Source organism: Rhizobium sp. 10N427, from assembly GCF_056394605.1.
Map to the genome: position 1 here is coordinate 1 of NZ_JBFTID010000014.1, position 48,162 is coordinate 48,162.

Consider the following 48,162-nt stretch of genomic DNA (forward strand, 5'->3'; position numbering starts at 1 on the left):
TCGACGCTTTCGATCCGAACGGTGTCGGAGTTTTACCTATGCACAGACAAGACAYTGACGCTCTCGAAGATTGACAACGGGTATTACTGGGCCGCCTATGCCCTGCCTCTGTGCCTCGTCAGCGCRTGCTTGCTCCGCAATTGGATGGTCGCCGCGCTCTGCGTTTTGATGCTGGGTGCGGATATCTTCATAGGCTTCCGCGTCAACGCGGCCATCTGCTTCCTGTCTCTATGCGTCTTRATTGGCTCWATGCTATTTCACAGCAAAAGATCGGCGATCGGCTTCGTCGCAATCCTCACTCTCGGCGGCGGCGCCTTGTTTGTGGTGAAGCAAGTCTCCTACGACTTGAAGAGCGTCTATGCTGTCGATTGCACGATCGCGAAAGACGCGCACGGTGACGACAAAACGCCTGTCACAGTCTGGCCGAGCAGGTCTATAGAGGCCGGCGATGCCGCGAATGCAGATGGTCTGAAGGCCGCTCAGACCGCGAACAGCACTGATCTCGCGCTTGGCGAGCGAACAGACGCGGCCAAGGCTGTTAGCAATCTCGCCAAAGCCTTTTTGACCAGCGAAACATACTCGAATTCCATCTTGAACTCGGAGCCATTCGTCATTCAGTCAATCCTGAATGAAACCGTGAAAGAGCAGTTCTCGACAGGCAGCTCCTATCTTCTCGATCAGATTCTGACGGTCACACCCGGCAGAACAACAATTTTCCATATGGATCTCGGGAAGGTTCCGCTTTTCTCCGAGTTGTTYAAGGACAAGCTTTTTCCTGATGTGCCRTTCGGCATGGCCAGCAACCCATGGGCGCAAGCCTATGCTGCTRGCGGTTACACCATGGTGACCGTCTTCGCGATCGGCTACGCCGTCGCAGTGGGACTCCTCGGATATCTGTTCAGGATTTCGAAAGGCGCGTTGCGTGCAACGTTCCTTGTACTCGCGATGTGGGTAGCCTTCTATTTTCATAGAAACGATTTGATGACCGAACTCGGCATCCTTAGGCAAACACTTTATATCGCGATATTGGCGCTACTCGTCTCCGGGGGCGGATTTGCTGTGAAACTGGGCATTGAGCGACAGCAGAACATTAGGCAGACCACCAAACGTTTGCCAAAACGAGAGGCCTGAACTCATGTTCCGTATGGATGCCAGGAGCAGCCGAAGGCCATCCGCCGGAGTTAGGGATCGGTCTGGGCGTGAGGGTTAAAAAATGCTTGAATTGCTGGTTTGCGCTTCGTTGGTGGCTGTCGATGGAGACACGGTGAAGTGCCTGCCCACAGGGCAGAACATGCGGCTGCTGGGGGAAGGTGTTCCGTTCGTCTCGGGGATCGATACCCCGGAGATAGGATCGCACGCAAAGTGCTTGAAGGAACGGAAACTGGCGCTGATCGCCAAGGGAAGATTGAAAGAGCTTTTGGCTGAAAAGGGATTGCGTCTGGAATGGAGCGGCGCGGTGGACAAGACACCGACGCACCGGCCGCTGGTCAATATCTACAGGGCAAACGGCGAGGAAATCGGGAGGACGCTTCTTCGCGAGGGTTTCGCTCGAGAGTGGCGGCCGAGACATCGAAACGACTGGTGCACGCCTGATGCTTGAACTCGTGGAACCGAAAGACGGATGGCCGCGTTCATAGGGCGCTGGCTCGTTCCTCTGCCAGCTATGTCACTCTCGCGACTTGCCCCGCCCAGTGCGGGGCTTTCTTTTGGAACGGAAACGGGGCCGAAGCCCCGTCCCATCATGCAAGCCGTGCAGGCTCCAGCACGTCCAGAGCCAGTTCGGCGAACGATGGTGGCAACTCGCCACGCTTCACCTTGCCATGCAGGTAGATCCGGAACTTCCCGCCCTCAAGGTACTCATCTTGCAACCAAGCACGGAAGTCTCCGAGTGCAGCAAGCGGATAGCACCACGACTCGTGAGGGTTAGCCTTAGCTTGCGGGTGACTGTCAGGATAGCGGTGGGGATACTTCCGGCGAACATCGTATGCATCGGCCAGCCCACTGTCTTCCCAGTACTTTGACCAATGCTGACCGATGGAAATATCCACCACGAACTTTTCACCGATGTCAGCGCCAGCAATGATGAGTTCGTAAATAATGGTATGTGCTTCGTTGAAAACATGGAAGAAGCCTTTGGGCGCCGACTGATAGTTCAGTTCAAGACGCTCATGCCATTTTCTAAAGCGGTCTGCACCAGATGGGTCATAGCCCACTTGCTGGTAGATCATATCCTTGAGCTTGGATCCCGCCAGCTTACGGTAATTGTCTCGCGCAGTCGCTGATACATTAACGCCAGCGTCGAACGCGTAGTATTCGAGAATGGCAAGGCACACATCAGCCGGGTAGCAAAAGTGCGGCGTCCCCTTGTGTGTCAATTCGATGTGCGGTGCGTGTTTAGTTGGACCAATCTTCGAAAGAATGCCCTTGATAGATTCTAAGCGCGGCTTCGGATCTTCATCTGCCCACTGGGAGCTGATTGTCCCGATATGAGCGTTCTGAACACCGCAAAGAGCAGCAAGGCCGCGTTGGTTGAGATATGGTGTGCCATCCGACAGGACACCCATCCCAATGCCTTGAACTTCGCGATCTCTCTCGATCGCCAGGGGCAGGACGCCCTGATTTGAAGTGATTTCCTTTCGGCTGCTATTGCGAGCCAAAGTATTGATTTTTATAGTCATTATGGCGATTTCCTTTGCTGTCGCCGCAGCAACTTGTCAGAAACCGCTTGACAACCTGTCGGAACATACCCAACTACTGCCTCGTGATCACAAACAAGCCGCCGCTAGGTGGTTGTCAGGCCCGGAGATGTTGACGCATCTACCGGGCCACCCTTTTTTGGCTTACAAAAGCCATTCTCCCAGATGGGAGACGCGACGTCGTGTCGCAAGTCTCATTTACGGTTTTTTAAGAAAATATTCCACTTCAGGTTCCGTTTAACCTGCATTTATCATGTGGAATTAAGTTTTTTGCTCCCCTTACGGCAACCATAGGGGAAGGCGAGCAGTCACATGGCCAGCAGATAAAGGCCGGCGTAAATCGCCAATGCAAACAAGACCACTGCGTTCGGATTTAGCAACATCGTGGGCATCCCGGTCTAAGGGTAGATGGAACAATATTGCACCAGCGCGGCGAGGTGTCACGCGCGCGTCACGCGACGAACATCACCTGATGTGATTACTTACCGGCCGCTGATGCGTCCTGGCGGACCACCTTGACGCATGAAGGGCTCGCCTGTGTAGTGAGTGGCGAGCCCTTTCACCTTCGCCGTGCCAGCTCCAGCACGAGTTCCCGTAGTCCGCGGTTCAAGTCCTGCACCTCAGATGTCAGATCTTTCACAGCTTCGGTTGCTCGGTTGAGGGCGGTGGGATCGACGATCACTGCCGCCACCTGGGCGGCTGCCGGGCTATTGACCGGACCAGACCGTTCACCTGTCATCAGGCCAAGGTATCGAGCCGCAAATATTACCGCCAGCGTGGCACCAAGAGTGATCAGAGCCAGCGGCGGCAGGTCAAAGAGTTTTTCCATTCCTTGTTTCCCCTTGGTCATGAGCCGCGCGGTGGATGTTGACGATCTCGCCAACCGCAAAAAGCGGGTAGATGGCGAGCCAGGTGCTCATGACATTCGAGGATGCATAGCAATATGTGATGCCGACCCAGATGAGGCAGCCTATGCCTGCTGATACCTGCCGGATGACCGGAGTGACGTGCTTTCGAGCTCCGTTCACGATGAGGCCACCAATGCGCATGATGCCGAGCAACATCATTACCCAGCCTAGATAGTCCTCATTCCTGAATACTGCTCGAAACCCGACCCACGCCGGCTGATTGAAGAGATCGGTGCTGGCCAGCAGGACCGCGCCCCATAGCACCGTGTGTCCGGCCAGAAACCATTCCGTCATGCGTGGCCCGAACCGGTGCTGGATGCGAATCCAGATGCCCGGCCCGATATAGGAGGTATCCGACATCAGCCCCTCCCCGCATTCTGCTTGTTGTAATCGTCTGCCCACGCCTGGCAGTCGCGCGCCAGCTGGTCCCGATTATCTGCGGTCACCTCCCATCGGAAGCGGAACACCACCCACGGCTCGTCGCGGAGCTTTACGCGCTCGACGAGTGCGGTGCAGGCAGGAGGAAGCACAAGCTTCGGCTGCTCGGCCTTCGAATGCCCTTGCGTCACGGCGGCGGCAGAAACGCGCTTGCCGCTGTCATCGGTGGTCGTGCATCCGGCGAGGAGCGCCGCGAGCAGGATCAGCGCTTTGGTGTCCATGCCTTGTCCTTTGCGTTGGGTCTGGAAAGCTCCGGATCGGCTTCGGCCTCTTTCAGCAGCGCCTCTATCCGATCTTCTGCTGCCTGCTTGCCCTTGAGCGTGTCAGCAGCGCGGATGGCGGCATTGGCCGCGGCAACCTCAGCCGCGAGGCGTCGGCGGCTTTCCTCGTCGCGCTGCGCGGCAAGAGCTTCGTATTGGAATGTCGAGACCGTCTTTTCGAGGCGGGCGTCGCATTGAACCTTTGCCTGCACGGTCGCGATCTTCACCTGGTCGGATGCAAACGAATGCGCCCTTCCCGTCGTCAGATCCCCGATGATCGGGATGCTGGAGAGGTATGGAATACGGGAGGCACCTGGAATGCCCCAATCGTAAATCCAAAGACCGAGGAAGGCGCAGCCGCCGATCCCGATTGTGCGCATCAGCCATGTGAAGAATACGGTCATGCGGGAATACCACTGATGCAAAGCGCGCGTTCGGCAACCCGTCGCTTTTTCAAGCCGGGCAAAGTGATGCCAGCTGCTTTTGTCCAGTTTAGAAGCTGATCGCAGGCGCCGAAGACGTCCCCGCTATTGAGCTTGCGCGCCAATGTGGATTTGCAAAACGCGCCTGTCCCGACATTGTAGGTGAAGGAAAGGAACGCAACGTACGCTCCGGCAGGAACTGCGTCAGGCTGCTTCATGCACGCTCGCATGCCGGTCTCGAACTCTGTGAGGCGATCGCCGAGCATTTCCTTGCATTGGTCAACCGTATATCGGTCGCCCATCTTCACGCCGCGCGTCTCTCCGAAACAGACCGTCGGAATGCCCACGGGATCTTTGTAAGCAATCGTGCGCAGCCCTTCGAACGTGCTGACACATGCAATCGCGGCAGCAGCTATCGCGCTACCCTTCTTCAGGCGGCTTGTCATTGATGTCTCCTGAAACTTTTTGCTGGACGTAGATGCGGGCGATGATCGCCGCGACGGTGAGCAACCCGGTAAAGGCCGACATGCCGAACTGGATCCAGATATTTCGGGAGACCCAAGTCGCGGCGACAAAGTTGTAGATCGGCTCAAGGATGATGAAGCAGAGCGCCAGGACCATAAGCCGGACGCTCCACGCGTGCTTCAGCACCGCGCGCCAGTTGGGCACGAGCATGGGTGTCTCCGATGTGGGGAAAGGCTCGCGCAAGCTTCGCGGTCTTTAGCTCGCTTGCGAAAGTCAAATGACGCGAGCATTATCTCGCGGTATCATGAGGATCTCTGGTTATGACGTATGACTGGTCTGGCGTCCGTACTCGGCGTATCCGACGCTTCAAACTGGGGCTAACGTCTCTCATGGCTTTCGCTATCGTGGCGCTGCCATTTGTTTGGCCCGCGGTGAACTGACCGGGTCGCACTTCTCGATACGCTAGAGGCCCGCCAACACCCAGGCGGGCCTTTTGTCTGTGGATAGTAACAGTCTGCTAACCACGCCGTGCCCGAGGATCTGGACCATGTTTCAATTCGGTGATCGGGTCCGAGCGCGTCGCACACCCCAAACCCATGCGACGCATGAGATCCGGTGGGCGGACCCACGAGGAAAACGACCGGATCTCAACCATCCCGCCCTACCCTTGCCGGGGAGTAATTGAGCGTACCGCCGAACACAGAGGTTCGCACGGTTGCGAAGAACCGCGATCGCTCCATGGGATGTCTCCGATGTTGATGAGTGACCGGCGTTTCAGGGCCGGATTAGTCGAGGGCGTGGCCGTCGCGCCAGAGCTGGTCCATGGCGCCGCTATCGAGCCCCTGCATGGCGCCGAAGAACTCGACAAAGCCGTTGGAGCGCCGAAACTCTGTTGCTCCGGAGAGCAGCATGCGAGCCTGCCATTCGATATCCTCGTCCGCGATGAGAGAGACCATCGCATCTAGCGCTGCAGGCAGCGTGCCTGTCGTGATCGCCGCGAGCGCTTCGGCCTTGGTAATCATTTCGCGAACCGCGATCACCTGGTAGAACTGGCGGCGGCTGATCGCTTCCGGCACAAGATTACCCGCGCCGATGTTTCCCCACAAAGACACCATGTGTCGATCTCCCTTAAGAGTACTGCAGCACGACGCCGCTTGCGATGATCGCCAGATAGTTCAACGTCCTCAGCCGCCACCGCGCGTTCGTGCCGGTCGCGCCGCTCATGGCAACCGTGCCCTCGTACATTTTGACGCCAAGAAACGAGGAGGTCAGCGCCATCGTCACTGCAATCCATGTCGCCCCGTTGTTTCGGGAAACTTCCACAATGAAGTCGGTACCGGGCGTAAGAGTGAGCGCATCAGCAAGCTGAAGCGCGACATGCATCGTTGATGGAACGGCGCCTGTTGCGTAAGCCACAGATGCGAGGATCATGTTAGTCGCGGCATAGATGACACGCGTCGGCAAGGAGTTGCCTGCATCTTCTGTAAACCCGGTGACACCATTTCCTACAGCCTGGTCGAGCGCCTTATAGGCCCGCGATCCCGAGGCATAGATGTTCAGGTTGGTCGATGCAGGCTGGGTGGCACCCGCATATATCGTGCCGCTCGCCGGGACAGCAAACAAGGCGGGCAACACGTAGTCGTACCAACCGCCGCCAGGATGCGCGAACGAGTACGACGCAAGAATGTCATAGACCGTGGATGAGACACGCCGAACAATCTTGAAGATCGCGGAATAAGCAGTCGTTGAATAGATGCCAACAGACCTGATCTGCGTACCAACTGCGATCGCCATCGCTCGGTCGATGAGCGTAAATTCCCCACCAGACGCTGTGTTACTTCCAGTTCCAGACGCCTGCAATGTCGCCGGCTGAGCCGGAGAAAACCAGTCGTTTGCGGCGTCATATGCGTAGCTGGACGAGTCACCGGCTGCGATCCCGGTCTGATCGTCGAAGCTATCCGCTACACCGCCGACCATACCCATTCGCTGGCCTTTGAGATCAGCGACTTCGAGCGACAGCAGTGCGATGTTCTTTCCGGCCGCTGCGAGCGTATTCAAGGCCGCCTGCACATTTGCAGGAGCACCCAGCAGGCTGGCAACCGAATTATCGAACGAGACATCAAGAGCGGTCGTAGCAAGCCAGGTCTTGAAGGCAGCAAGCGTCTTCGACTTCAGGAGCTTTCCTGTCGCGGTGTCGAAGAAAGCCGGCGTGTCATCTGTCGTGCCGGCTGGGCCCACCACGTCGCCAGTGCCCATGCCATCGGCACCCTTCTCCGCTGTCAGATCCCACCAGGCATTGCTGGTTGCCGGAAAAACAGGAAGCGCATGACCGGTATTCGCATCCTGCAGCGAGATAAACGAGCGGCCGCTACCACGAACACCATCATTCTTGGCATAAGTTGTGGCGCTGCTATACGCACCTCGCCAATTAAGGACGGCAGCCGGTCCAACCGGACCCTGGGCGCCCTGTGGCCCCGTTCCATAGGAAAAAGGCCCTGCCCAGTCGCCGGAGGCATCCGACGCCTTGATAAAGAGCTGAGCCGGATTGACATCGATCGCCAGGAACCCGAAATCCTCCGGCCTGGCGTCGTATGTCGCCTTCTCAGCCAGATCGCCGGACTCATCATAGCGGTAGATCGTACCCGCCTCCATGCCGACAAGAAGCCGTGACATGATGTTGCTGTTGGTTTCCAGCTGCTCGCTGAACGCCGTGGCGCGCAACAGGGCATAGTCGTAGGTGCCGGTCGGGCCGGTCCATTTGATCGCGGCCGTTGCATGCGTATCGTCGGCGATCGTCTCCAAAGGAAGCGGGTTGCCGGCCGCTTCCGCAAAGATCGTGCCGCCGGCAATGTTGGCGATAGCCCAAGCGGTGCCAACGCCGACAATCGACGCGCTGCCGTTCGTCAGGGTGACTTGCCCTGTCGTGTAATAGTCTGCCATGTGAGGATTGCCCCTTAAGCCGGGATGCCGAAGATGTAGTAGCGAATTTTGGTGGCAGGGCTCCTGACGGAAGTCGTCACGATCGCACTACCGTTCCACGATCGGCGATAAGGCCCGCCACGATAGGTAATGAAACGCGCGCGGCTTGGCGTGAGCTGGCAGATCGCCGTTTCGCCGTTGATGTAGCTCGATTTCGCGCCGGAGCTGCCGTTGCGCACGAAGCCCGCAGACGCGTAAGGAACCCTGATCATTCCATCATGAAGGAAGTCTACCGCGTTATCGCCCGATCCTGCGACGCCGCCACCTTGGGGCATGTACCCGGCCGGCAGGATGGGATGGAACTTGATGAATGGGAAAAGCCCTGTGCTGTCGAAGGCGATATCTGTATTCGCCGCTGCCCCGCCACTGGGGGGAATGTCGAAGACACCGGTCTTGATGATCTGGAGGCACGGCCACCGAGTGTCGATGATAACATCGGCGAGGCTTGGCGGATCGGCTGAGCCGGGCCTAAGAATTTGGAACACATCGACGCCCCCGATCTTGATTTGACGGAGAACATCGTTTGCACCGGAAGACAGCGGCGTATTGTCCTGCGCGATCACGATGAAGCGGGCGCGAATTGCAGACCCTGCGTTGTTGAATTCGATCGTCGTGCCGTTGACTCTGTAGGGCGCGCCCCAATCATCTTCATCATCAGGGATTGTGCAAGGAAACGTAATCGTTGAGCCCTTATATTGCAGCACGTCCACCACAATTGAGGCCGCATCGACGTTGATCCCAGCGAGCTTGTCCGAAAAGTCGAATACGGTAACGACACCGCTTGGCAGCGCTATATCGCCCGATGCGACGATCTTGGCGGGCCGTGTCGAACTGTCGAAAGCGAGCTTTGCCGCGATGTCGCTCACGGCGTAACCCGGCTTGGCTACACGAAAGCCGGTGCTCGATATTTCGATAACGGTCTGACCGGGAACCGGGTCCGTAGCAGGGTAGAGGATGGGATCTTCATTGCCAGGAAGGTTGTAGACAATCGCCTGGCACGATCGAAAATCCGATCCGTCATCGTCAAACCCAACCAGCATATTTGCCGGCGTTGCCCCGTTAATGGGATATGAGCCTGGGTTGCTAATACGGAAATTCTTTGCCCAGCCCGCAAACACACCCCCTGCGGAATACCAGCGGGTGTCAAGCGTTCCGAGAAACTTCTGAATGACGCAGTAGCTTGTCCAGCCGTTACTTGCGATTGGCTTCAGGTCAAACAGTGGAAGCTGATAGTCGAGTTGTCCAAAATCCTGCCAGTATGAGTTCTTCCAGAAGATCATATTGAAGCCGAGGTTCTGGCCTACGATACCCCGCTTGTAGCTGTTCTTGTCCGTTCCGGACGGCACGAACGACGTGTAGTTTCCGGAAACGAAGGTCAGTCGCTCTTGACCGACGAAGCGGACGTTCATGTCCCATTTGCTGTTGAAGTAAAACTTCGAATAGTCGGTATCAGGGGTATCCAGCGGGATATCGGCGTTGTTCTTTGTGATCTTCAGGGAGGGGATACCAAGATAGTCCGGCCCCCATTCAACACATGCCATCAGCTAAACACCCTTATCCTGCCGGCTATGCCGTCGATCTGCAGCTTGTTGTTATCGGAGATCCACGCCCCGCCTCGAATCGTCTTGATGCGTGCGGTGTTCAGAGTTAGCTCGCCGTTTTCGATGACGAACGGGAACGAGCCTTCATCGTCGGATGTCAGGACGACGAACTGATCCACGCTGAACGCCGCCCGCGATTTCAGAACTCCACCATCGGTGTAGAGCTCGATAAAGAACCCGCTCTCCTTGAAATCGTCTTCAAGTGTGGCCTTCAACAGGATCGCATAGCGAACGGTCACACCTTCCGGGGCGGCTACCGCCTGGAAGGCAACCATGCCATTGGCAAGGTTCTCACCGAAGGCGGCAATCAGTTCTGTGGTTTGCTCGACGACATTGGCGACGTCAGAGGTCAAGACGAAGATCTGCTCATCGAATTTTGCGCCGGACACTTCGAGCTTGCGGCCAATCGACTGCGAGACGCCGCCGTTGATCTGCAGGTTCTGCTGGATCTGGGCAAGTCTCGTCTCGTTGCGGTTCAAGCCGGCGTAAAGCTCAGTGAAGACATCCTTCACCTCTTGCTTCAGATTGCCGAGACCGATTTCCAAATCGGCATTACCGCCATCCAGTGACGTGGCATCGACCGCCGCCGCCCAGTTAGTCGTCCGATCAGCGATCACTCTGGAGCGAAACTGGTATGTTGTGAGGCTGAGAATGCCCTCCTGCAGGAAAGCAACCGTTTGATCGCGAGCAATCTGGCGCGAGAACTTGTTCATCGGATCGGTTTTGATCCACCATTCGAGCTGAATGCCCGTCACGGTGGGATCGTCGATCGGCGACCATGAAACGCGGAATGCCGGATAAGAGCGCCCATCGGCTCCAACACCGATGACCGGTGCCACCGAGAAATCCTGCAACTCATTGAGATAAACAGGCGTATCGTTCGGGATGGGGATGACAGGCGGGATGACACCCACTCCATCATAGATCCCGCCGTCGCGCTCCTGCAGTGACAGGACAACGTTTCGGGGACCATCGCTTGTAAGCGCCTTGATTGATCGAGCCTGCACCATGTAGACACGGTCGCCATGGCGCGCCGAGTTCCACCGCACCCAGTCACCGGCCTTGACCGTCTGGAAGCGCGGCCGCAGCGTAACATCCGCGGTGGCCTCATACCGGTTCTCATTAAAGTAGATCGAGGCGAGCTGGTTGGCCTGGCGTTTCGAGCAAACCGTAGGCAGTTCGAGGTTCACGTCACGTGACCGGCGATCGAGCGACACATAGCCCGCATTCGTCTGCGTGTCATAGCCGGCCGGACTCCACATGTTGGAAGGCTCTGGATAGGTGCCCGAAACGGCATTCACCAGGTCGGCCATCGAGCGGCGCCGCTGGAAGCGGACCGCCTCACCCTTCACCAGGTCATCGTCGGTGAAGGTCTCAACGATCGGCTGGTCCGTTCCGATCAGTGGCCAAGAACCCTCGACGCTATCGATGACAATGCCGCCACAAGAAACCATGACAGACTGAATGTTGTCGCCGTGCTCGACATCGCAGTCGAAAACGATCGAGCAGCGGTATCGCGCCTCGATACCGTCAACGATCTCGTCGCATATATTCATTGCGGTGAAGTACCGATCAAGCGGAAGATCGACTGCATCCATGCCCATGCCGCAGAACATGTCATTGTTGATCGAGAAGCCGCGGCGGTAATTGTATTCCTGGACGATCGGATTCTGAGAGAATTCATAAGTGGCGTAGTTGTCCCAGCGATGGGAACCAACGCCGCCGACGGTCGAATCCTTTCGGGGATCGTAGAGCCGCGCGCCGCGAAGCTCAAAGAAAAAGTCCGGGAAGCTGCTGAGCTTCTCCTGATTGTATGTCAGGCGAGCGATGAGGTAGCACAGGCCTGTCCCGACATGATCCGAAGTCCAGCGTCCAATCGGGTTCGAGTGATCGATCAGGCCGGCATCGGCCGTCGTCTGCGTGCCGTTGTAGAATGTAAAGGTCATCAGGCCGGCATAGTCGCCAGTTGAGACAGCATAGACTGTCTTGACGGCGTCCGACGACGTTACCGAGAGCGCCAGTTGTTTGCCGCCCGCGTAAATCCTCGACAGGCCATCACAGGGGAAATCAGCGAAGGTATAGATCTGCTCAAGCTGCTTGTTCGAGCTTCCCCACGTGTTCACATAGCAATCGTGCCCAGCGACACCGACCAGGCCGCAAGCGACCTTGCGGCTGACATTCTCGCCGTAGTCGCGCTCGAACTGCGAGCCGCTCGGTGTGGCCTTCTTCTGCTCCTTCTTCGTGAGCACGCCAACAAGAAGGTTGAGGCCGATCCCGATAATCGCTTTACCGATAATGCCGAGCGAGCCGAAGAAGCTGCCGACCGCGCCGATGAGGGGAGCTAGAAAGCCCATTAGATCACCTTGAATGCTGCGGTGACGCGGTCGATCGATACGAACTCGACCGGCCCGCCGTGAGAGCGGGTCATTAAGCCGATCGCGGTGAAGACGCCGCCGGAGAAAGACCCGTCGCGCTCGATCACACCGATGTCGCCACGCTGCGCCATCGCCACCGGAATTTCATCGAACTTGGCCGAGAATGCCTGCCGGACATTGTCGAAGCCGTGCTTGCGCAGCTGCTTGGCCGCCCCAGCTTCAGTCTTGTAGCCACGGGCGTCAGGATACATCTTCTCGCCCGTCACCGCCTCGACAGCGTCGTCGGGGATGATGAAGCAGTCCGAGACACCCCAAGCGCCAGGCAATGCCTGATGTGTCGCCACAACCGCGTTGAGGCGCTTTTCCCAGCCGGGCAGTCTTGCCATGTCAGAGACCCTTGAACCCTATGGCGCGAGCCGCGCCGGCGGCCGCGCTCTTGGCGGTATTGATTGCCGAGCCGACAGCGCGGCCCCAGTTCACATCGACGCGGCCGGCCGTAGCAGCATGCTCAAAGAACCGGTCGCCGGGATCGCGCCGCTGCTGGTCTGCCACGGTGCGCTTTCGGCCGTTGCGACGGGAATAGTCCAGCTGCCGCCCTTCGCAACTGGCAGTGAGATAATAGCCGCGCTCGTCGTCTTCGTTATGCTCGATGACATCGAGATAGCCGCGGGCTACCGGCTCGACCTGGATCAAAGCACGCGTATCCGGGTGGAAGTGGGCGTCATAGACGACGACCGGGCGGTCCCGGTAATCCTCTTCCTCGATCTGCGTTAGGATCTCCGGCGTCAGGCCAAATTCCTTGCTCTCGGCAAGGGTCAGCGTGAAGCCGCCGTCTGCCGCCGTGCCTGTACCCCCGCCGATATCGGAGACTTCCAGGAGGCCGAATGGCTGATAGGTCACGCCGGCATAGACCAGCGGCTCCCGGCGGGCGATGAAGCCATAGATACCGGAACCGAGCGAGACACGGACCATCTGGCGTGTCGATATGCGTCCCTGGTCGTAGAGCGTCTTAACGTCTTCGGATAGCGCCATCAGATGACGCGCCGCTGCTTGGCTTCCTTTACGATGAGGATGATCCTCTCGCGGAAGGCCGGGTCATTCAGGATCCAGCGAAGGACACGGCGACGAATCCAGTTCATTGGCTTTCCCTCAGTTGGAACGAGATCGGGCGGAAGAGCCCCTCGCCCGGTGCCTGATAGCTTCCTGGCACCAGCCGCATGACTAGCGCGGGATTGGCGAAGCGAACGACTGCCCCGGCCTGGGCAACGGTATCGAATGGCGGCGGCTCGACAGTGATCGTGCGTGTCGTTCCACTGCCAGAGACTTCGGTGATACGGCCGACATAGTATTTGCTCGATTTCTCGAGTCCGATGCGATCACCAACCGAGAGGTTGAGCCCGGCGTCGACACTGTTGACCGATAGGATGTTGCCGTCGGTGACAGAGACAAGGTTGCCGGGATCATCCGCCGGGGCATGGTTGTCCCTATGGGCCTTAGGATAGCCCTGCGTCGGATGGCGGAAGAGCACAGAGCGTAGCCCGCCGCGCAACGACAAGATCCAAGCATCCACCATCGCGAATTCGTCGTCATCGAGCGGCTTTGTCTCGATATCCGCTACCCATGCCTCGTCTTCGACCTGAGTATAATTCACGAGGCGAGCACCCGACCTCGATGCGACGACCGGATCGTCGATCAGAAGGTCGACCCTGACCCAATCCTCGAACGCGAGGGGAGGCAGAGGACGTGGAAACGTGATCACCATTTACAGCACCCTGCGCCTCTGAGCTTCTTTGACGGTCTTGATGATGGTCGCCGGCAGTTCGGCGTCACGCTTTGCTGCCCAGCGCCTCATTTCGGCATCCGTCTCGGCATTACCGCTTGCCTGAATAGTCGTTCTCGCATCGACGGTGATGGGCGCTGCGGATTGAGTGGCGTTCCCATTGGCTGGCATCAGAGGGGACACGTGCCCCCCTGCAGCATACCCTTTGGCCCGCTTGTGCATCCCTTCGAGGTTCTTCACCCCGATCCGATCGGTAGCCCTCTTGGAGAAGACGTATTCCCCGCCATGTACGATACCCGCTGCCTGCGAGGCTGCACCATTGCCGGTGTAACCGCCACTAGCAAAGCCATTCGTCAGAAAGCTCCCAAGCGTGGTATTGGCCTTGAACGACGATCCGCCGCCAAAGAGACCACCGAGGAACCCAAACAGCCCGCCGCCACCACTGCCACCGGCGGCGCCATTCACCTGGAAGATTGCGTCCATCACCTGATTGAGCAGGCGATCGGTGATGCGATCGAGCACGTTCAAGGCAGCGGTACCGAAGCTCTTCCAGAAGCCCTCGCCGCTTCTAAGTCCCTGCCGCAAATCATTCACGAAGCCAGCCGTCGTAGACTTCAGGAAGTTGGTATATTCCTGAGCCTTCTTCGTCTCCTCGTTCATCCGAGCCTGCGCTGCTGTGGCAGTCGCGAGGGCCGTGGCCGTTTGCTGTATCTGAGCGTTGAGCTCAGGCGTGATAGCCTTTTTGTCTCGCTCGGCTGCGGCCAGCAGGTCGGCTTCGGCGCGCGCTTTCGCTACGGCGAAGCCATAGTCGTTGATCGAAGGGTTCAAGAGCGATTGCGCCGCGGTTTCTGCCTGGATAGCCTTCGTCCGCTCCTGCGACGAACGGATGGCATTCTCATAGTTATCGTTGGCAGCTTTGCGAGAATGCCCGCCGCCGGAGCTTGGTAGGCCTTCCAGCTCGATAAGCGGGCGCCGGCTGGGTGTTGGTCCGACCTCTGGCGTCATGAACCCACCATTCTGGATGTTGCCATCAGAGGAGCCGCTGCTGCCAGCGCCGCGCCAAAAGGCCGGGTTGTTGAGGGCAGCGTTTGTCGCTGCAGTCGCGCCTGCCGCTTCCTGCCGAACAGCGGCCATCGCTTCGGCCGCCTTCAACAAGACAGGCAGGATCGACTGGAAAGCATTGCCGAAGGCGATGACTTCGGGCTGACCGGACCTGAGCGCGGCACTGAGCGCGTCCTGTGCGGCAGAGACATCCTTCGCCGTCGCCTGACCTTCCGCGAGCTTCTGAACGAGGTTCTGAAAGGCCGCTGTTGTATCGTTGGCGAACTGCACGGTGTCCGGTCGAGCGTTGAGCACTGCAATCATGCTCTCATACTGGGTCGACACCGATGCAATAGCTCGCTGCGCGTCAGAAAACTGCGCCTTGGCAACAATATCGCCAGCCTGAAGCCTATCGTTGGCAGCCTGCACTCGGTCAAGTTCGTCTGCATATGCCTTGATCAAGGGGGTTGCTGCGCCCCAACGGTCAGCGACTGCGGCGACCAACTGTCCCTGCTTCTCCAGCGACATATTTGTCTGTTCGCTACTGGAAAACCAAGACGTAAGGGCCTGGATGGCAACGGCCGCCAAAGTGGTTAGCCCCACCGAGAGAAGGGTCACAGGAGATAGCATCCCCACGAAGGCTGCTCCGAGCGATCGAGCGAAGCCGCCACCGCTCGCCATGGCAACCTGAGCGATTTGAAGGCCCTGTTGCATGCCGATGAGGCCGGCGCTCATGCCGCCTGCAGCGGTGGTTACAATATCGAAACCCTGGGCCGCGAGATTGGCCGTGTTATGCATATTAGCCATCTGCGGGATATTCTGATTTGCGGCCGCAGTAGCCGCCTTTGTGGCGTTCGCTGCCTTCTGCGCTGCGAGAGACTGCGCTGCCAGAGCTTTTTCGGCATCACGAGAGACCTTTTCCACAGCGCGCATTCGCGATGCCATACCGTCTAGTGCCGAAGACGAAATACGGGCAGCCGCAAGGGTGCTTGTGCCAATGCCCTGCGCCGAATCCTCAGCTAGCCGCGCTGCATTGGCAAACCTTCCCAACTTTCCAATAGCCTGGTCTACGTCGGCCGTCTGGACCTCAATGCCAAGCGTCGCGAGTTCAGCCACTAGACAACTCCAAATAAATGTCGATGCTCAGCCCTCTTCTTTGGAGGGATGAAACATGGATGGTTGGTTCAAAGGGCTCGTCGGAACGGCTTGCGTCGTTGTGATCGCAGCAGGCGCCTATTTCGCTTGGAGCGAATACAAGAGTGCGCAGGCGCAGGCTGCGCTCGAACGAGCTCAAGCAGCGCGCGCGGCTGAGACCGCGAACGCAGCAGCCGAAACGGCTCGCACTGAAAAGCTCACATCGGGTTATTGCAACTCACTTGCGACAAGTGTTCTCTCCAAAGTGAGCGGCATGGAATCGAGAACACCGGAAAGGCTTGACGATCTGAAGGAATGCGCCCGCCTTGACCGCTTCGGTTATGTGGAACGACGAGATTTGGTAGCAGCGAAACTTCTCTGAGACTCCACTCCCGCTCTTGAATAAAAGGGGCGGCCGAAGACCGCCCTTAATCGCACTCACCGCTTCACAACACGCCTGGCCTTTCCTCCCCTTAGGGACAGCTTCTGCTCTTCAACATCGGGGGTGTCCGCTTGTGTCTTCTGCCCCCCTGACTTGGTGAATATGCCGAGTACCGCTTGATCCATCTGCCGGATCACTGAAACTTCCCAAGGCGGGATCAGCGCGCCGGTCATGCGGCAGAAGCTCTCCATCTCCTGATAGGTAATTGGGTTGGTTGAGAAGCCTGACTGGCGTGTCGCGTGCAAGTCGCAGAACCAATCCCAAATGTATTCCAGATCTTCATCGAGCTCGGGCTCGGCATTTCGCCGACGCCTCGGCTGAAAGTATGCCCTCGCGAAATCGATCAGCTCTTCTGCGAGGGCATCAAAAAACCGGCATCTTCATTGGCCTTGGCATCGATTTGCTCGCCGATGAAGTCATATCGCTGCTGGCTGATGATGCTGATGACGCTCTCGGGCGTGGCGGGCACGTCCTTCCCGTCATTCTTCATGTTCCAGTAGGCGACGGCCGCCGCAATCAACTCATACGTCCGGCCCTCCACTTCCTCGATCGTGCCGACCTTGCGGGGGTTCCGCTTGTTCGCGACGATGGATGCATTGGTGATCCGGCGCTGAACGCGCTTTACCGCTTCCGACCGATATGAACGGACGCCGATCACCAGGCCAGTAGGCTGACCTGTCACGGGGTGCATGATCTCGACTTCCGAGACCTGCTCGAAGTCAAAGGTCTCGAACTGAGCTAGATCGAATGTCATGGGCGCTCCTTACGGCGTGATGTCGGCCGGTTCTACAGTGAGGATGTCGGTATTGATGCCGATCGCGAACGTGCGGCGGAGAACGTTGTCGCCTTGACCGACCTGTTTTCGAGCGGACATCACGAGGCCGCGGAAGTAGTCAACACTGTTGGAGTAGTCGGCGGTTGGCGCGTCCTCGTATTCGACCTTGAAATTATAGAGGAACTTCGTCTGCTCTGCGGCGCGAAGGGCGATCTGACCAGCATCAAGCGGGTCATCGCCAACCACAAGCGAGACAGTGCCGGCATCGCGTGCGCCCTTGAGATGACGAACTCGGCCATCGCCAAGAGACTGGAAGGAGACATCGGACGACTGATCGCCGATCTCGCCCCCATCTTCAACTTCGCCGATGGGCACCCAGGTCAGCGCTTCGAAATCATCGATCGCGCCAGCATCGGTGGTGTAGTCGATTGCAGTAGTGCCGCCGATGAACCACTTGGTTCCGGTCGCTGTGGTGATTGCCATAGTCTTCTCCTTGCTAAGACGCGTAGGTTTCGTACTCGATGGTGACAGGGATGGAGAACCACCCGTCGTTCGGCGGCTGAGGCTGTCCGTATGGCTTCCGGAAGATCTTCACCCCTACTCCGCTTTCAAAGAGCTTCAGGCCGAGCGGATAATGATCGATGATCTGATCCGCCTTCTCGTGAGGAACCTTGATCCCCGCGTTGGCTTTCGTGCTCATGTGAAGCGTGACCTGGAAGATTCCGCGATGCTGCTGCCGACCTGTTGCCGCAAGTGTTCTGGTGTTCGTCCGGTTGGGCAGGAAGTCTACCTGCAGATAGGCCGGAGGGAGCGGCTGCTCGGACGCAGGAAATTTAATGTTCGGCCAAGCGATAGGCAGAGAAGGCGTGAAGACCAGCAGCTGAAGCCGATCGGCAAGGGCCTTGAAGATGTTCGCTTCCACGCCTGCTGGCATTCGTGTATTCCCCTATGGATGTCCAACAAGCTCAGCGACGAAGAAGTCTATGACCGGCTGCATGACGCCTTCCTCGCCCTCGGCAAGGAACGGGCTGAAAGCGTGGCTGGGCAAACGACGATCGCCACTGCTCGCCTAGCGCTCGAGTCTTTGCAGAAAGGATTCCTAATGGCGCTGGAAAGCGGCGACGACAGGAACACCGCCATCATCGATCCTTCGAAGCCACTCGCGCCTTAGCCTCGTTGGTGGCTTCCTCTGTGAACTTCTGCCACTGCTGTGCAGCCAGGCGCGTCCAGGCGCGCGGCGGCTGATTGTAGTGGCGACCGAGAGAGTCCGTTCCGACAAACCCGAATTCGAGCCTGCGCGCATATTCCATCGTGTACGATGCGGTAATCCGATCGCCGGCGACGGCATTGGCGATCTGCAACTGCATGTAAGCCTCAGTATACGGCCCCAGGGCATCTTCTTGCGACTTATTGGGTGCCGGCGGCTCTTGATTGACCAGCACCACCAGTGACGCTCGCAGAAAGCCATCCCGGTAGGGCGCATTCTGCTGCATGTAGCTGATGACCTTCTGAGTAGAGAGACGGAAGACCGCGTTCACACGCTTTTCCGTCATCTGCACCCACTCATCGACCTGGTTGGCAAAGCGAGCCTGCCCGCGAGAAATACGCCCCGACCGGGTGAATACGCCAACGGTAGGACCGCGCGCCATCAGTCTAGCTCCGCCAGAAAGTCGATCTTGGTTTCCATCCAGCAGCGGCAGTTCACGCGTTCCTCCGAGCCGCCTTGCGGATCGCCTGGATGGGCCATGAAGCGCCCGCGCGCCGTCTGGAAAAGATCGTTGAACGCAATCGTCTTCTTATTCAGGTCGCGATGAGTGAAGCGCGTCTTCTCATCAATGAAGGCATGCCAGGTCTTGACCACGACTTCCGCTGAGACGCGGCCCTCGAAGATTGCCTGCCGCATCGAAGCCATCTGCCCCTTGTTGAAGGCGGCCATGGTCTCGGTTCTGGCGATCGTCTCGCCACGGAGCTGCAACAGCCGATCTGCGTAGCGTCCTGCCAGCTTCTGAACCGTAGCGGCGTCGAGCGGTTTGCCCGCTGCTATAGCTGCCCGGATCGTGGCATCGAAGCGCTTGTCACGGCGCCCCATTGAGAAGACCTTCTCCATTTCCTTGGGATCACCAGATAGAAGGCGCTCCCGCATTGTCTCGACATACCGCGCCTGAGGTGAGGTCAGGCCTATAACGCCGCCTTCGCGACGGCCGGTGATCTTGTTGACACGGCCGACGAGGTCGAGGGCCGTACGACGAGGCGCCCTACCCTGTGCGATGCCATCTGCCAGGGTGTCCCGTATCACCTGCAACTGATCGCTAGTGATGTTGGTGACAAGGGTTGAGCTACTCTGCCGAAGGTACTGCGCGGCCGATGGACTGCCAATGTCGAAGCGGAAGACAGCCGTTGAGCCATTGTTCTCGGTGATCTTCGGCACTTTGCGTGCCGCCTCATCGCCACCCGCCTCGAAGACATTATCCACCGACTTCTGCAGCGCCCGGAACGACGACGCATCAATGTTCAAGGCCCGAGCGGCATCCTCGATGTTTCCGTCTCGGATAGCATTCTCAAGCCGCAGCTCTATGGCTCGCTGCTCGGCGCGGCTGAGGCCGTTCAGCCTCATGATATCCACGCCCTCGTCGAACGCCTTCTTAACCGACGGTTCCAGGCCATCGATAAGCTGGCGGATGCGCGAGGCGGACTGAGGGCGCTTTGCCATCAGACGGCGGGCGCCGCCTTGGCGATCTGCTTTTCAGCGGCTTTCGTGGCTGGCTTGACCATGCCCTGCTGCTCAAGGGCTGCGGCCTTCAGTGGCGGCAGCATAGGCGTCTCTCCGATGCTGTAGCGCTCGAAAGGCAAGATGACCTCGACCTTGACGTACTTGGCGCGGGGGTTCGGCTTGTCGGTCATGCTCAAATCCTTCCTTGGACGATGAAAACCACGTTGACCTGACCATCGAAGTTGTTCGGATCGGTCGAGATAATGTTGAAATCGACGCCGCCGGCCGTGACGATGTCCCCTGGCTCAGGAACAATGGGAAGGCCGACAGACGAGATGTAGATTTGGCGATCGCCTGTCCTGATGAGCGATCCGTCGACGTATCGCTGGTCATAGGTCATCGGCACCAGCGTGGCCGGGTACACGCCTGGCGCCGGATCGCCGCCTTCTACGGGGTCAACATCGCCAAGGCGCTTGATGGTGCCATGCTGGCCGAACTCGGTGATGAGTTCTTCGGCAACAGCCTGCATTTCGGCATAATCGAAGGTCGCCATCAGCAGCCAACCGACCAGAGGCCGAAGCAGACAAGATCCTCATCCTTGAGGAACGGCGCCAGCATGCCATCGACGATCGAGATCAGCGGCGTGATGGCCGAAGCCGTGCCGTCATCTTTGGCCGTCTGGTATTCCTTCTCGATTTGGCCGACTTTCACGCGCTTGACCGCGCCGGAGGACGTTCCGACGGCCGACAGGCTGCCGGGCTTCACTGCCTCCTGATATGCCGCCTGATACGAGGCGTTGATCACAGCAATCGGTACCACGTCCGAAGGGATGAGCTTGCCGTTGACGATCGCGCCTTCGCGCGGCCACTGGCGCTCCTGGACAGGGTCAACCACACTGCCGAGAAAGCGGGAGCCATATACCGCATCGATATATTGGCTCCCGCGATTGCGCAGGACGGCTTTCGACGGAGCGCCCGGTGGCAGGACATAGCCGTTCTCGTCGAGCCATGCCTGAAACTCGCTATCACCGCCGTAGCCCGCCATAGGTCAGGCGTCCTTCTTGTGGAGATCGACGAAGGCTTCCTTGTCCTGCTCGGACATGCCATCGAAGCCATCGACATCGCCCTTACGGAAGCTCTTCGTCACTTCCTGGCCGTCCTTGGTGACCGCGAACCAGCCGCCGTCCTTTTCAACGACAGCATATGCCGACTGGTTGGTCACGGGCTCGCCGCCTTCCGCCGTGCCGCCGGACAGAATGTCGTAGCGACCAGCCCAGCCCTTCGGCTCTTCCTTGACAGTCATTTCGTGGCCGACCGGCATTTCCTTGCCGTCCTGACCGTAGATGCCGGTGGAGCTCAGTCCATCCGGTGCCTTCAGACGAATTTTCATCGGATCGGCCTCCTTGAGCCGTGATGATTGAGGAGTGGAGCGCCCCGCCCTGTTGGGCGAGGCAGCATCATCAGGTGCTGGTGGAGTAGAAGACCCCGGACTTGCCGTTGTAGTCCGCCCGGATTTCGAGGCCCATCGCGCCCATCTTCAGGAACTGGTAGTTCGCCGTCGGGTACTGGCGCGGCATTGCGGTCGTGTTGACTGCCATGCCGATCAGCGGACGGATGAACTCCGAAGACGGGACGAAACCGAAGAACTCGTTGCCCGAGAGCTTGAAGGTCACTTCGATCTTGCCGATGCGGCGGTTGGTCAGCAGGTACTGCAAGAGCGTGCCGCCCTTGAAGCCGTTCGCGCCGGAGTAGGAGCGGTCGAGGTTGCGACCGATCTCGGGCGAGATGTAGATGTTGACCTTGCCGGTGATGAGCTGGGCGTCGAGCATGGCGCCGAGCGTCTGGGTGAAGAAGGCATCGATCGCGTCCGACGTCGTCGACGGGGACGTGAGATCGATGTTCGCACCGGAAGCACCGATGTTGATGGTCTTCGCCAGCGGGTTGCTGCGGATGCCGGTGCCCGAATAGCCCTGGAAGACGATGGAGGTATCGCCGTTCAGGACGTAGTCCGCCTGATCCTTCTTGATCTTGGCGTTGGCCGCTTCTTCGTCATCAGCAATGGCGTCGAAGTTTTCCGACTGCAGCGTGTTCCACTCGCGCCATTCACGGCCGTAGCCGTCCTGGAAGATCGGAACCGGCGTGCCGCGGTAGGCATAGACCACCTTATCCATCGGAACCGGAACCTGGCCCGACATGGACCGGATGACCGGGTTCGAGGAGTCGGAAGCCACACGCGTCATGCTGACGAGCTTGCCGATGTTGATCGGACGAGCCAGCGCCATCAGGTCGCGCATGTAGACTTCGCCTTCGTCGTCGCGCAGAACGCGGCGGGTGATGCTGTCGATTTCGAGCCAGGCATCGCGCGGTAGCACTGCCGCAGCATTGGCGAGCGATGCCATATGCTCTTCCACCTGGTGGAAATGCTCGCGGTTGATCGAAACGTCGGCCCACCATTCCGCATGCGGGCGGGAGTTGGCGACGAGCTGTTCGTCAAAATAGCGCATCGGTTTCTCCTTACGCCGAAGCCAGGTTGCCCTTGGCCGCGCGAGCACGGACAAGCTGATCGGCACCTGAGGTGTTGTTGTATGCCTCCTCGGCAAACGCGACGATGCGGTTGCCGGTGGTGGCGAGGACGAACTTGCCGGCGGCGCTGGTGGTCAGCGCCGCGCCGCGGGTGACGTTGGTGCCGGTGGGCACGCGAACGTTGAAGAACTGCTCGTCGAGCATCTCCATGCCGATGATGCGGTCGTTGGCCGCCCATGCGTCATCCACGCCCTTCATCGCCAAGTAATTATCCTGGGCAATGTAGAGCTTTGCGTTGGATGCGGCGCCGGCCTGAGCGAAGGCCGAACCGGATTCGACCAACGCAGTGCCTGGCAGGATCGAGGCAGCGCAGAGGCGCTCCTGGACCTGCGGCAGGGTCTCGGAGACCGGACCCGCATAGATCTTGTTGTAGCGCGCCATGTTACTTGTCTCCCTTCGGAAGCTTGAAGCCCGGCTGATGATGACCGCCGCCGAAGGCGGAGTTCAGGGCGGCTGCCGTCTTCGGGTCTGTCTGCGAAGCAAGCGCGCGCAGGGTTGCCAGCGGGGTTGCCTTCGCCGTGGCCTCGTCGAGGATCTTGGCGTTGACGATCTTGGTGACAAGTTCAGCCTGCTCGGCGTCGTCCTTGGCCTTCTGGTTGGCAACCAGGGTGGCATGGGCATCGGTGAGCGGCTTGACAGCAGCATTGACGGCTGCAGTCACGGCGTCGGCGATGGTCTTGTTCATCGCCTCGTTCGGCTTTGCTTCCGAGAGGGCGTCAACCTTCGCGGAAAGCGCCTTGAGCTGTTCTTCAACAGTCATGTCGAGTTCCTTTGTGTTCGTGGATGGTTCCCGCCCGGAGCCGATGGCGTCCATGATTGCGGATTTCACTTTCTCCCAGACGCTGATGTTCTGTCGGCGCATGAGAGCTTCGACGAGGCGGGTTCCCGCCCAATCGATCTCCTGATCGGCAGCATCCGTCATGGCGGAGTTGACGACCTCAATCTCTTCGAATTCGCCCTTGGCGTTGACCAGCATGCCGACGCCCTGATCAGGCGTTGCGGCGCCGTCCTCGTTGAGGAGAATGGCATCGTGGTCGAAGACCATGGCGCGGGCGACACGCTTGTGATCTTCGGCGTTAACCGCTTCCATGACGGCCAGGAGGCCAGTCGAGGTGTGGATCGGGCCGCCGGCCTCGATTGCGGCGAGGACGGCCTTGCCGCCTTCCGACCGATTGGCAACCTCGACGTCGATCACCTTGTCGAGCAGCACGCGCCCGCCGTCCTGACGAACGTTCTCGTTCCATGCGCCGATATAGCCGATGTTCAAGCCTTCCGGATCGCGGGCAGAGACGAACTTGCCATTGACCAGCGGATGACCCAGAGGCGCCGGCGACCGGTTGAGCGTCTGGAAGCTCTTGGCGATCTCTTCGGCCGGGTACTTGATCCCGTTCATGATGATGTTGTCCGGCAGGGTTGCCGAAGGGACGATCACCACGTCGCGGCCGTTTCGCTTTTCCTTTCGGACAGCCTTCACGTTCGCCAAAGTCTTGACGTTCACACGCACCTGATTGGGCATGGGATTTCCTCTAGGTTTTGCTGCGATTGCGCAGCGGAACGAACCCGATCGGGCCGGTCTCTTCTACGGAGAAGATGTCATTGCCCGAGGCGTCGAGAAGGCCGGTCTTTTTCACCTGGCGATCTTTTTCAATGACGAATTCAGCGGTGGAAGCCTGCCCCCACTCGGTGAAGAATGTCCCGCCAGTGGTCACGTAGCGCTTCATGCTGCATCCTCTTTTCCAGGAGGCGTAACGGCCGCGTCGATCTCGTCGTCGGTCACGTCATCGCGGACCTTATCGGCGTCGCTCAGCGGCTCATAGCCGACCGCGGCGCGGATCTCCTCAGGGGTGAAGACCCACTCGTTCTGGCCGGTCTTCTGGTTGACGTCGGCCATCTTGTCGGCGCGATCGACCTTCTCGGACATGGAGGCTTCGGTCAGGTCGGCCCAGTCGATGAACCAGTCTTTCTCATCGAGGATGCCGACACGTTCGAGGCGGTCGATCAGCAGCTTGATGTTCGGAATCGTCTGGTTTGCCCGGCGCGACATGTTCGTCTGCGCCCACTCGTCTGCGTCTTCCTGGCTGGCGCGCTCGCCTGTCTGCATCCCGACAAGGATCTTCACCGGGATGTTCATCGAGGCGGCGAAGTCCTGAAGGGCGACCGCGTAGAAGTGCTCCGGCGACGGCAGGTTCACGCTGATCTGCTTGGCCTGCATGCCCATGATCATGAGCATCTGGTCGAAGCCAGCATTGTAGTCGGCGACCTGCTCGTTCATCTTGTCGGCAAGGTCTTCGACAGAGACGCCCATGGCCTTTGCCATCTCAGCGATCTTGGCTTCCTTGTCGACTTCGAAAACAGGCGCACTCTTGGCGTTTTTCCAGAAGCCCTCGCCGCCGGCGCCCCGCACCTTCTCCATGTCGACGAGAGAGTTGTAACCCGCCTCAAGCGCCGACGATCCGTTGACCGATCCATCCTTCGACCAGATGATGATCCGGTCAGGGTGGATCATGATGTTGCGAGGCTGCTGCTTGTTGGTATCGACCGCGGACTCGCTGAACTGGAACATCTTCGGCTGGCCGTAAGTCTCGGACGTTTCGACCGTATCCCATTCCGAGACGCGCAACTGGCCTTCCCATACCGGGATGATCTCGACGAGCGCTTTCAGGCCACCCGTGACCTTGCCCAGCGGCTGATTGAAGGCTTTGCCATCGGCGAAGCGCAGGATCACGCCCGAGTAGGCACCGACCATCGACATGCGATCGGCTTCAGCCAAGCGAGCCCAGACGCGGAGGTCTTCGAAGCGCTGGCGGATTTCCTTCTCTGCCGACGTTTCCTTCGCCGTGCCCTGCTGGGAACCATCACGCTCCTGCTCAAGGAGGAAAGGATTGTCCTGCCAGGTCTTGCGGACCGTCTTGTCGATGCCCGCCGCCGCAATCCCGTTGCGGGAATACATGCGGTACAGCTGATCGAACGACAGGCGATCGGGATAGCCGAAATCGCGGTAGTGGTCATGCTTGGGCGATACGCCCGGGAAGAACGCCGGGAACATGCTGTCGAGACGGCGCTGCACATAATTTGCGAGCCGAACAACTTGGTTCATCGGTTCTTCTTTCTCAGGAACATTGCAACGGACGGGCCGGTCGCGATGTTGACGTTGTCGGCGGCGATCACCGCGTCAGCGAGGTTGTGCGACTTCACGCCCAAGTCCTTCTTGAGCTTGAGCTTCGGCACGACCCGTTTCTTGCCCTCTGTCTCGACCCACCACGGGACGCAAAGCTCGGTGAAGAGCGCGTCCAGCTTTGCAGCGCCGATCTGGGACGAGAAAGCCAGAACGTCTTCGGGCTTGATCGGCTGGCCCCGCGTTACCGCATTGAAGGTGAGCATCGCCCGGCGAGCCGTGTTGGCCCATCCCTGCGCCTTGAGGTTCAGGTACTCGTTCTTGTTCAGCGGACTGTTGTCGTTCAACGGGTCACTTGGCTTATCGGGGTCCATGACCGCACCGCCGGCGTGAAACGCGAAGTGCTCAACTCTGGCCGTATGAACCTCGTTCTGCTCATCGATGTAGCCGCCAACGAAGGCGCCCACGCCGATCGTGTCGTATGAGACCGTTGCGCCGATATTCTTGGCCTTGGCCCAAACCCGCTTTGCGTTCTGGACGAGCTCGTCCTTGCCGGATGACCAGTCTTCCGCATCGACGAAGATGCCGGCGACCTTGTCGGCCGTGGCACTCTTGTCTTCGCCGTCATCTGCAGGGTCGAACCCGACGATGTTCCGCCCGGTCAGATCAAGCTTGAGAACGAGGTGAGCATCGACGCACGCCTCAAGCCATTTCCGCTTGAAGATTGATAGCTCGCTATCCCCAAGAGGCACGCCTCCGTAAACGTGCTCGAACTTCTCCGGGTTTCTCTCCCGCATCGCCGCGATGTCGCGCAGTGCCTTGGAGGAGAGGAAAGGGTTTTCGGTATAGTCGATCTTCCGAACGACGCAGTGCGGCGGCACGTTGATGACGAAGTTCTTCCAGACGTAGTCGGTGACCAGCTTCGGGTTGAACAGCAGGATCGCCAGGCTGTCTTCCTTGCGGATCGTTGGGCCGATGACGGTCCATTGATCCTCGGTCAGTTTCTCCGCCTCTTCCACCCAGAGGATGTCGACGTCGGACGTGCCCTTGATGTCCTCAAGGTTTCGCTCGATGCCGTAGAAAATGAATTCAGCGCCGGTGCGCCGATGGATGATAGTCGTCTTCTGGACGTCGAAAGCGGCTTCAAGCCCGAGATGAGCAATCGCCCATTTCAGTTCGGTATAGACCGAGTCCTGAATGCGGTTCTGAAATCGGCGGATGCAGAGAACGCGCATCCGGACGCCGACATGATCGACCAGTCGCACCAGCTGGCACGCCGTGTCTCTTGTCTTCGAGCTGGATCGCCCGCCATGGAGGACGGCAATGTCAGCCTGCCCGAGAAAAACCTCTTCCCAAAAATCGTGGAGTGCGGGGTTAGTGAGGTGGATGGAAGCGTCTAGCTCTTTTCGCTGCGCAGCACTTCCCGCCATGTTCTCGTCTCGGTCTGTATAGGTGCGCCGTCCTTGCCGGTGTGCTCGTGCTTCTCAATCACGAAGCCGAGCATCTTAGCCAGATCGACCAGCGCGCCCTTCTTGTCATGAAGCTTGAACTTCACCCGGCGTACGTCGCGGGCGTCTTCGCCCCTACCATCCTTGAAGTCTTCGACCGTCACCTCGGAAAGCGCCGCGGCCTGGTCTCGCGTCAGTCCAGAGAAGTCGAGGTAAGGGTCGCCGTCGGGCCCTGCCCTCATGTAGTCCAGCATGTTGGAGAAGCCGATCTTGGCCAGCTCATCTACGATGCGGTCCTTGGTGATTTCCAGCCTCTCAGCGACCTTCGACTGCTGCTTTGACAGCTCTTCCTGCACCACAACATTTGACAACAGGCGGCTGCCTTGCTGCTGGGCTGTCTTGGCGCTGTATCCGGCCCTGATTGCCGCTTGCGTTGCGTTGAGGTCGATCAGATACTCTGAGACGAACCGCTTCTGTTTTTCACTCAGTGCGGGCATTGAACGACCTTGGAGCAAGCGATGGAAAATATAATCGGCAGGATCAACAGCTTGAGCGACGAAATGGTGACGATCAGCCAGCGAAAGAACAATCCTGCTGGCTTTATGCACGATCGCATGATGCAGATGATCGCGGCACAACAGGCTAGGCTCACTGACGACTACGAACTGGGATTGCTGGTGACGGGTGGAGCTTCTCCAGCCTTTCACTTGCGCAACATCAGCTACTCAAATCCGGACATCCTGGTCTTCATAGGCAAAGACGCCGATGGGAACTTAGTCCAGCTCATGCAGCACCATTCACAGATGAGCGTGCTCTTGGTCGCCATGCCAAAGCTCGAGGAAACCGCCTATCGAATTGGCTTTACGGCGAAGTGAGGTTCGGAATGGGGTCAAAAGAACCTGACGACTTCGTCGCAGTACCTGGGACGAAACTTCTTGAGGCGATTGGCACTGTCGCGGTGAAGTGGTCAGCACTCGAATTTCAGATAGACAACCTTCTGTATTGGGCGTCGGATCCAAACGGCGAAGACATAGCAGCCTTCATTAATAGCAAGGGGTTCCAGCAACGATGCGACAAGCTCAAGTCGATCTTGAGAAGTGACCACGGCGACAAGCTCGGCACCCGTGGACTTATCGAGCTCATTGACAAGGCTACAGGGATGAAGAGCGAGAGGGAACAAGTCATTCACGGGATGTACATCGACCCTGCATCCTCGAAAACAAACGCGGACGCTATACTGATCACATTGAAAGGCCACAAACAGAAAACCGAGTGGCCAGTAACTCGGCTTCGTGTCTTGCAGACGGCCAAAAAAATAGACCAACTATGCAACGCAATATTCTTGCATTTGTTGAACCACGGCAAAGATATTGGTGGCGGGACAATTTGGCCGATCACTTGGCGACACAAAGATCGGCTTGAACCTTAAGCATTACAGCGTCCGCCACAGATCTCGGCCTGGCGGCTCGTAATAAGCGCAGCCGATCGCAGCGCAGCGATAAACGCGCCAGCAACAACGGCAGCGATGATGAGGAGCGTACGGCGAGTTTGCGACATGACGCTCCTCATCTCGTTTACTTGCTGACCTTATCGAGGGTCAGGCTATAGACGGCGCCGGGTTCGAACTGCTCGATCGCGCCGGGATTGGTGATGGTCATAGAGAGCTCGCCCTGCGGCGTGTACTTTGACCAGTCGCCGTTTCCTTCCGGCAGGCCATTCAGGTAGCCACCGAAGGCGGCCGCGAGCTTTACCTCGACACAGACCTGATCCGGCTGGCTGGTGGCGTGGTGGTTGATCTGCTTCACATAGAACATTGCTTGGACGGACATTCGTCTTCTCCTTTGTTGGTCCGGTACCGCCGGACGCGGATACGACAAAACCCGCCTCGGGACGCCGGGCGGGCTGACGAGACGGCTTCCACGCCTCTCCGGGTACAGTGCTCCCGGTGCTTTCCTGGCGGCTTCAGCAATGACGCCTGCCACGGTCTTGCCGCTGTGTGCACCAGCGCGGCAATGTGCTTGACCGGCCCGAGAGGGCTACCGTCGAGCGCCGTAGCGCTTCTGCATTTATGCTCCTCGAAGCTTGGCTTTTTAATTATTTCGCCAACCTTCAATTTACCCGTGGCTCAACTTTGGCTTGCGTTCCCGCATGATCGAGGCATCCTTTCGGGATGCCGACACACCGCTCATTTCCGCGCCCACGATACCAAGTGAAGCAGGCGACGCCGCTCTTCTCGATGAAGGCATTCTATCTGGCCATCATCACCGCGAGCGTGATTGGCTACGGTGCCGTCGATGCGGTCGATCTACTCGGCCCAACATTAGCGCTGAGTGGTGTTTGCAACATCAAGGGCAACATCAGCATCCAAAGCCGCGAACACATTTACCACGTGCCAGGCCAAGAATATTACGAAGAGACCAAGATTTCCCCCCAATACGGGGAACGGTGGTTCTGCTCGGAGGCTGAGGCGCGCGCAGCGGGCTGGAGACGCGCGGGCCGCTAGAAGCATTTTAAACGATCTCTGCAATCAAAAGGCCGCCCCGAGGCGGCCCGGTTGCTGCTCGCTACTCGCCGAGGCACCAAACCTAAGCGGCGCACTGTGGAACAATTGCACACTCGCGAAGTTCGCAGGTCATGGAACCGACAAATGACCCCATTCAAGAACCAGCGAACACCGAGGCTGGGAGAAACACCAGGCTCAGCGCCGGGCGCATAGGCGTTGCCATTATCGCGATAGTCGGCGGCTTAGCGTTCTTGCTTTACCTGTTGATTATCATTTGGGCGGCGCTTGGCGGGCCGATGTTCCCCCGTTAGGGGCGAAAATAGAAAAGCCGCCTGAAGGCGGCTTGCGTGGGTAATCGCTGATCGCAAATCACCACCATATCCACTACATATCGTGGAAGGTTTACCTTGACAACACTGCAGATGGTGAATTCTGTGGTGATTTTCGCTTCTGAAAGCCCCAATGCACAGCCAAATCCTCTAATGCGTCTTTCAGGTAGTCGGCGAGCGTATGCCTGGCGCGCTTCGACGTTCCGATCTCGGCAATCGTCCGCCCCTCGCCTGCCACCTTGCTGACGACATCGTAGTGACGGCGGCCCAGCAGGTCTCGGCATCCCTTGAGTTGGATCCCGGCGTCAATCTGACGGTCAGAGATGGGCTCGCGCGCGCCACCCCCGTCAACGGGCTCCCTGCTGTAGTCGAACGAGCCAGCGCCTGCGCCGCCGAGTGCTTCCCAGAGGCGACGAAACTTGATGGCTGCTTCGACCTGGTGCGGCTCAAGGTGTCCCTTCGCTGCCATCATGGCAACCGGGCTTTCGCGAAGGTTCATGGCCGCGGTAACTGTCTTCGGGTTTCCCGATGCTCCGGCATGCCGCTTGCTGTAATGCGGGTTGTCGATCTCAATCAGCTTCACCTTGGAATGCTGGTTGCCGAGGCCGGCGAACTCGCTCGTGTTCGCCACCGGAAGGCCTTTGAAGGTCCGGGCCTGCTTCTTGCGCGTCTTTTTCAGTTCCGCCATTGGTGTTCCCTCTCGTGAGCCGCCGCTCGTTATCGAAATTTAGGGTGGGTGATCGCCGCGAGGATCATGTCCATGGCGATCATCTTGTTGATGTGCTGAGACCGGCCGATATCGACGAAAGCCTGAACGCCTGACGGTAGGTGCGTGACACGGAGCCCGTGGTGGATTCCAAGTGCTGGCCGCCGCGCTCGTGGATGCCGGGAATGGGCCATACCTCGATCTTGATTTCATCGGCCGGAATGTCGCTCATCGCACGACCTCGACGACCCGGCCGCCGCCCATGAACAGCTGCTCGGCCCTAGCCCGTGCCGCCGTCACTGGCTTCACCATCTCGAAGGTCTCGCCGCGGATTTCCCGCCCGTTCATGAAGGCCAGCATGTGCTTAAGGCATTCGGCCGCCGCCTCGCCTTTGGTGTGGAAGACCTTCGGCTTGTCACCTGCATCCATCACCGGAGACGGGTGGCTGTCGCGGCACAGCCTGATCATGGCCCAATATTGTCCGCCCGGTAGGCGACGCGGGAAAGCTGAGTATTTGTTCACGCCTCACCTCGCTGAGCTTTGACCTTGCGGACGGCATGAAGGACTGTCGTATGGTCGCGATTGAACAGCCTGCCAATCTGAGGCAGAGACAGATCCTTGCGCTCATCATAGACGGCCACCATGCAGGCCTGCCGCGGCGCGACGAGTTCGCGCGTCCGGCGAAGGCTTTTCACGTCGGCCCATGTCGTGCCTGGGTAATCAGCCAGGACTTCCGCCACGATATCCGGTACCGGCCGGCGGTGATCGGCTGGTTCATCGCCAACGTCATTGATCGCCAGCAGCATTTCGGCTTGAGACAGGATACGAGCCTGGGCGTCGGCGAGGTCGAGTTCTAACCGCTGGAGCCTGGCTTCGGTCTGGCGGTGGTGGCTTTCCCGGTCGGCGACGAACCGAAGGCTGTTTTGCGCCCGCGTCAGATCACGCTTCAGCGCCGCGTTTTCCTCGCGCAGCTCACCGACGAGAAGCGCATCGGACAGTGCCTGAGCCGTCGCGACGTTCACGGTCTTTTTGTCGCCACGCGCTATCCGGTTTCGGATCTCAGCATAGTGCTTGACCTGGGCTGCCAGGCCCGCTTCCGGGTGGAACTCTCTCGCTAATACGTTCATCTGAAGCTCCGTTCTGATCTCGCCAACTCGGCGGCGATGTATTCTTCTCGGGTTTGATGTGTCTGCAGGTGGGATAGGCCGCTGGCCTTCGGAGGACGCGGGTCGGGCGGCTTGGCCGGCTGGTCTTTCCAACGATCATCGGACAGCCATCTCACCGGTGAGCACCATTGGCGATCATCGGTCTTGGCGGCATAGGCCGCGACACCGGCCATGATCTCGTTGAGATTGGCGCGCTTAATGGCTTGGGAGAAAGCCTTCTCCGCCGATGGCCTGCCGGTCTTGTTCGGGTAGGCATCCCAAAATCTTTCGAAATCAGGATTGGCTTCGGGCGCGCTCGCGTCTTCCGAAGGATCTGTATCTGTCTCTGTATCTGTTGTTGCAGACGCGTTCGCTTGCGTTCGTTTGCGTTCGCGCCACTCTCTGGCGCGTTCTGCCGCGCCGTCCTCGCGCTTTGGCTGACGCTTTTCCCAGCTGGAAAATCTGCCATCGGCGATCATGCCCTTATCGGCCATGGCGGAGACTATCGCCTCAACTTGCTCCGGCTCGCAGCCATAGAAGTAGGCCAAGCCCTCTGCGTCATATCCTGCGATCGAGCCACGATCCGATGCCTGAGACGCGCGATCCATGAGCGCCCAAGCGACGGCGACGGCGATTCCAGGCGCTACGCCAGCACGGCGTGCAATGCCAAGCCACTTCGGATCAGTCGGCGCGCCATGCCATGAGCGGAACCAGTCGTTCATTGGACGACCTCCATCCAGACGGCGTAAGGGAGATTGCTCTTCGCTAGATTGCACTCCTCGCAAGCGACACAAAGATTATCGGGGTCGTGCGTGCCGCCCAGTGACCAGGGCTCCTTGTGGTCGACATGGAAAGGCCCTGACGTGCTGCCACAGTAGGCGCAGACGTTGCCATCCCGCGCCAATACTTCGCGGCGCTGCGAGAATGGCGCTCTGCGATTGGTTCCGCGCCCTATTAGTCGGTCAATCTTGCTGTACCGTCGGGCGATGTTGTTGAATGGCAACAACAACCGCTCCCGGCTCTCTTCCCACTGCTCGGGCGTCAGCTTGGCGATACGGGCGATGACGCGCTCGTTCTCCGGCAAGTGCCCGTTCTGCCAGTAATGCATGATTAGCAGCAGGTAGGCGCCGTGCTCTGTCGCGGTCAGGTGGCCGGTATCAGCAAGATAGTCGGCGATGTGGAGGGGCATCCATGCGCGGTTGCTCATTTCCACACCTCGACGTCGATGTTGTATGCTGCCTTGATGATTTTCCGGACGCGCCGGAAATCGCGGGTGATGACGCCCTTCACGTCGACGACGCGGAATCGTCCGTCCTGGTCGTGGTCGATGAAAGCGAAGTCGGCGCGATAGGTGCCGATGATCTTGCGGTTGATGATGAGGTTGAATTTGCGCTGGCGCTCGAAGCCGCTGATGCGCCCTGCCCGCTCAAGGAGCTTGAGCTCGCCATAGACTTCAGCCTCGCGCTTGCTGTCGAAGGTGATACCATCGACCGTCGTCTTCTTGGCGCCGTACTTGTTCAAGCGCGTCGGCTTCGCGACAGCGGCGAGATATTCCTCGCGGGACAGGATCTCGGTCATGCCGACCTCCTGGCTTCTGCCAGCCGGCGACGCTCCACATACCGCCTGTCGAGCTCACGGTTGATGAGGCGGTCTGCTTCCAGGAGCGATATGTCGAGAACAAAAGCGATGCGCTCCACATCAGGGCCATGGAGGACGTAGGCTTCAAGGAAGGTCATAGGCGCAGCCCCCGGCCTTTAGTCGCATACGCATCAGGGACCTCAGTCCGATAGCCGGAACGAGCAGGCTGCGTATTTCATCATCCACGACGACCACGCGTGAGGTGACAACATGAGCGACGATCTGTGGGACAAGCCAATCGAATTGATGATCGAAAACACCGACCATTTCCGGAGCGTCACCAGCACGCGGGACGCTTTGGCGTGCCTCATGAACTCTTGGCCCACAAAAGGAGGTAAATCCTTCTCCGCTGCTCGGCGAGTCTGTCTCGCCGCGATCGAGGGGAAGGTCCCCGGTCCGAAAGCAAAGGCTGCCTTCATTCTCGCGGCCGAGGAAGCAGGAATCCTTAGGCGTTGATCGAGTTTGAGCATCCATTGACATCATGCGGCAACCTCGTCGAACTTCGTCGCCTCGTTTCCGAAAGAATGCCAGCCAGCGCGGCTTTCGCGAGAGAAGACATCCGCGCGGCGCGCATGGGGCATCACGCGATCGCAGAGGGCATAGAACTCGTCAGGTTTGCGGCTGTGCTCGCGGGCAATGCCGTCGAAGAGGGTCTGGGGAATGACGGCCTGCTTCGGATTGCCGAGCGTGGCGACTACGACCACCTCGCCTGTGGTCCTGACGCGATAGCCTGTCCCCATGCGGACTTTGCCGGCGGCGGTGATTTTTCTCCAGACCAGCACGGACTTGTACTCGAAGCCCCACGCCTTGACGCATTCGATCGCCAGAGGAAGTTGCGGAGCCGTGGCCCAGCAGTAGAGAAGGCAATTCATGCTGGCGAGCTCGCCGACCGGCAAAGCCAGGATATCGACGTCAGTCATCAGCTCGTATTTTGCCAATGCCGACTTCTTCGCGCCTTCCTTGCTGTAGAGGTCAAACCCCCACGGCGGATCGATGACGATCATCTCGTAGTGAAGCGGCAATAGAGGATCGAAGAACCAGCTCATGCCGCCTGCTCCCTCTTCGCCAATGCTCTCGCATACGCCGCCTTGATCTCCTCGAAGCGGGCGATGTCGTATTCCTTGGTTTCGATCTCGTGCTGAGGACGAGGACGCTTTGACCCCTTGCCGTGGTCGTCGAGCCAGGTCATGGCGGAGGCGATGCGGCGGTCTAGCCAGGCGAGCATTTCCTCTGGAGGCGTCATTCCGCCCCCTGACGCTTGCGGCGCAGCTCACTGACCTTCTGGTCCACCCGGGCCATATTCATGAGGACCGGCTTCAGCTCCTCCGGAGCCTCATCGTAAGCCATGACGCGGGTAGCTCGGCCACCATTCAGCCGAGGCAGCACGCCGCGAGGAATAAGCGTCCAGTTTGACGGGTCCGTATTCAGCCGGTTGCCATCGACCGCTTTCAAACACATGCCTTTCGGCACTCGCCCGTTCAACTTCTCCCACAGGTGCAGGTGCTTTAGAACGTACCGACGCTCGTAGCCCGTATGTGGGTTTTCTTCGTCGACGCTGATCTCGACGTAGCCGTCTTTCGAAACCCGCTCATGGCCGAGGTACTTAGTGTTGTGAGGCAACCCGCCGCGCTTGAACTGCGTCTTGCGAGCGTTGGGATGCTTCCCGCCCTTGCCAGGCTCACATGGCACGCCCTTGTTGAAGGGTGTGCTCCCCTTAGCAAAATGTCCGGTACGGCCAGTTTTCCAGCCCTTGCGCTTGCGCAGCGCGTGGAGATTTCCCGCTGAGACATCGTACCGGTCAAATTGCTGGCAGAAGGCGCCGTGATAGTCGCTGATCGGCAGAAGGCGCTTGGCTTCCAGCCAAGCCATCTGTTCGTCAGTGTATTTGATCCATGTGCCTTTCACTTGTCGCTCCCGTCCGTGATCGCCTTGCCCTCAAGGGTTTCAGGCTGACGGAAGATCGTTGGAAGCATGGGCTTGAAGCGATCGCCGTGATTGGCAACGAGCGTAGCGGCCTTGAGCGATAGGTCCGAATTGCGGATCAGCTGCTCGCTCACCGCCACGATTGCGTCGGTGCGCTTGACCTCGCTTTCGATCTGCTCGGAGGTCAGGTTCTCGTCGCTGAGGCGCTCAAGCTGCGAAAACAGGTGATTGTTGAGGTCGATAAGACGATTTTTCATGCTGCTTTCCTCGCTTCGTCGCGCAATTTCATTGTTTCTTCGGTGACGGAAAGGTGCTGCCCTTTGCGCTTGAACCAGCCATCCTCAATGCCGTGGATCGCAACCCACACACCCGCTTCACCCTGATATTTGATATTCGGCGCAATCCCGCCGCTGGTGCCCCCGGGCCAGATTCCGTCTCTAAGGAGACTTTCGCGGCTTCTATCTTCAGGCTCCACGCAATCGAAGTTTTTGAGGATCGACCGAGCGTTCTTGATCGACAGAGACCCCCATTCAACATGAAGCTGGGCGGCCTTAAGGATCGAGTCCCGCTCAGTGAATTGCGCGGTTCTCAGTAGATCTTCCCAATGCTTGTTCGTGCACAGGTCTACGGCATGCCACCATGTAGCGAGGCCCGTATAATGGTGGTTCGCAAACTCATCCCGCCACTCCGGACGAAATCCCGTCCTACGCTCTATGTCGTCGAGGAAAGCTGCTACGTCGGCATCTTCTCGCAGGAGCGGATGGCGGAGGAGGATAACGCTTTGCCCACCCGTGCCTTCTGTTCCCTTCAGCACCGAAACCGGGAACTGAAACAGCCGAGACGGCAGGCTCGTATCGCGGTGATTGGTGATGCCGCCGTTGAGGTCGAGGATGAAATCATTCGGGACCAAACCGGAGCTTATAATCGCGAGCCGCACATGATCGATCGCCGGGGGCGGCGCTGGCGGCATCATCAGATCGAACATGGAGAGCTGCTGCATCACTCACCTCACACAAGAAGAGGCTGAACGGAGCCGTCAGCGAAGACGGCATCCATTGGCGTGTCAGCTGTGGGCTCATCGCCATCCCAGCCATTCGGCCAAGTGCCCAGCGAGATCAGCTCACGGATCCGCGCCTCTTCCTCAGCATTGATAAGGTCGACGTGAGGACGGCCAAGGCGGTCGGCATCGAGATTGATCTCCGACTGGATCGACAGGATGCGACCGAGCGCCATCAGGCGAGCTTCGAAAGTCAGCGGACCCATCCGCTGCTTGTTCTTGGCAGTGGCAATGTCGCCGTTCTCGTCTGTGCCAGTCTTCTTGAGGCGGTTGCGCGGCTCGCGGAGCTCACGATAGAGCGGCTTCAAACCGAACAGCGGCGAGATATACGACCAGAAAGGAACGCGAACGACGGTCTCAAGCCCCAGATCGCGCGCGGCGAGCGGGCATCCGTTGCATCCTGTCCTGGCATTGATCTCCTGCGCCTCGTCGCCTCCATAGGCATCGACGACAGCCGACGTGTCCCAAGCGCCATACTCTTCCATGCGGGCATAGATCTTGAGCCAGTCGAAGACGTTGCAGACGCGCCAGTGAAGGATTGGCGCCAAGGTGGCGATTCTTCCACGAATGCCTTTAGCTTCCGGAACCACCTGCTGATACCACCCCTGGCCGCACTCGGCTCCGTCCTTGCCGCAGGACATGGCGATGCGACCGTCGCGGATGGCGCTTTCGCCCTGACGAACGCCGGTGATCATCAGAATAGATCCGTCGAGCTCATTGATCCGACGCTCAAGCGCCGCTGTCATCGGGTCGACCTTGATCTGACGGGTGCACCAGCGGAACGTATTGTTGTTCGGCGGAGGAACGCCCCTGCCGAGCATATAGACGAGGAAGCGCTGATCCATCGGCGCGCAGACGGTTTCGCAGTGAATGCCGCGCGCGCGGAGCCGATCGAGCAGGCGCTCAGCAGCGATTGCAAGCGGCGGAAGCTCCATACGGGTATCAGCATAAAGAACGCTGATAGACTTCGGAGCCGCGAGCCGGCCGGCGTCGATCAGATGAATGATGACGGTCAACGTGGCGGTGCTGTCTTTACCTCCGGAGAAAGCGAAGACCCAGTGATCGTGGGCCGGGCCGTATGCCTGCATCGACTGAAGCGTCATTTCGACTGCCTCGTCGTACACAAGACGCTTGCTACCCTCGAACAAGGTTGGCTGACGAATGCTCATCTCAGTCTCCCATGATCCATTCGGCCCGATCGGCCCACTTATTCGCTCGACGGCGCCACCGATCGGCCAGCCACGCGCGCATCGAAAGCGGCAACCTTTTTGTCCAGCGCAGCCAGACGGGCGCGTAATTCCTGTTGCTCACGGTGAGCCTCCTCGATGATCGCTGCCTTGAGCGCTTCCATTTCCTCAGCGTCGATCCGGCGGGCTGTTCCCTCCCGGATCGATCGAATTCTTCTCGGCGTCAGTTCTTTCGAGACCTTCGGGCTGACGAAGCGATATGCCGCGAATATCGCTCCCTTGACCGAGCCGTAACGGCTCTCCGGGAAGGCCTCCCTCAAAAGGTTTTGTGCGTAAAATGCGTCAGTCATGACCTTGGCCCTGTTTGCCAATTCCTTGTCTTTGTTTGACAACACCTTGTCTGGCTCCTGTGCGATCTGTGCTCCTGTTCACGGAGACTTTCAGATGCGCCGGAGAGATGATGATCACGACCAAGGGTTTGGCCCTGGCAGGCTTTCGCCCTTGGTCGCCGGCCCGCCGTCTGGGCATGCCGTAATTCCATTCAATCGCAGGGCGCCCGTTCCGCATTGCCCTGCAGACGACGGCACTCCGCCGGTGTCGTCGTCACCCCCTTCAATCGGGCCTCTCGTTCATGCGGTCGTTATGAGGATCGCGAACAAGAGGACTTTGAGAATTCAGGCGATCGTCCCGGCTCGGGAGGAGGACAGCCGGGACGATCGATGACGGGCCGGAGGTGTTGCCCGTCAATCGCGGGTGACGAAGCCGAGAACCTTCGCAGTTAGGATCGCCAGCGGGACAGACAGAAGTGTCCAGGCAGTGAAGCCGATGATGATGGTCATACCGCCCTCGCCTTCAGCGCAGCCTTCCGGCGCACAATTTCCTGTTCAGCCTCGAAGCGATTGCGTCCGGAAACGGAGCCGACATCCGGGTCATTGATGATGACCGTTCCGTCGTGGGTCGTGATCGCGCTCAAACGAGACACTTCAGCATGGATATCGAGGGATGATTTTGTTTCGATCATGCGGCATCCTCCGTATCGAGAACCGAAAGCTCGTAAGCCTCGCTGTCCCGAGCGCCGAAGATTTCATGCGCGCTGCTGACCGTGTAATCAGGGATGCCGCGGCGACGAGAACTGACGATGCCTCCTGTCATGCCGGCGGCGCGGCGCGTGGACCGCTGCGTGAAGCGCGAGAAATGCCTGCCGTGCGAGTTGGCGAAGTAGACCAGCTTACTGATGCCGCGCTGGTCCGCCTCGACGCGAAGGTTCATGGCTATCTGCTTGCTGCTCATGCCAAGCTCGATGCCAGCGTCGATCTGTTCAAGCCGCTGCGCGTCGGTCGCGCGATCCCACCAGGTGCTCATGCTGCTTCCTCCTCGTGTTCGTGCGCCTTGGCGGCTCGCTTGCAGGCGAAGCAATGATTGCTCCCGTAGCCGCCGCAGTTCTCAGGGCGAAGGCAATGTGGTCTGAGAGGTTTGGCCGGAGGGTTACTAACGGTCCCGCCGGCCGTGTTCGAGGTATCTGCGCGCACCGCGCTGCCATCTACATCGTCGCCTCCATGCTGTTCGAGGTCGGTGGCTTCGCCTTGAGAGGCCACGTCGATGGGGTCAGACGACGACGGTTCAACGTCAACGACGTTCGCAAGTCCGGCGCTGCCGTTCACTTCAGCGATTGCATCGTCGTCCGATGGGGAATTGGTGGCGGGGAGACTACGTGCGTCGGCCTCCCCTACCGGTGCAGCGGACGCATCCGACTGCTCCTTGCCTCCGGTACGGCAATCGTCAGTAAAGCCGACCGTCGAGGAGTGCTGACGTTCACTGTCCTCATCGGTCCTACCAGCCGGATCACTGGAAGCAGCAGCTATCGCGCCGGTTGCCCCCTCCTCGACGTTCGCTACGGGATTGGTACGGACGATCTCGACCTCAATGCCGAGGGCCGCGCTCAGCGCACCGGCAAGGCCCTTCTCCCTGATCGCCTTCTCGCGATCGACGAACTCGCCGGTGATCGGGTCGAAGTCCTCGTCGGCAGAAAAATTTTTCTCGTTCATATTCGACCAGCCGAGCATGCTCGCGTAGTCGGTCGAGAACCCGGCCTTGTCCAAAATCTTCTTGACGCGCTTGCCGTTGCCAGTCTCGTCGCGCTCGTCTTGGATCTGGGCTTTGATCAACGCCTTGAGAGCGGACCAGTCGCCGCCAGCGTTGGCCACGACATCGCGCAGGCCTGCAATCATCTCGGCGTCGTCGAGCTGGCGCTCGATGATCGGCCGGGCTTCGGATACGATTTCCTTGAGGGTCTTGGAGGAAAGCATTTACGCGGCCCTCTTCGTGTTGACAGCAAGGAATGGCGGGAGGCTGCGCTCGCTCGACGCTGGATCGAAGAACCATTCACCGCTGATCCGGAAATCTTGATATTGGCGATGCTGCCACTGCTCATCGAGCATTGTCCCAACGATCAAACGGGGGACGAGAAGCCGAAGCTTAGCCTTCGATTCCACGTCCTCAAGTCGCTGCCGCACGCGGCGCGAGAAGCCTATCTTCATCACGTGCGGATAATCTGCCAAGCGCGCAAGGTACACGTGCCCAATGTGCCATGGCTCCATGACACCAACAGTCAGCAGCATACGTTCGCTTACGCGAAACCGGTAATGCAGCGCCTCTTCCATGCCGATGCTTCCGATCTTAGCCAGACGAAAAGCGGCACCTCGGCAGCCGGTGATCCGCTCGACGGTGGGCACGGAGCGTTGGTCAATCACGCGCGAGGTCAGACCATGTTTGCTCTGATACCAAAAGGTCGCTCTAGCGAAGCAATAAGCCCATCGCTGTTCGCAAGAGGAAATGCTTTCGGCGAATTTGGCACATTGCGTTGCCATGGCATCCTTGCTGAGGACGGATGCGTTTGCGCTGATCAGTTTCTCGTCGGCGGTCATGCTGCGACCTCAGCCGTCTTGAGGGCTTCAAGCACCTTTTGTCGTGTCGACGTGCGTGGCTCGCGACCGGCGCGAAGCTGGAAGACGAAAAGGGGATCGCTTGCAAAGCGCTTCCCGAACTGCGTCGGTGTCATCGAAGTCTTTTCGATGAACGTCTCAATTGTGGTTTTGAATTCGTCTAGCTCGCTCATTCCCTATCGATAGTAGGAAATTTCCTGCTTTGCAAGAGGAAAATACCTATTGGACGTAAGAATAGGAATCTGCAATCGGATTTTTATGGACGAGCTAAGGCAAGCGATCAAAGACGCCGTCGATGCGGGCGTGACAAATTACAAGGCGCTGTCGTCTGCGATCGACAAGAACCACGCCTATGTGCAGCAGTTCGTCGAGCGGGGCACGCCGCGCGAATTGAAAGAGCGTGACGAGCGTACGATTAGGGAAATCATAGGCGGGAAAGCTCCGGCAGCTCCGGCAAGATCGACGTCCTTCAAGCCTCTCATCACGCCAGGCTCAGAGTTGGTGGGAGCACGAGACTTCCCGATCTACGCTGCAGCTCAGGGCGGCGAAGGCCACGTCATAATCACTTTCGACCCTGTGGAAATAGTAAAGCGGCCGGCTGTTCTAGAAGGAGTCAGGGGCGCGTATGGCGTTCTCCTTACAGGTAGCTCGATGGAGCCAGCTTACTGGCCGGGAGATATGGCGCTCGTTCATCCCCACCTACCGCCTGCCCGTGACACGGATGTCGTGCTTTTCCATGTGCCGCCACACAGCGAGGCCGAAGCGATCATCAAGCGCCTAACGTCCTTCAACGACAAGGAATGGCGGTTGAAGCAGTATAACCCGGCTGACGATTTCATCGAGAGCCGGGTCGAGTGGTCAATCTGCCACCGCGTTGTCGGGAAGTACAACGCGCGCTAGGCAGCCATTTCCGCCGCTTCGTCCGGCAGTTCTCCGAATGTCGCAAGGATAATGGCATCCGTATATTCGCCCGTCGTGGGATCGCCCGACCGGCTAAACGCTACAACACCTACCTTCGTCTTTGCTAACCTCTCAAGCATCCTGAAGGCGTGGCCCTGATCGGTAGCCTGGATGGGTGTGTCCGCTAAAAGCGCTCCCCTTTTTCCACGGGTGAAGCTCTGCACTACAAAATACGTGATCATCATTGCTCTCCGCTGTTTTATTTTCTGCGGCTCCAATCGTGACTCCGATTGAAGAACGAAACAAGAACAATCTATGCGAGTCGATTAATTTCTTATCGGCAGGATTTTTCCTATTGACACTATTATAGGAATTTTCCTACATTACTTCCATCAACGAAACGCCATGGCGCGGAGATGGAAATGAACCTCGAATTCAAAATCAGCATCTCAGATTTCGACAGCGCAGCGTGGAAGCGCCTTCAGGCCGCCCGCAAGGAAGTCTCGAATATCGAGGCCGAAATCATGAAGGCCTACAATGACAGCCCGCGCATGAAAGCGGCTCTCGATTTGGCCGGGTTCAGCGACTACGGCAGCAAGCTCACCCCCGTCAGTCGTATCGAGACTTCGCGCATCGTCACGAACGTCACCGTCGATACCGTCGAACCCAAGGGCACCGTCACCCGTCAGCTTTATCTTGGCGAGAAGACTATCAACGCCCTCCTCAACGGCAAGCTTCTCACTGACGACCAGAAGAAGGCGCTGCTCAAGCAGGTGGGCGTCGATCTCGATGAACTGTCTGAAAAGGCAGGTGCGTGATGCAGCACGTCCGAGACATCGCTACCGATCGCAGCAAGAGCGACCAGCGCTGGAACAGCGCCAAGACGCTCGCCGACTGCAACGCCTACATGGCGATCGAGGCTCAGCGCGCTGGCGCGATCGGATTCGTCCATATCCGCAAGCCTGAGCATGCCGTGAAGGGGCCGAACTGGCTGCGCGGCGCCATGGATCGCGTCACCACCCATTACGACTACGCCCGCCAGATTATGGGCATCACCGAGCAGGATCAGTTCTATGCGTAATAGCAAGTACACACCCGGCCCTTGGACTGCTCATGCGACCGGCCACGCCAGAAGCGGCAAGCCTGAATACGAAATTCACTGGTCTGCCGATGGCGAATGCGTGGCGGAAATCGTCCATGGCGAAGCCGACGCAAAGCTGATCTCGGCCGCTCCGGACCTGCTTGAGGCTCTGAAGTATGCCCTAAGCTACCAGCCGAAAGACGATAGCTGCGATCCTTGGGCATCCGATGCCCGAGCCGCCATCGCTAAGGCAAAAGGCGGTGCAGCATGACCGACGCCCGCGACGAAATCACCCGTCTCCGCCTCGGCCTCCATGCCGCTATCGCCTACCTCCAGCACTGCAAGGATGACGCCGAGTGCAAGCTCGTCTCGTACCCTGACACCATCCAGCGGGGAATCGATGACCTGCAGGGCGTTCTGAACGGCGGAAATGCCTGTGACGTGTTCCGGGCTGCTGCGATTGTTCGCGGCGCTGACTTCCAAGGCGAAGTCCCGGCGCTCAAGTCGGCGGTGCAGCCATGACCTTCCACGACGACATCGCCTCCCGTCTCGAAGACCTCCGCCGGCGCGAAGCCGCGCACCGCGAGAAGAGCCTTCGCCGGATCGACGCCATCAACAAGGCGATCACCCTCATCCTCGCAGTGGCCGCCGTCGGCGTCCTCACCTTCATCTGCGCAATCCCGTCCGAGCAGCAGCTCAAGGATAGCGCGCTCGATTGCCAGGAGGCATGTGTCACATGGCAGAAGTAGAATTCAACATCGCCCGTCAGGCAGAGGCTGCAAAGCGCCTGATGATCAACCTGCGCTCTCAAGGTGTCGATGACGATCAGGAACTGGTCAACGACACGATTGAGGGCGAGACCTCCCTTATCGAGGCGATCACCGCCGCGCTTGCCGAGATCGACGAATGCGACGTGCATATCGTCGGGCTCAAGGCCAAGGAAGCGGAATTCGCAGAGCGCCGCCGCCGTATGGAAGAGCGCGCCGACCGCATCAAGGCGACGATCGAACAGGCGATGATCGCCACCGAGCAAGATAGCTTCCGGCTGCCAACCGCCACGCTGACGCTGGCGAAGCGCGCCCCCGGTCTGATCGTCACCAACGAGGCCGATATCCCGACCAAGTTCTGGATCGAGCAGGAGCGGCCCGCCCCGAAGCTCGACAAGAAAGCCCTCAGGGCCGCACTCGACGAAGGCACCATCCCCGGCGCCACGCTCGACAACGGTTCTCGCAGCCTGGCCGTAAGAAGGAAGTGATCATGAACGCATTGACCCGCTACGACATGACGCCGAAGCAGATTTCGCTCGTGAAGAACACAGTGGCGAAGGACTGCAACAACGAAGAGTTCGACCTCTTCTGCGAAGTCGCACGCGCCAAGGGACTGGATCCGTTTCTCGGCCAGATCATCCCGATGGTTTTCAACAAAGACAAAGCTGACAAGCGAAAGATGACGATCATCATCAGCCGCGACGGCCAGCGCGTCATTGCGCAGCGCTGCGGTGATTATCGGCCAGCCAGCAAACCAGCGATCTACGAAACCGACAAGGCTATGATGTCGCCGATCAATCCTCAGGGCATCATCTCGGCCACGACCTTCCTGTGGAAGCAGGACCCGAAGTCAGGCGAATGGTACGAAGTTGCCGGCCAGGCATTCTGGGAAGAATTCGCGCCCGTCTCTGACGAGTGGGTTTACGATCAGGAAGCGGGCAAGCGAAAGCCATCGGGCAAGAAGACGCTCGACAGCTCCGGCAACTGGTGCCGGATGCCCCGCCTAATGATCGCCAAGTGTGCCGAGATGCAGGCGCTTCGCGCTGGATGGCCCGAGCAGTTCACTGGCCTCTATGACGAGGCTGAGCTTGACCGCGCCAAAGTTCTCGACATGACGGCAACAGAGATCGTCGAGCAGGACCGACAGGACAACCGCATGCGCGCCATCGGCGGCAAGGATTCAATCACGGTCTGGTGGGAAGACGGTTTCGCGCTCGAAAACGTGCCTGACGGCCAGTTCGTCGATCGCGTCATCGAGCACCTGAAGACCACACCCCCGGGGAAGATCGCCAAGTGGCAGGACACCAACCGCGCTGCACTGCAGATGTTCTGGGCTCGTCATCCCGGCGATGCTCTCGCCCTGCGGAAGATGATCGACGCGTCGATCGACAAGGCTGTTGACGATAAGAAGGTTCTCGAAACTGTTGCGCTGGCGGGTGGTTGAGTATGAACCAGCCCCTTCCCTTCATTTGGACCGGCGAGGCTTTCGAGCCCGCCAACCGCCATTGGGCACGGAAGTGCGACGAGCGTTTCGTCGTCGGTCAGTCCTATACGCTCGATGAGCTGCATGTCCGGTCTTCGGCCACGCACGCTCACTATTTCGCCGCCTTGCACGATATCTGGCAGAGCCTGCCGGAACGCTATGCCGAGCAGTTCCCGACGGAGGAACATATGCGGAAATATGCGCTGATCCGCACCGGCTTCCACACGATGACGCAGCATGCCTGCAAGTCGGAAGCCGAGGCGCAGCGGCTCGCCGCCGTCATTCGCCCCTATGACAGCTATCAGCTCGTCACGGTCAAAGACAGCGTCGTCACGGTCTACAACGCCCTCAGCCAGGATTACCGCTCGATGGACAAGCGGGCTTTCGCCGAGAGCAAGGAGAAGGTGCTGGACTGGTGCTCGGCGCTGGTCGGTGCGGAGAGGAGTGCGGCATGAACCCGAAGCTTCTCCACATCCTGCAGCACTCGCTCGGTCTCGATGAGTACGGACGCGGCACCTTCTACCGAAACCGCTTCGTGACCGGTGAAGGCAGTGTCGACCACCCGCTCTGCATGGAGCTCGTCGGCCTTGGCTATATGAAGCGCTACCCTGCTGTCGAGTTGTTCGGCGGAAGCGACGCCTTCACCGTCACCGAAGAGGGTAAGCGCGCGGCCGTAGCGGAGAGCCCTGCTCCTCCAAAGATCTCGCGCAGCAGGCAGCGGTATCTCGATTTCCTCGCATACGATGGGTCCATGACTTTCATGGAATACCTCAGGTGGCGGGATTTCCGTGATCGGAGGTCGGCATGATCAACTGGCAGACCACCGCCGCAAGCGTCGTCGCTGAGGTCGATCGCAGCCTCCCGGCTGATGCCGATCTTGCCACCCGCAAGAAAGCCTTGCGTGCCGCTCGCCCTTGGGAGTTCGCCTCAACGAGCTGGGGCCGGAAGGTATGGGCGCGGCACTCCCGCAAATACCTCGAAAAGTTCGGCCTGCCGCCGTTGAAGGCGAAGGCTGTCGAAGATCACCTGTCTCCGCTTGAGCGGATGATGGCAAAGGCGAAGGGGAATGAAGCATGACCGACCGCCCTATTCCTTTCAGCGGTAAGATGATCTGTGCGAACCGTGCTGGCATTAAGACCAACACCCGGAGAGATCTGACTAAGACCTTCGCGCGGTTCCCGCAGCTCGAAGGATACGAGACGACTGGGGTGCTAAAGCCGATTGACGGGCGAACCGTTCCCTGCGTCGAGTTCGTACACTCAAAGCTTGGCCTCTGGGATCCAGAGACAAACCCTGCCGGTCGAAGCGGCTGGTACGTGCCCCTCAAAGCTGCTGTTGGTGATCGCCTTTGGGTGCGCGAAGAGTATTCAGGCCCGAGCCATTTTCGCCCGAAGATCGATCCGCCATCAACATGGCCGGTCGGCTGCGATGTTTGGTATTGGGCTGACGGCAACCCCGAGTACGGCGACTGGACAAAACCAAAGCCCGCCATGCACATGCCACGTTGGATGTCCCGCATGACGCTCGTCGTCACGGGAGTGAAAGTCGAACGGCTCAAGGACATCAGTCGGGAAGACGCCATCGCTGAGGGGCTTGAATGGGTTGCGCCCACTTACGGTATCTCAGGCATCGCCTCGACGTGGAACGGAGACCCGCGCGAAAGCTACTTCGCCCTCTGGGATCACATCAACGGTACAGGCGCGTCCGCTAAGAACCCCTGGGTAGTCGCCTACTCCTACTCCGTTCATCACGCCAACATCGACGCGATGTCGAAGGAGGCAGCATGACCCTCGTCAAAGTCAAAGCGCACACGCGTGGGGTTGAAGACCCCTTCGCCTCCATCATCGAAGCCAAGAAGCCCAGGTTCGCAGCGAAATGGGGTGTCGAGCTTGTCGGTACCGATGACGAGCGCCTACGGCAGCCTATCCCCGCGCCTATTCACGGTCCCGGCCGTGTCGTCCTTGATATAGCCGCCCAGCTTCTCGCGCTGGCGAAGAGCATCAGGAGGCACTGATGCGGAGGGAATTCACGAAGGCGGTTTACGCCCAGATCGTCAAGCGAGCCATGCTGGAAAGCGGCGAGATCGCCTGCGAGGGCTGCGGCCTGATCCTGGGACGCAGGAAGTTCCACGTCGATCACACCGTCCCTGACGCCCTGCAGATCGATAAGTCTCGCAAGCTGACGGCCGACGACGGCAAGCTTCTAGGCGTCGAGTGCTGCCATAAGCCGAAGACCGTCGTAGACCAGGGTATCATCGCCAAAGCCAAGCGCGTCGAAGAATCGTATCTCGGCATGCGCTCGCCGGCGAAGAAGCTCCGCGGCCCGGCGTTCCCGAAAGCCGCTCGACCTGAGAAAACCTCCACCAAAATTATGCCTGGCTACCGCGCCCTCTTCGCGCCGTCCGACCAGCAGAAAGGGCAATGAGATGAGCTATTGCCCAGCAACAATGTGTCCGCTGGTCGCGCCAAACGGTTCACCGTGGACTGGCGACGTGAATTCAGCTTGCCCGCAGAAAAGTGGATTCGGAGAAGGCCAGTGTGCTTGGTTCCACGATGGCGCCGGTTGCGGCGGCTGCAACATGGCCCATGAACAAATCGCTGAAGCTGCCGATGGCTCTCCCGTTCCCGTAGCGGGTCCAGACCAGCCGAAGCGCTGGGATGCGCGCACACCCCGCGACTACGAATGCCCCAGATCACACGAATGCCAGTGGCAGATAGAGGCGGAGAAGGAGGGAGGGTTATGCCCGCCCAGGACAGCGCTCCGGTTTGGTCTCGATCCTAAACTCTCACTTTTTTAAAGGATTTCAGATGAGCGACACTATCCGATCCATCGGCTCCCAGATGGCGACCATGATGTACAACCTATCGCGAGGTGCAAACCTGCCGGCGGAAACGCGCGATCTGATGCGGGATATGCATCAGCGCTGGGATGCGGCTGTTTCTGCTGACAAGGCCCCACCACCCCAGACACAAATGGTGGGGATCGTCCCACCGCATTGCAGCGGCTATTCGTTCGGTTTCGAGCCGGGCGTCCTGCATGTGAAGAAGGACGGCAGCGGCCACATCGTCGTCAACGAGCAAGACTTCATTCTCGAAGATGATCGTTGCGAGGGACCGGACGGACCCGAGGGCAGCGTCCATTGGATCGTTCGTCTCGACGCCAGCGAGATCGTCGCTCTGCGTGACTTCCTCAACGGCGCGCCAACTCCGCCCCCTCAAAAGGTGGCGGTCAAGCCGCTGGAGTGGAACCCATACCGCGCCGAGACACCTTTTGGCTGGTATGACATCAATGATCAGAGCGATGTTCCAGAAAGCGAACTTAAGGGACGCC

The 48,162-nt window shown here is 59.0% G+C and carries 77 protein-coding genes (1 of these 77 only partly in view); 23 read left to right on the forward strand and 54 right to left on the reverse strand.

All coding sequences use genetic code 11. The features are described 5' to 3' along the window. The coding region (locus AC1DIJ_RS23670; RefSeq protein WP_477831571.1) for a hypothetical protein at nucleotides 1–1,131 on the forward strand (1,131 nt) is incomplete at its 5' end. An 82-nt stretch (nucleotides 1,132–1,213) separates the two neighbouring features. Further along, the gene (locus AC1DIJ_RS23675; RefSeq protein ID WP_477831572.1) at nucleotides 1,214–1,600 is read left to right on the forward strand and encodes a thermonuclease family protein; all 387 of its coding nucleotides are present in this window, start codon (nucleotides 1,214–1,216) and stop codon (nucleotides 1,598–1,600) included. Between the two features lie 139 nt (nucleotides 1,601–1,739). Here the strand turns inward: AC1DIJ_RS23675 and AC1DIJ_RS23680 are convergent, their stop codons facing one another. The 15 genes from AC1DIJ_RS23680 to AC1DIJ_RS23750 all read right to left on the reverse strand — a co-directional run bounded on the left by AC1DIJ_RS23680 (nucleotide 1,740) and on the right by AC1DIJ_RS23750 (nucleotide 16,081). Beyond that, nucleotides 1,740–2,678: a BstA C-terminal domain-containing protein gene (locus AC1DIJ_RS23680; RefSeq protein WP_477831573.1), complete on the reverse strand. Its 939-nt coding sequence runs from the start codon at nucleotides 2,676–2,678 to the stop codon at nucleotides 1,740–1,742. Nucleotides 2,679–3,255: 577 nt separating this feature from the next. Next, nucleotides 3,256–3,525 (reverse strand): hypothetical protein, encoded by a 270-nt coding sequence (locus tag AC1DIJ_RS23685; protein WP_477831574.1) that lies wholly within the window; start codon nucleotides 3,523–3,525, stop codon nucleotides 3,256–3,258. Further along, entirely contained in the window at nucleotides 3,509–3,964 is a 456-nt protein-coding gene (locus AC1DIJ_RS23690) for a hypothetical protein (protein ID WP_477831575.1), read from the reverse strand. The genes AC1DIJ_RS23685 and AC1DIJ_RS23690 overlap by 17 nt, the downstream gene beginning before the upstream one ends. Continuing rightward, nucleotides 3,964–4,263, reverse strand: coding sequence for a hypothetical protein (locus AC1DIJ_RS23695; protein WP_477831576.1), 300 nt, complete (start codon nucleotides 4,261–4,263; stop codon nucleotides 3,964–3,966). Before AC1DIJ_RS23695 ends, AC1DIJ_RS23690 begins: the two co-directional genes overlap by 1 nt. Further along, nucleotides 4,245–4,706 (reverse strand): hypothetical protein, encoded by a 462-nt coding sequence (locus AC1DIJ_RS23700; protein WP_477831577.1) that lies wholly within the window; start codon nucleotides 4,704–4,706, stop codon nucleotides 4,245–4,247. The genes AC1DIJ_RS23695 and AC1DIJ_RS23700 overlap by 19 nt, the downstream gene beginning before the upstream one ends. Continuing rightward, complete coding sequence (locus tag AC1DIJ_RS23705) at nucleotides 4,703–5,170, reverse strand: lysozyme (RefSeq protein WP_477831578.1); 468 nt, start codon at nucleotides 5,168–5,170, stop codon at nucleotides 4,703–4,705. The genes AC1DIJ_RS23700 and AC1DIJ_RS23705 overlap by 4 nt, the downstream gene beginning before the upstream one ends. After that, nucleotides 5,145–5,399 (reverse strand): DUF7940 domain-containing protein, encoded by a 255-nt coding sequence (locus tag AC1DIJ_RS23710; RefSeq protein WP_477831579.1) that lies wholly within the window; start codon nucleotides 5,397–5,399, stop codon nucleotides 5,145–5,147. Before AC1DIJ_RS23710 ends, AC1DIJ_RS23705 begins: the two co-directional genes overlap by 26 nt. Before the next feature lie 575 nt (nucleotides 5,400–5,974). Then, nucleotides 5,975–6,304, reverse strand: a complete 330-nt coding sequence (locus AC1DIJ_RS23715; RefSeq protein WP_112388072.1) for a hypothetical protein — start codon at nucleotides 6,302–6,304, stop codon at nucleotides 5,975–5,977. Between the two features lie 13 nt (nucleotides 6,305–6,317). Beyond that, on the reverse strand, nucleotides 6,318–8,129 hold the full coding sequence (locus AC1DIJ_RS23720) for a hypothetical protein (protein WP_477831580.1): 1,812 nt from the start codon (nucleotides 8,127–8,129) through the stop codon (nucleotides 6,318–6,320). A 14-nt stretch (nucleotides 8,130–8,143) separates the two neighbouring features. Continuing rightward, nucleotides 8,144–9,709, reverse strand: coding sequence for a hypothetical protein (locus AC1DIJ_RS23725; RefSeq protein WP_477831581.1), 1,566 nt, complete (start codon nucleotides 9,707–9,709; stop codon nucleotides 8,144–8,146). Next, a complete protein-coding gene (locus AC1DIJ_RS23730; protein ID WP_477831582.1) occupies nucleotides 9,709–12,123 on the reverse strand; it encodes a phage tail protein in 2,415 nt (804 codons plus the stop codon). Before AC1DIJ_RS23730 ends, AC1DIJ_RS23725 begins: the two co-directional genes overlap by 1 nt. After that, a complete protein-coding gene (locus AC1DIJ_RS23735) occupies nucleotides 12,123–12,530 on the reverse strand; it encodes a DUF6950 family protein (protein ID WP_112388068.1) in 408 nt (135 codons plus the stop codon). The genes AC1DIJ_RS23730 and AC1DIJ_RS23735 overlap by 1 nt, the downstream gene beginning before the upstream one ends. Nucleotide 12,531: 1 nt before the next feature. Continuing rightward, the gene (locus AC1DIJ_RS23740; RefSeq protein WP_112388067.1) at nucleotides 12,532–13,176 is read right to left on the reverse strand and encodes a DUF2163 domain-containing protein; all 645 of its coding nucleotides are present in this window, start codon (nucleotides 13,174–13,176) and stop codon (nucleotides 12,532–12,534) included. A gap of 103 nt (nucleotides 13,177–13,279) precedes the next feature. Further along, on the reverse strand, nucleotides 13,280–13,906 hold the full coding sequence (locus tag AC1DIJ_RS23745; protein ID WP_112388066.1) for a hypothetical protein: 627 nt from the start codon (nucleotides 13,904–13,906) through the stop codon (nucleotides 13,280–13,282). Continuing rightward, a complete protein-coding gene (locus AC1DIJ_RS23750; protein WP_477831583.1) occupies nucleotides 13,907–16,081 on the reverse strand; it encodes a hypothetical protein in 2,175 nt (724 codons plus the stop codon). It lies immediately after the preceding gene. A 55-nt stretch (nucleotides 16,082–16,136) separates the two neighbouring features. On the opposite strand from AC1DIJ_RS23750, the gene AC1DIJ_RS23755 reads away from it, so the two are divergent. After that, on the forward strand, nucleotides 16,137–16,481 hold the full coding sequence (locus tag AC1DIJ_RS23755) for a hypothetical protein (RefSeq protein WP_112388064.1): 345 nt from the start codon (nucleotides 16,137–16,139) through the stop codon (nucleotides 16,479–16,481). A gap of 56 nt (nucleotides 16,482–16,537) precedes the next feature. Here the strand turns inward: AC1DIJ_RS23755 and AC1DIJ_RS23760 are convergent, their stop codons facing one another. Genes AC1DIJ_RS23760 through AC1DIJ_RS23775 form a run of 4 tightly spaced genes read right to left on the reverse strand, consistent with a single transcriptional unit; the run spans nucleotide 16,538 to nucleotide 18,250 of the window. After that, entirely contained in the window at nucleotides 16,538–16,888 is a 351-nt protein-coding gene (locus AC1DIJ_RS23760) for a phage tail assembly chaperone (protein ID WP_477831651.1), read from the reverse strand. After that, nucleotides 16,885–17,295, reverse strand: a complete 411-nt coding sequence (locus AC1DIJ_RS23765) for a hypothetical protein (protein ID WP_477831584.1) — start codon at nucleotides 17,293–17,295, stop codon at nucleotides 16,885–16,887. The genes AC1DIJ_RS23760 and AC1DIJ_RS23765 overlap by 4 nt, the downstream gene beginning before the upstream one ends. 9 nt (nucleotides 17,296–17,304) lie before the next feature. Further along, a complete protein-coding gene (locus AC1DIJ_RS23770) occupies nucleotides 17,305–17,799 on the reverse strand; it encodes a phage tail tube protein (RefSeq protein WP_112388062.1) in 495 nt (164 codons plus the stop codon). Nucleotides 17,800–17,812: 13 nt separating this feature from the next. Beyond that, on the reverse strand, nucleotides 17,813–18,250 hold the full coding sequence (locus tag AC1DIJ_RS23775) for a phage tail terminator-like protein (RefSeq protein WP_477831585.1): 438 nt from the start codon (nucleotides 18,248–18,250) through the stop codon (nucleotides 17,813–17,815). An 18-nt stretch (nucleotides 18,251–18,268) separates the two neighbouring features. Here AC1DIJ_RS23775 and AC1DIJ_RS23780 point away from each other — a divergent pair, with 18 nt between their 5' ends. Further along, on the forward strand, nucleotides 18,269–18,487 hold the full coding sequence (locus AC1DIJ_RS23780) for a hypothetical protein (RefSeq protein WP_112388060.1): 219 nt from the start codon (nucleotides 18,269–18,271) through the stop codon (nucleotides 18,485–18,487). Here AC1DIJ_RS23780 and AC1DIJ_RS23785 read toward each other — a convergent pair. From AC1DIJ_RS23785 to AC1DIJ_RS23845, 13 genes are all read right to left on the reverse strand, one after another. Next, entirely contained in the window at nucleotides 18,456–18,965 is a 510-nt protein-coding gene (locus AC1DIJ_RS23785) for an HK97 gp10 family phage protein (protein WP_112388059.1), read from the reverse strand. The genes AC1DIJ_RS23780 and AC1DIJ_RS23785 overlap by 32 nt on opposite strands. Beyond that, complete coding sequence (locus tag AC1DIJ_RS23790) at nucleotides 18,965–20,026, reverse strand: phage minor head protein (RefSeq protein WP_477831586.1); 1,062 nt, start codon at nucleotides 20,024–20,026, stop codon at nucleotides 18,965–18,967. Before AC1DIJ_RS23790 ends, AC1DIJ_RS23785 begins: the two co-directional genes overlap by 1 nt. Continuing rightward, the gene (locus tag AC1DIJ_RS23795) at nucleotides 20,026–20,217 is read right to left on the reverse strand and encodes a hypothetical protein (protein ID WP_477831587.1); all 192 of its coding nucleotides are present in this window, start codon (nucleotides 20,215–20,217) and stop codon (nucleotides 20,026–20,028) included. Before AC1DIJ_RS23795 ends, AC1DIJ_RS23790 begins: the two co-directional genes overlap by 1 nt. A gap of 2 nt (nucleotides 20,218–20,219) precedes the next feature. Further along, on the reverse strand, nucleotides 20,220–20,579 hold the full coding sequence (locus AC1DIJ_RS23800) for a hypothetical protein (protein ID WP_477831588.1): 360 nt from the start codon (nucleotides 20,577–20,579) through the stop codon (nucleotides 20,220–20,222). Beyond that, on the reverse strand, nucleotides 20,579–21,070 hold the full coding sequence (locus tag AC1DIJ_RS23805; RefSeq protein WP_477831589.1) for a DnaT-like ssDNA-binding protein: 492 nt from the start codon (nucleotides 21,068–21,070) through the stop codon (nucleotides 20,579–20,581). Before AC1DIJ_RS23805 ends, AC1DIJ_RS23800 begins: the two co-directional genes overlap by 1 nt. A 3-nt stretch (nucleotides 21,071–21,073) precedes the next feature. After that, nucleotides 21,074–21,415, reverse strand: a complete 342-nt coding sequence (locus AC1DIJ_RS23810) for a hypothetical protein (RefSeq protein ID WP_477831590.1) — start codon at nucleotides 21,413–21,415, stop codon at nucleotides 21,074–21,076. A gap of 70 nt (nucleotides 21,416–21,485) precedes the next feature. Continuing rightward, a complete protein-coding gene (locus AC1DIJ_RS23815; RefSeq protein ID WP_477831591.1) occupies nucleotides 21,486–22,529 on the reverse strand; it encodes a major capsid protein in 1,044 nt (347 codons plus the stop codon). Nucleotides 22,530–22,539: 10 nt separating this feature from the next. Next, nucleotides 22,540–22,989, reverse strand: coding sequence for a hypothetical protein (locus AC1DIJ_RS23820; RefSeq protein WP_477831592.1), 450 nt, complete (start codon nucleotides 22,987–22,989; stop codon nucleotides 22,540–22,542). Nucleotide 22,990: 1 nt separating this feature from the next. After that, nucleotides 22,991–24,124 (reverse strand): hypothetical protein, encoded by a 1,134-nt coding sequence (locus AC1DIJ_RS23825; RefSeq protein WP_477831593.1) that lies wholly within the window; start codon nucleotides 24,122–24,124, stop codon nucleotides 22,991–22,993. A 10-nt stretch (nucleotides 24,125–24,134) separates the two neighbouring features. Then, nucleotides 24,135–24,329: a hypothetical protein gene (locus tag AC1DIJ_RS23830; RefSeq protein ID WP_477831594.1), complete on the reverse strand. Its 195-nt coding sequence runs from the start codon at nucleotides 24,327–24,329 to the stop codon at nucleotides 24,135–24,137. After that, a complete protein-coding gene (locus tag AC1DIJ_RS23835) occupies nucleotides 24,326–25,705 on the reverse strand; it encodes an anti-CBASS protein Acb1 family protein (protein WP_477831595.1) in 1,380 nt (459 codons plus the stop codon). The genes AC1DIJ_RS23830 and AC1DIJ_RS23835 overlap by 4 nt, the downstream gene beginning before the upstream one ends. Next, nucleotides 25,702–27,153: a PBSX family phage terminase large subunit gene (locus AC1DIJ_RS23840; protein ID WP_477831596.1), complete on the reverse strand. Its 1,452-nt coding sequence runs from the start codon at nucleotides 27,151–27,153 to the stop codon at nucleotides 25,702–25,704. The genes AC1DIJ_RS23835 and AC1DIJ_RS23840 overlap by 4 nt, the downstream gene beginning before the upstream one ends. Beyond that, a complete protein-coding gene (locus AC1DIJ_RS23845; protein ID WP_477831597.1) occupies nucleotides 27,120–27,668 on the reverse strand; it encodes a terminase small subunit in 549 nt (182 codons plus the stop codon). The genes AC1DIJ_RS23840 and AC1DIJ_RS23845 overlap by 34 nt, the downstream gene beginning before the upstream one ends. A 21-nt stretch (nucleotides 27,669–27,689) precedes the next feature. Here AC1DIJ_RS23845 and AC1DIJ_RS23850 point away from each other — a divergent pair, with 21 nt between their 5' ends. After that, nucleotides 27,690–28,046, forward strand: a complete 357-nt coding sequence (locus tag AC1DIJ_RS23850) for a hypothetical protein (protein WP_477831598.1) — start codon at nucleotides 27,690–27,692, stop codon at nucleotides 28,044–28,046. Nucleotides 28,047–28,054: 8 nt separating this feature from the next. After that, nucleotides 28,055–28,600, forward strand: a complete 546-nt coding sequence (locus tag AC1DIJ_RS23855) for a hypothetical protein (protein WP_477831599.1) — start codon at nucleotides 28,055–28,057, stop codon at nucleotides 28,598–28,600. A gap of 145 nt (nucleotides 28,601–28,745) precedes the next feature. Here the strand turns inward: AC1DIJ_RS23855 and AC1DIJ_RS23860 are convergent, their stop codons facing one another. Next, nucleotides 28,746–29,000, reverse strand: coding sequence for a hypothetical protein (locus tag AC1DIJ_RS23860; RefSeq protein WP_477831600.1), 255 nt, complete (start codon nucleotides 28,998–29,000; stop codon nucleotides 28,746–28,748). 341 nt (nucleotides 29,001–29,341) lie between these two features. On the opposite strand from AC1DIJ_RS23860, the gene AC1DIJ_RS23865 reads away from it, so the two are divergent. Continuing rightward, nucleotides 29,342–29,674 (forward strand): sunset domain-containing protein, encoded by a 333-nt coding sequence (locus tag AC1DIJ_RS23865; RefSeq protein ID WP_477831601.1) that lies wholly within the window; start codon nucleotides 29,342–29,344, stop codon nucleotides 29,672–29,674. Nucleotides 29,675–30,076: 402 nt separating this feature from the next. Here AC1DIJ_RS23865 and AC1DIJ_RS23870 read toward each other — a convergent pair whose 3' ends face one another. The 8 genes from AC1DIJ_RS23870 to AC1DIJ_RS23905 form a co-directional block, all read right to left on the reverse strand. After that, a complete protein-coding gene (locus AC1DIJ_RS23870) occupies nucleotides 30,077–30,691 on the reverse strand; it encodes a hypothetical protein (protein ID WP_477831602.1) in 615 nt (204 codons plus the stop codon). A gap of 79 nt (nucleotides 30,692–30,770) precedes the next feature. Next, on the reverse strand, nucleotides 30,771–30,941 hold the full coding sequence (locus tag AC1DIJ_RS23875) for a hypothetical protein (RefSeq protein WP_477831603.1): 171 nt from the start codon (nucleotides 30,939–30,941) through the stop codon (nucleotides 30,771–30,773). Next, nucleotides 30,938–31,177 carry a hypothetical protein gene (locus AC1DIJ_RS23880; protein ID WP_477831604.1) on the reverse strand — a complete coding sequence of 80 codons (240 nt, stop codon included), beginning with the start codon at nucleotides 31,175–31,177 and terminating at the stop codon, nucleotides 30,938–30,940. The genes AC1DIJ_RS23875 and AC1DIJ_RS23880 overlap by 4 nt, the downstream gene beginning before the upstream one ends. A gap of 50 nt (nucleotides 31,178–31,227) precedes the next feature. Then, nucleotides 31,228–31,836: a helix-turn-helix domain-containing protein gene (locus tag AC1DIJ_RS23885; protein ID WP_477831605.1), complete on the reverse strand. Its 609-nt coding sequence runs from the start codon at nucleotides 31,834–31,836 to the stop codon at nucleotides 31,228–31,230. Further along, on the reverse strand, nucleotides 31,833–32,576 hold the full coding sequence (locus AC1DIJ_RS23890) for a hypothetical protein (RefSeq protein ID WP_477831606.1): 744 nt from the start codon (nucleotides 32,574–32,576) through the stop codon (nucleotides 31,833–31,835). Before AC1DIJ_RS23890 ends, AC1DIJ_RS23885 begins: the two co-directional genes overlap by 4 nt. Beyond that, nucleotides 32,573–33,061, reverse strand: coding sequence for a DUF1376 domain-containing protein (locus AC1DIJ_RS23895; RefSeq protein WP_477831607.1), 489 nt, complete (start codon nucleotides 33,059–33,061; stop codon nucleotides 32,573–32,575). The genes AC1DIJ_RS23890 and AC1DIJ_RS23895 overlap by 4 nt, the downstream gene beginning before the upstream one ends. Continuing rightward, nucleotides 33,058–33,432 carry a DUF1064 domain-containing protein gene (locus AC1DIJ_RS23900; protein ID WP_477831608.1) on the reverse strand — a complete coding sequence of 125 codons (375 nt, stop codon included), beginning with the start codon at nucleotides 33,430–33,432 and terminating at the stop codon, nucleotides 33,058–33,060. Before AC1DIJ_RS23900 ends, AC1DIJ_RS23895 begins: the two co-directional genes overlap by 4 nt. Continuing rightward, entirely contained in the window at nucleotides 33,429–33,590 is a 162-nt protein-coding gene (locus AC1DIJ_RS23905) for a hypothetical protein (protein WP_477831609.1), read from the reverse strand. Before AC1DIJ_RS23905 ends, AC1DIJ_RS23900 begins: the two co-directional genes overlap by 4 nt. A gap of 112 nt (nucleotides 33,591–33,702) precedes the next feature. On the opposite strand from AC1DIJ_RS23905, the gene AC1DIJ_RS23910 reads away from it, so the two are divergent. Continuing rightward, nucleotides 33,703–33,948, forward strand: a complete 246-nt coding sequence (locus tag AC1DIJ_RS23910) for a DUF982 domain-containing protein (RefSeq protein WP_477831610.1) — start codon at nucleotides 33,703–33,705, stop codon at nucleotides 33,946–33,948. Between the two features lie 23 nt (nucleotides 33,949–33,971). Here AC1DIJ_RS23910 and AC1DIJ_RS23915 read toward each other — a convergent pair whose 3' ends face one another. The 12 genes from AC1DIJ_RS23915 to AC1DIJ_RS23970 form a co-directional block, all read right to left on the reverse strand. Then, nucleotides 33,972–34,538: an MT-A70 family methyltransferase gene (locus tag AC1DIJ_RS23915; RefSeq protein ID WP_477831611.1), complete on the reverse strand. Its 567-nt coding sequence runs from the start codon at nucleotides 34,536–34,538 to the stop codon at nucleotides 33,972–33,974. After that, nucleotides 34,535–34,735, reverse strand: coding sequence for a hypothetical protein (locus AC1DIJ_RS23920; RefSeq protein ID WP_477831612.1), 201 nt, complete (start codon nucleotides 34,733–34,735; stop codon nucleotides 34,535–34,537). Before AC1DIJ_RS23920 ends, AC1DIJ_RS23915 begins: the two co-directional genes overlap by 4 nt. Further along, complete coding sequence (locus tag AC1DIJ_RS23925) at nucleotides 34,732–35,397, reverse strand: HNH endonuclease (RefSeq protein ID WP_477831613.1); 666 nt, start codon at nucleotides 35,395–35,397, stop codon at nucleotides 34,732–34,734. Before AC1DIJ_RS23925 ends, AC1DIJ_RS23920 begins: the two co-directional genes overlap by 4 nt. After that, nucleotides 35,394–35,672, reverse strand: a complete 279-nt coding sequence (locus tag AC1DIJ_RS23930; RefSeq protein ID WP_477831614.1) for a hypothetical protein — start codon at nucleotides 35,670–35,672, stop codon at nucleotides 35,394–35,396. The genes AC1DIJ_RS23925 and AC1DIJ_RS23930 overlap by 4 nt, the downstream gene beginning before the upstream one ends. After that, on the reverse strand, nucleotides 35,669–36,415 hold the full coding sequence (locus AC1DIJ_RS23935; protein ID WP_477831615.1) for a hypothetical protein: 747 nt from the start codon (nucleotides 36,413–36,415) through the stop codon (nucleotides 35,669–35,671). Before AC1DIJ_RS23935 ends, AC1DIJ_RS23930 begins: the two co-directional genes overlap by 4 nt. Before the next feature lie 8 nt (nucleotides 36,416–36,423). Beyond that, on the reverse strand, nucleotides 36,424–37,641 hold the full coding sequence (locus tag AC1DIJ_RS23940) for a phosphoadenosine phosphosulfate reductase domain-containing protein (RefSeq protein WP_477831616.1): 1,218 nt from the start codon (nucleotides 37,639–37,641) through the stop codon (nucleotides 36,424–36,426). A gap of 38 nt (nucleotides 37,642–37,679) precedes the next feature. Beyond that, nucleotides 37,680–38,009, reverse strand: coding sequence for a hypothetical protein (locus AC1DIJ_RS23945; protein ID WP_477831617.1), 330 nt, complete (start codon nucleotides 38,007–38,009; stop codon nucleotides 37,680–37,682). A 485-nt stretch (nucleotides 38,010–38,494) separates the two neighbouring features. Then, complete coding sequence (locus tag AC1DIJ_RS23950) at nucleotides 38,495–38,680, reverse strand: hypothetical protein (RefSeq protein ID WP_477831618.1); 186 nt, start codon at nucleotides 38,678–38,680, stop codon at nucleotides 38,495–38,497. Then, complete coding sequence (locus tag AC1DIJ_RS23955; protein WP_477831619.1) at nucleotides 38,677–39,021, reverse strand: hypothetical protein; 345 nt, start codon at nucleotides 39,019–39,021, stop codon at nucleotides 38,677–38,679. Before AC1DIJ_RS23955 ends, AC1DIJ_RS23950 begins: the two co-directional genes overlap by 4 nt. Further along, the gene (locus AC1DIJ_RS23960; RefSeq protein WP_477831620.1) at nucleotides 39,018–39,965 is read right to left on the reverse strand and encodes a hypothetical protein; all 948 of its coding nucleotides are present in this window, start codon (nucleotides 39,963–39,965) and stop codon (nucleotides 39,018–39,020) included. Before AC1DIJ_RS23960 ends, AC1DIJ_RS23955 begins: the two co-directional genes overlap by 4 nt. After that, nucleotides 39,966–40,583 carry a hypothetical protein gene (locus AC1DIJ_RS23965; RefSeq protein WP_477831621.1) on the reverse strand — a complete coding sequence of 206 codons (618 nt, stop codon included), beginning with the start codon at nucleotides 40,581–40,583 and terminating at the stop codon, nucleotides 39,966–39,968. Then, a complete protein-coding gene (locus AC1DIJ_RS23970; protein WP_477831622.1) occupies nucleotides 40,580–40,774 on the reverse strand; it encodes a hypothetical protein in 195 nt (64 codons plus the stop codon). The genes AC1DIJ_RS23965 and AC1DIJ_RS23970 overlap by 4 nt, the downstream gene beginning before the upstream one ends. A gap of 130 nt (nucleotides 40,775–40,904) precedes the next feature. On the opposite strand from AC1DIJ_RS23970, the gene AC1DIJ_RS23975 reads away from it, so the two are divergent. After that, the gene (locus tag AC1DIJ_RS23975; RefSeq protein WP_477831623.1) at nucleotides 40,905–41,501 is read left to right on the forward strand and encodes a S24 family peptidase; all 597 of its coding nucleotides are present in this window, start codon (nucleotides 40,905–40,907) and stop codon (nucleotides 41,499–41,501) included. Here AC1DIJ_RS23975 and AC1DIJ_RS23980 read toward each other — a convergent pair. Beyond that, the gene (locus AC1DIJ_RS23980; protein ID WP_477831624.1) at nucleotides 41,498–41,779 is read right to left on the reverse strand and encodes a hypothetical protein; all 282 of its coding nucleotides are present in this window, start codon (nucleotides 41,777–41,779) and stop codon (nucleotides 41,498–41,500) included. The two genes, AC1DIJ_RS23975 and AC1DIJ_RS23980, sit on opposite strands and share 4 nt — an antisense overlap. Before the next feature lie 144 nt (nucleotides 41,780–41,923). On the opposite strand from AC1DIJ_RS23980, the gene AC1DIJ_RS23985 reads away from it, so the two are divergent. The 14 genes from AC1DIJ_RS23985 to AC1DIJ_RS24050 form a co-directional block, all read left to right on the forward strand. Then, complete coding sequence (locus AC1DIJ_RS23985; RefSeq protein ID WP_477831625.1) at nucleotides 41,924–42,319, forward strand: hypothetical protein; 396 nt, start codon at nucleotides 41,924–41,926, stop codon at nucleotides 42,317–42,319. After that, entirely contained in the window at nucleotides 42,319–42,582 is a 264-nt protein-coding gene (locus AC1DIJ_RS23990) for a hypothetical protein (protein WP_477831626.1), read from the forward strand. The genes AC1DIJ_RS23985 and AC1DIJ_RS23990 overlap by 1 nt, the downstream gene beginning before the upstream one ends. Further along, a complete protein-coding gene (locus AC1DIJ_RS23995) occupies nucleotides 42,575–42,853 on the forward strand; it encodes a hypothetical protein (protein ID WP_477831627.1) in 279 nt (92 codons plus the stop codon). Before AC1DIJ_RS23990 ends, AC1DIJ_RS23995 begins: the two co-directional genes overlap by 8 nt. Then, the gene (locus AC1DIJ_RS24000) at nucleotides 42,850–43,104 is read left to right on the forward strand and encodes a hypothetical protein (protein WP_477831628.1); all 255 of its coding nucleotides are present in this window, start codon (nucleotides 42,850–42,852) and stop codon (nucleotides 43,102–43,104) included. Before AC1DIJ_RS23995 ends, AC1DIJ_RS24000 begins: the two co-directional genes overlap by 4 nt. Continuing rightward, a complete protein-coding gene (locus AC1DIJ_RS24005; protein WP_477831629.1) occupies nucleotides 43,101–43,331 on the forward strand; it encodes a hypothetical protein in 231 nt (76 codons plus the stop codon). The genes AC1DIJ_RS24000 and AC1DIJ_RS24005 overlap by 4 nt, the downstream gene beginning before the upstream one ends. Continuing rightward, nucleotides 43,319–43,837, forward strand: a complete 519-nt coding sequence (locus AC1DIJ_RS24010; protein WP_477831630.1) for a siphovirus Gp157 family protein — start codon at nucleotides 43,319–43,321, stop codon at nucleotides 43,835–43,837. The genes AC1DIJ_RS24005 and AC1DIJ_RS24010 overlap by 13 nt, the downstream gene beginning before the upstream one ends. A 2-nt stretch (nucleotides 43,838–43,839) precedes the next feature. Next, entirely contained in the window at nucleotides 43,840–44,793 is a 954-nt protein-coding gene (gene bet, locus AC1DIJ_RS24015) for a phage recombination protein Bet (protein WP_477831631.1), read from the forward strand. Nucleotides 44,794–44,795: 2 nt separating this feature from the next. Continuing rightward, nucleotides 44,796–45,287, forward strand: coding sequence for a hypothetical protein (locus tag AC1DIJ_RS24020; protein ID WP_477831632.1), 492 nt, complete (start codon nucleotides 44,796–44,798; stop codon nucleotides 45,285–45,287). Continuing rightward, nucleotides 45,284–45,640, forward strand: a complete 357-nt coding sequence (locus AC1DIJ_RS24025; protein WP_477831633.1) for a hypothetical protein — start codon at nucleotides 45,284–45,286, stop codon at nucleotides 45,638–45,640. The genes AC1DIJ_RS24020 and AC1DIJ_RS24025 overlap by 4 nt, the downstream gene beginning before the upstream one ends. Then, a complete protein-coding gene (locus AC1DIJ_RS24030) occupies nucleotides 45,637–45,909 on the forward strand; it encodes a hypothetical protein (RefSeq protein ID WP_477831634.1) in 273 nt (90 codons plus the stop codon). The genes AC1DIJ_RS24025 and AC1DIJ_RS24030 overlap by 4 nt, the downstream gene beginning before the upstream one ends. Next, nucleotides 45,906–46,619: a hypothetical protein gene (locus AC1DIJ_RS24035; RefSeq protein WP_477831635.1), complete on the forward strand. Its 714-nt coding sequence runs from the start codon at nucleotides 45,906–45,908 to the stop codon at nucleotides 46,617–46,619. The genes AC1DIJ_RS24030 and AC1DIJ_RS24035 overlap by 4 nt, the downstream gene beginning before the upstream one ends. After that, a complete protein-coding gene (locus tag AC1DIJ_RS24040) occupies nucleotides 46,616–46,846 on the forward strand; it encodes a hypothetical protein (protein WP_477831636.1) in 231 nt (76 codons plus the stop codon). Before AC1DIJ_RS24035 ends, AC1DIJ_RS24040 begins: the two co-directional genes overlap by 4 nt. Then, nucleotides 46,846–47,256, forward strand: a complete 411-nt coding sequence (locus AC1DIJ_RS24045) for a hypothetical protein (protein WP_477831637.1) — start codon at nucleotides 46,846–46,848, stop codon at nucleotides 47,254–47,256. Before AC1DIJ_RS24040 ends, AC1DIJ_RS24045 begins: the two co-directional genes overlap by 1 nt. 383 nt (nucleotides 47,257–47,639) lie before the next feature. Further along, a protein-coding gene (locus AC1DIJ_RS24050; protein WP_477831638.1) for a hypothetical protein crosses the window boundary here: on the forward strand, nucleotides 47,640–48,162 show its 5' portion. Its footprint extends 131 nt past the window's final position; 523 of the gene's 654 nt are visible here — the first part of the coding sequence; the start codon lies at nucleotides 47,640–47,642; the stop codon falls past the right edge of the window.

Coding starts and splice junctions, on each gene's coding strand:
- AC1DIJ_RS23675 (WP_477831572.1), top strand. CDS start 1,214: ATGCTTGAATTGCTGGTTTGCGCTTCGTTGGTGGCTGTCGATGGAGAC.
- AC1DIJ_RS23680 (WP_477831573.1), bottom strand. CDS start 2,678: ATGACTATAAAAATCAATACTTTGGCTCGCAATAGCAGCCGAAAGGAA.
- AC1DIJ_RS23685 (WP_477831574.1), bottom strand. CDS start 3,525: ATGGAAAAACTCTTTGACCTGCCGCCGCTGGCTCTGATCACTCTTGGT.
- AC1DIJ_RS23690 (WP_477831575.1), bottom strand. CDS start 3,964: ATGTCGGATACCTCCTATATCGGGCCGGGCATCTGGATTCGCATCCAG.
- AC1DIJ_RS23695 (WP_477831576.1), bottom strand. CDS start 4,263: ATGGACACCAAAGCGCTGATCCTGCTCGCGGCGCTCCTCGCCGGATGC.
- AC1DIJ_RS23700 (WP_477831577.1), bottom strand. CDS start 4,706: ATGACCGTATTCTTCACATGGCTGATGCGCACAATCGGGATCGGCGGC.
- AC1DIJ_RS23705 (WP_477831578.1), bottom strand. CDS start 5,170: ATGACAAGCCGCCTGAAGAAGGGTAGCGCGATAGCTGCTGCCGCGATT.
- AC1DIJ_RS23710 (WP_477831579.1), bottom strand. CDS start 5,399: ATGCTCGTGCCCAACTGGCGCGCGGTGCTGAAGCACGCGTGGAGCGTC.
- AC1DIJ_RS23715 (WP_112388072.1), bottom strand. CDS start 6,304: ATGGTGTCTTTGTGGGGAAACATCGGCGCGGGTAATCTTGTGCCGGAA.
- AC1DIJ_RS23720 (WP_477831580.1), bottom strand. CDS start 8,129: ATGGCAGACTATTACACGACAGGGCAAGTCACCCTGACGAACGGCAGC.
- AC1DIJ_RS23725 (WP_477831581.1), bottom strand. CDS start 9,709: ATGGCATGTGTTGAATGGGGGCCGGACTATCTTGGTATCCCCTCCCTG.
- AC1DIJ_RS23730 (WP_477831582.1), bottom strand. CDS start 12,123: ATGGGCTTTCTAGCTCCCCTCATCGGCGCGGTCGGCAGCTTCTTCGGC.
- AC1DIJ_RS23735 (WP_112388068.1), bottom strand. CDS start 12,530: ATGGCAAGACTGCCCGGCTGGGAAAAGCGCCTCAACGCGGTTGTGGCG.
- AC1DIJ_RS23740 (WP_112388067.1), bottom strand. CDS start 13,176: ATGGCGCTATCCGAAGACGTTAAGACGCTCTACGACCAGGGACGCATA.
- AC1DIJ_RS23745 (WP_112388066.1), bottom strand. CDS start 13,906: ATGGTGATCACGTTTCCACGTCCTCTGCCTCCCCTCGCGTTCGAGGAT.
- AC1DIJ_RS23755 (WP_112388064.1), top strand. CDS start 16,137: ATGGATGGTTGGTTCAAAGGGCTCGTCGGAACGGCTTGCGTCGTTGTG.
- AC1DIJ_RS23765 (WP_477831584.1), bottom strand. CDS start 17,295: ATGACATTCGATCTAGCTCAGTTCGAGACCTTTGACTTCGAGCAGGTC.
- AC1DIJ_RS23770 (WP_112388062.1), bottom strand. CDS start 17,799: ATGGCAATCACCACAGCGACCGGAACCAAGTGGTTCATCGGCGGCACT.
- AC1DIJ_RS23775 (WP_477831585.1), bottom strand. CDS start 18,250: ATGCCAGCAGGCGTGGAAGCGAACATCTTCAAGGCCCTTGCCGATCGG.
- AC1DIJ_RS23780 (WP_112388060.1), top strand. CDS start 18,269: ATGTCCAACAAGCTCAGCGACGAAGAAGTCTATGACCGGCTGCATGAC.
- AC1DIJ_RS23785 (WP_112388059.1), bottom strand. CDS start 18,965: ATGGCGCGCGGTCCTACCGTTGGCGTATTCACCCGGTCGGGGCGTATT.
- AC1DIJ_RS23790 (WP_477831586.1), bottom strand. CDS start 20,026: ATGGCAAAGCGCCCTCAGTCCGCCTCGCGCATCCGCCAGCTTATCGAT.
- AC1DIJ_RS23795 (WP_477831587.1), bottom strand. CDS start 20,217: ATGACCGACAAGCCGAACCCCCGCGCCAAGTACGTCAAGGTCGAGGTC.
- AC1DIJ_RS23800 (WP_477831588.1), bottom strand. CDS start 20,579: ATGGCGACCTTCGATTATGCCGAAATGCAGGCTGTTGCCGAAGAACTC.
- AC1DIJ_RS23805 (WP_477831589.1), bottom strand. CDS start 21,070: ATGGCGGGCTACGGCGGTGATAGCGAGTTTCAGGCATGGCTCGACGAG.
- AC1DIJ_RS23810 (WP_477831590.1), bottom strand. CDS start 21,415: ATGAAAATTCGTCTGAAGGCACCGGATGGACTGAGCTCCACCGGCATC.
- AC1DIJ_RS23815 (WP_477831591.1), bottom strand. CDS start 22,529: ATGCGCTATTTTGACGAACAGCTCGTCGCCAACTCCCGCCCGCATGCG.
- AC1DIJ_RS23820 (WP_477831592.1), bottom strand. CDS start 22,989: ATGGCGCGCTACAACAAGATCTATGCGGGTCCGGTCTCCGAGACCCTG.
- AC1DIJ_RS23825 (WP_477831593.1), bottom strand. CDS start 24,124: ATGCCCAATCAGGTGCGTGTGAACGTCAAGACTTTGGCGAACGTGAAG.
- AC1DIJ_RS23830 (WP_477831594.1), bottom strand. CDS start 24,329: ATGAAGCGCTACGTGACCACTGGCGGGACATTCTTCACCGAGTGGGGG.
- AC1DIJ_RS23835 (WP_477831595.1), bottom strand. CDS start 25,705: ATGAACCAAGTTGTTCGGCTCGCAAATTATGTGCAGCGCCGTCTCGAC.
- AC1DIJ_RS23840 (WP_477831596.1), bottom strand. CDS start 27,153: ATGGCGGGAAGTGCTGCGCAGCGAAAAGAGCTAGACGCTTCCATCCAC.
- AC1DIJ_RS23845 (WP_477831597.1), bottom strand. CDS start 27,668: ATGCCCGCACTGAGTGAAAAACAGAAGCGGTTCGTCTCAGAGTATCTG.
- AC1DIJ_RS23850 (WP_477831598.1), top strand. CDS start 27,690: ATGGAAAATATAATCGGCAGGATCAACAGCTTGAGCGACGAAATGGTG.
- AC1DIJ_RS23855 (WP_477831599.1), top strand. CDS start 28,055: ATGGGGTCAAAAGAACCTGACGACTTCGTCGCAGTACCTGGGACGAAA.
- AC1DIJ_RS23860 (WP_477831600.1), bottom strand. CDS start 29,000: ATGTCCGTCCAAGCAATGTTCTATGTGAAGCAGATCAACCACCACGCC.
- AC1DIJ_RS23865 (WP_477831601.1), top strand. CDS start 29,342: ATGCCGACACACCGCTCATTTCCGCGCCCACGATACCAAGTGAAGCAG.
- AC1DIJ_RS23870 (WP_477831602.1), bottom strand. CDS start 30,691: ATGGCGGAACTGAAAAAGACGCGCAAGAAGCAGGCCCGGACCTTCAAA.
- AC1DIJ_RS23875 (WP_477831603.1), bottom strand. CDS start 30,941: ATGAGCGACATTCCGGCCGATGAAATCAAGATCGAGGTATGGCCCATT.
- AC1DIJ_RS23880 (WP_477831604.1), bottom strand. CDS start 31,177: ATGATCAGGCTGTGCCGCGACAGCCACCCGTCTCCGGTGATGGATGCA.
- AC1DIJ_RS23885 (WP_477831605.1), bottom strand. CDS start 31,836: ATGAACGTATTAGCGAGAGAGTTCCACCCGGAAGCGGGCCTGGCAGCC.
- AC1DIJ_RS23890 (WP_477831606.1), bottom strand. CDS start 32,576: ATGAACGACTGGTTCCGCTCATGGCATGGCGCGCCGACTGATCCGAAG.
- AC1DIJ_RS23895 (WP_477831607.1), bottom strand. CDS start 33,061: ATGAGCAACCGCGCATGGATGCCCCTCCACATCGCCGACTATCTTGCT.
- AC1DIJ_RS23900 (WP_477831608.1), bottom strand. CDS start 33,432: ATGACCGAGATCCTGTCCCGCGAGGAATATCTCGCCGCTGTCGCGAAG.
- AC1DIJ_RS23905 (WP_477831609.1), bottom strand. CDS start 33,590: ATGACCTTCCTTGAAGCCTACGTCCTCCATGGCCCTGATGTGGAGCGC.
- AC1DIJ_RS23910 (WP_477831610.1), top strand. CDS start 33,703: ATGAGCGACGATCTGTGGGACAAGCCAATCGAATTGATGATCGAAAAC.
- AC1DIJ_RS23915 (WP_477831611.1), bottom strand. CDS start 34,538: ATGAGCTGGTTCTTCGATCCTCTATTGCCGCTTCACTACGAGATGATC.
- AC1DIJ_RS23920 (WP_477831612.1), bottom strand. CDS start 34,735: ATGACGCCTCCAGAGGAAATGCTCGCCTGGCTAGACCGCCGCATCGCC.
- AC1DIJ_RS23930 (WP_477831614.1), bottom strand. CDS start 35,672: ATGAAAAATCGTCTTATCGACCTCAACAATCACCTGTTTTCGCAGCTT.
- AC1DIJ_RS23935 (WP_477831615.1), bottom strand. CDS start 36,415: ATGCAGCAGCTCTCCATGTTCGATCTGATGATGCCGCCAGCGCCGCCC.
- AC1DIJ_RS23940 (WP_477831616.1), bottom strand. CDS start 37,641: ATGAGCATTCGTCAGCCAACCTTGTTCGAGGGTAGCAAGCGTCTTGTG.
- AC1DIJ_RS23945 (WP_477831617.1), bottom strand. CDS start 38,009: ATGACTGACGCATTTTACGCACAAAACCTTTTGAGGGAGGCCTTCCCG.
- AC1DIJ_RS23950 (WP_477831618.1), bottom strand. CDS start 38,680: ATGATCGAAACAAAATCATCCCTCGATATCCATGCTGAAGTGTCTCGT.
- AC1DIJ_RS23955 (WP_477831619.1), bottom strand. CDS start 39,021: ATGAGCACCTGGTGGGATCGCGCGACCGACGCGCAGCGGCTTGAACAG.
- AC1DIJ_RS23960 (WP_477831620.1), bottom strand. CDS start 39,965: ATGCTTTCCTCCAAGACCCTCAAGGAAATCGTATCCGAAGCCCGGCCG.
- AC1DIJ_RS23965 (WP_477831621.1), bottom strand. CDS start 40,583: ATGACCGCCGACGAGAAACTGATCAGCGCAAACGCATCCGTCCTCAGC.
- AC1DIJ_RS23970 (WP_477831622.1), bottom strand. CDS start 40,774: ATGAGCGAGCTAGACGAATTCAAAACCACAATTGAGACGTTCATCGAA.
- AC1DIJ_RS23985 (WP_477831625.1), top strand. CDS start 41,924: ATGAACCTCGAATTCAAAATCAGCATCTCAGATTTCGACAGCGCAGCG.
- AC1DIJ_RS23990 (WP_477831626.1), top strand. CDS start 42,319: ATGCAGCACGTCCGAGACATCGCTACCGATCGCAGCAAGAGCGACCAG.
- AC1DIJ_RS23995 (WP_477831627.1), top strand. CDS start 42,575: ATGCGTAATAGCAAGTACACACCCGGCCCTTGGACTGCTCATGCGACC.
- AC1DIJ_RS24000 (WP_477831628.1), top strand. CDS start 42,850: ATGACCGACGCCCGCGACGAAATCACCCGTCTCCGCCTCGGCCTCCAT.
- AC1DIJ_RS24005 (WP_477831629.1), top strand. CDS start 43,101: ATGACCTTCCACGACGACATCGCCTCCCGTCTCGAAGACCTCCGCCGG.
- AC1DIJ_RS24010 (WP_477831630.1), top strand. CDS start 43,319: ATGGCAGAAGTAGAATTCAACATCGCCCGTCAGGCAGAGGCTGCAAAG.
- bet (WP_477831631.1), top strand. CDS start 43,840: ATGAACGCATTGACCCGCTACGACATGACGCCGAAGCAGATTTCGCTC.
- AC1DIJ_RS24020 (WP_477831632.1), top strand. CDS start 44,796: ATGAACCAGCCCCTTCCCTTCATTTGGACCGGCGAGGCTTTCGAGCCC.
- AC1DIJ_RS24025 (WP_477831633.1), top strand. CDS start 45,284: ATGAACCCGAAGCTTCTCCACATCCTGCAGCACTCGCTCGGTCTCGAT.
- AC1DIJ_RS24030 (WP_477831634.1), top strand. CDS start 45,637: ATGATCAACTGGCAGACCACCGCCGCAAGCGTCGTCGCTGAGGTCGAT.
- AC1DIJ_RS24035 (WP_477831635.1), top strand. CDS start 45,906: ATGACCGACCGCCCTATTCCTTTCAGCGGTAAGATGATCTGTGCGAAC.
- AC1DIJ_RS24040 (WP_477831636.1), top strand. CDS start 46,616: ATGACCCTCGTCAAAGTCAAAGCGCACACGCGTGGGGTTGAAGACCCC.
- AC1DIJ_RS24045 (WP_477831637.1), top strand. CDS start 46,846: ATGCGGAGGGAATTCACGAAGGCGGTTTACGCCCAGATCGTCAAGCGA.